Genomic DNA, 56,171 nt, shown 5'->3' on the forward strand with positions numbered 1-56,171 from the left:
GCAGATCGACCTGGTGCTGACCATCGGCGGCTATGCGCAGGCATGGCATATGGGCACGGCACGGCTGCCGTCGCTGACCGAGACGGTCAGGAACTGGCGCGCCATATGGGATGGACCGGCCATGCCGAAAGTGCTGCCGCTGCCGCATCCGTCCTGGCGAAACACCGGCTGGCTGAAGAAGAATCCCTGGTTTGAAATGGATTTGCTGCCCTTTCTCAGGTCGGAAATCCGCTATCGTATTGATTAGCCATTCTGCAAGAAATCACTCGCATTTGCCGCCATCGGCAGAATTTCTTTCTTGTGAAAGGCTCCGGTAAAAGGGATTATAGCCAAACTATTCCCCTGGAGCCTCCCATGGATCGCCTCGATAGAAAAATTCTCCGCCTCTTGCAGGAGGACGCGACGCTCGCGGTCGCCGATGTCGCCAAGAAAGTCGGCTTGTCGACGACGCCATGCTGGCGGCGCATCCAGAAGCTCGAGGAGGAAGGCGTCATCAAGCGTCGCGTCGCCATCCTCGATCATGAGAAGGTCAATGTGCGCGTTACCGTCTTCGTGTCGATCCGCACCAATTCGCACAGCCATGAATGGCTGCGGCGCTTCTCCGAGGTCATCCAGGAATTCCCGGAAGTGGTCGAGTTCTACCGCATGAGCGGCGACGTCGATTACTTGCTGCGCGTGGTGGTGCCCGACATCGCCGCTTACGATGCCTTCTACAAGCGGCTGATTGCCAAGATCGAGATCCGTGACGTCTCGTCGTCCTTCGCCATGGAGCAGATCAAGTACACGACGGAAATTCCGCTCGATTACATGGTGCTGGACAAGGAATCGGGCGCGAACGCGGCGTGACGCTGGTTGCGCCGATCGACCCTAATTCTTCTTTTTGTTCAGAAAATTCCACGGCGAGTTGACCGGCAGGGTGACCGTGTCCGGCACGCTGTCGACGCTCGCCACCTCGGCCTTTCGCACCGTGTAGCCCGACTGGACTATCGAGACGCCGTCGAGGATGAACAACTGGCTTTTCTCCATGCCGGGCTTCAGCACGCCGGTGACTGCGACCGGCTCGTAGGCCTCTTTCATCTTGTAGGGATGCGCCGGCGTCACCAGCACGATCTGATTGGGCGGCGGCGTCGGCATGTGGCTGCAGGCGCCCGTCCACGGCACCAGCAAGAACTGGTAGACGAGGTCGCCGTCACGATCGACCGGCAATGCATATCCGGCTAATTGTATCGTCTTGTCCTGCAGATTGAGCGACAAGGTCTCGCCATGGTCAGGCAGTTTTGCCGCGATCATCGGCAGGTTCGCGTCTTCGGCTATCGCTTGCGTCGCGGGGCGCAGATCCTTCCAGACAATATGCGCGACATCAGCCGCGGCATCGGCTCCAGTGGCTGCGAGGAGGAGCGCAGCCGCCAGCGCCGCGCATGACTTGAAACGCTTGCTCATGATCGCTCCATCCTCCGCCAGTCCATTTGCTGAATCGAGTAAAAGCGTCGTGACCGGTCCGGGCTCACCGACCCAGCCGCATTACATGCCGTCGCGTACCGGCGGTGCCGGTCTCATGGAAGCCCCTTGTAGTAAACATGTCGCGAAATCCCATGAAGCGGTAGCTCGGGGCGGCCTCGTCGACGGGATAGGCCTCGATTGTATGTGCGCCTTTGCTGAAGGCATGGTCGATCGCAGCGTCAAGCAAAGCGGAGGCCAGCCCGCCGCCGCGCAGGGCCCTGGGCACATAGAAGCAGACGATCGACCAGATGCCGGTTTCGGTGTCGTCCTGCTGCTTTGAAAGTTTCCGGTAGGTCTCGCGTGGCGCGACCGAGCACCAGCCGACCGGCCTGCCGTCCATCTCGGCGATGATGCCGACCGGGGTGCCTTTGTCGATGAGCGCCATCATCATGCGCTTCTTCTCATCGTTCTGAATGTGTTCGCGGGTGGAATGGCGCCAGGCCATGCACCAGCAATATTTCGGTGCGCCGGGCTGCTCGAACAGGTTTTCGAAGTCGGCAAGTGTCTCTGGCGTCACCCCGACGAACCGAATCCCGGCAAGGTCATGCTTTTGCGGCTGCGAGCCTTTCGAGCTGTCTGGCATCCGTCAGTTCCTTCACCGCATCCTTGCCGATCCAGCGCGCCGTCTTGTCCGGCGATGCCGCTAATCTTTCCGCCAGCGCAAGGGCAGGGGCGTGCAGGCTCATCGACCGTTTGCCGATTTGCCGCAGCGCCCAATTGACCGCCTTGCGGACGAAATTGCGCGGATCGCCGGCATGCTTCTCGATCAGTGGCAGATAGGCCAGGAAGGTCGCGTCCGGCTCTTTTTTGAGATGCACCGCGCTCCAGGCCAACATGGCAAAGGCGGTGCGGCGAACGAATTCGCGTTCGTCTCCAGCGAACTCGTCGATCAATTCGCGCCAGAACGGTGTTTCGGCAAACAGGTCCGCAACGGTGTCGACGATCTCCCAGCTGTCGAAATCCGCGGCCCAGCGCCGGCATTGATCGATATCGACCTTCTTCGGCTCGCCGGTGAAGGCGGCCATCAGCCGCGCTTCGCGGATGCCGCTGTTCCAGAGCTGCAGCGACCGCTCGTGGTTCCTCTTCAGCTTGCGCGCCAGCAGCCGCAATTGTGAATTGCCGACGCCGAGCGCGCTGGCGGTGTTGATGCCGAAGCGCGCCATGCCCGCCCGATTGTCCTCGGTGCCGACCGAACGCAAATGAGCGACGATGTCGTCGGCGCTCCAGCTCGGATCGGGCAGAGGCATCGTCGCCTATCTTTCCAGGCGCGCCAGCAGCGATGACGTGTCCCAGCGCTTGCCACCCATGTCCTGCACATCCTTGTAGAACTGGTCGACCAGGGCGGTCACCGGCAGCTTGGCGCCGTTGCGGTTGGCCTCCGCCAGGCAGATGCCGAGATCCTTGCGCATCCAGTCGACGGCGAAGCCGAAATCATATTTGCCGGCATTCATCGTCTTGTGGCGGTTGTCCATCTGCCAGGAGCCGGCCGCCCCCTTGGAGATCACCTCAACGACCTTTTCGATGTCGAGGCCAGCCTTCTTGCCGAAATGGATGCCCTCAGCCAGACCCTGGACGAGGCCCGCGATGCAGATCTGGTTGATCATCTTGGTCAGCTGGCCTGCGCCAGCCGATCCCATCAGGCCGACCATGCGGGCGTAGGCGTCAATGACGGGCCTGGCCTTGTCGAAGGCAGCCTCGTCGCCGCCGACCATGACGGTCAGCACGCCGTTCTCGGCGCCGGCCTGGCCGCCTGACACCGGCGCGTCGAGGAAGGAGAAGCCCGCCTTGCGCGCGGCGTCGTCAAGCTCGCGCGCGACCTCGGCAGACGCGGTGGTGTTGTCGATGAAGACCGCGCCCTTCTTCATCGCGGCAAAGGCGCCGTTGGCACCTGTGGTGACCGAGCGTAGATCATCATCATTGCCGACGCAGGAGAAGACGAAGTCCTTGCCCGCAGCTGCATCGGCCGGCGTCAGCGCCAGTTTGCCGCCATGCTGGGCAACCCACTGCTCGGCCCTTGCCTTGGTGCGGTTGTAGACGGTGACGTCATGGCCGCCTTTGTTCCTGAGGTGCCCGGCCATCGGATAGCCCATGACGCCAAGACCGAGAAATGCAACCGATGCCATAGACCTGCCTTCCAACAAAACACAGTTTCCAGTGGCGGAAGGTCTAGGCCATGCGAAAAATTCGTCAAGGCACGCAGCGCTGCATCGACTGGTGCAGGCGGCCGGGCCGCAATCTATCGATGCAGATGGACGGTGATGCGGCGCTCGATCCATTCGACGCCGTGGCGCAGGATCTCGACCATCACCAGATAGACGATCGCCACCCAGATATAGGCCTGGATGTCGAAGGATTTCGCGTAGGCGAGCTTGGCGTTGCCCATCAGGTCGTAGACGGTGATGATGGCGACGATCGCGGAGGCCTTGATCATCAGGATGAGCTCGTTGCCATAGGGCCTGAGCGCGACAATGATCGCCTGGGGCATGATCACCTTGCGCAGCGTCTGCAATCTGTGCAGTCCGAGTGAGGCCGCACCTTCCCATTGGCCGCGCGCCACGCTTTCGATGGCGCCGCGCAGGATCTCGGCCTGATAGGCGGCGGTGTTGAGCGAGAAGGCAAAGACGCCGCAATAGAAGGCCTCGCGGAAGAACCACCACAGCCCGACCGTCTCAAGCTCAGGCCGGAACGAGCCGATGCCGTAATAGACCAGGTAGGTCTGCACGAGCAGCGGCGTGCCGCGGAAGAAGTAGACGTAGCAATAGGCAAGCGCGGACAAGATCGGGTTCTTCGACATGCGGCCATAGGCGACCGGCAGCGACAGGAGCGCGCCAACGACCATCGAAATGCTCACCAGCGATAGGGTGGTCCCCAGGCCCTGAAGATAGGCGGGAGCATATCTGGCGAAGAATTCGGCGTTCCAGGCATAGACCAGATAGGCGACGATGCCGGCGCCGAACAGCACCCAGATGCCGACCAGCGCGTAGCCGAGGATGCGGACCCGCGGCCAGCCGCGCGCTGGCGGCGGCGGCTTGTCGATGGCGATAGCCTGGCTGACGCTCATCGCGCTTCCCTCCGTCCGAGATAGCGCAGGATATAGCTCGTGGCGATCGACGACAGGACGGCCAGCGCCAGGAAGATCAGCGCCGCGACGCTGTAAAAGAGGAAGGAATGCTTGGTGACGCGCGCCGCCACGCCGGACTGGCGCAGGGTCTCCGCGAGATTGACGACCGAAACCAGCGAGGTGTCCTTGAGCAGGCTCAGCCAACAATTTTCGAGACCCGGAAAAGCGATGCGTATCAGCTGCGGCAGGATCACCAGCCGCATTGTCTGCCATTTCGACAGGCCAATGGCGTAGCCACCCTCATATTGGCCTTTCGGAATGGCGCGGAACGCGGAGAGGAAGACCTCGCTGGCGTAAGAGGAGAAGATCAGCGCCAGCACGATCATGCCAGCGATGAAGCTGTTGACGTCGATAGTTGCGTCCGGATTGAACAGCCGGACGAGATATTGCAGCAGAAGCGGCATGCCGAAGAAGAACAGGAACAGCGTCACCAGTTCCGGCAGGCCGCGAAAGACCGTGGTGTAGATGTTGCCGGCAAGGCGCAGCGACGGCTCTTCATGCTGCTTGGCAAAGGCGACGAAAAAGCCGATCACTAGGCCGATCGGCAGTGTGGCGAGCGCCAGCGCGATGGTGACCAGAACGCCAGAGGCAATGTCGTCACTCCAGCCCTCCGGTCCCCAGCTGAGAAGTGTCCAAATGCTTTGGGCCGGCATTGACGGGTCGTGTCTCCGTGGCGATCCCGGAAGGATTTAAGGGCGGCGAGGGATGCCTCACCGCCCTTGGCTTATCGATCAGGACTCGGCGCCATAGACGTCGAACTTGAAGTATTTGTCGTTGATTTCCTTGTACTTTCCGTTCTTTCGGATGGTGTCGATCGCTTCATTCAGCTTGTTGACCAGATCGGTCTCGCCCTTGCGCACGGCGATGCCGGCGCCCGGTCCGAAGATTTCGACCGGCTGCGGCGAGGGCTGGCCGAGGATCTTGCAGCAGGCGCCGTCCGGCGAATCCAGCCACTGCTGCAACACAACGATGTCATCCTCGATCGCATCGAGACGGCCATTGGCGAGGTCAGCCTGTTCCTCGGGGCTGCTCGGATAGCCCTTGATGGTGCTGTCCGTGTAGGTCTTCGAAGCATAGTTGTAATGCGTGGTGGTGGTGGCGACGCCGATGGTCTTGCCGGCGAGGTCTTCCTTGGTCACGCCTTTGAGTGGTGAATCCTTCGGCACGGCGATGGCCGAGGGGGTGTTGTAGTATTTGTGGGTGAAGTCGACCTTTTCCTGGCGCTCGGGCGTGATCGACATCGAGGCGACGATGGCGTCGAACTTGCCGGCCTGAAGCGCGGGGATGATGCCGTCCCAATCCTGCGCGACGAAGGTGCACTTCACCTTCATCTCGTCGCAGAGCGCCTTGGCGATATCGATGTCGAAGCCGACCAGCTGGCCGTCCGAGGTCAGGTTGTTGAAGGGCGGGTATGCGCCTTCGGTGCCGATCCTGAGGGTCTTTTCCTGAGCCTGGGCGACGCCGAGTGTCAGCAGCGCGGCCGAAGCGGCGAGCGCGATACGCAGTGCAATACGCATGATAATCCTCTCATATTGTCATGGCCGCTGTCCCGTGCGGCTCTTGTGGTCGGTCGTTTCCCGACCGCCCGCTGGGCCGGATACTCCCACTCTTTGCGAGAAAAAAGCAACTGCAAATCAACGGCAAACGACAATCAGGACGTGCCGCTGCGTTACTTGGTCTGAGCCACGAGACCTGTGCTGCGCTCGATGAAGTCGGCTATCGATTTCGTGTCGTCGAGGTCGAAAACCGGCAGGTCTTCGCCTTCGACCGTGAAGTCGGCGGCGACCGCGACAATGTTGGGATCGTTGGCCGAAAGCGGCGTCCGATCCTTAGCTTCAAGCCGCCTTGCCTCGATCTTCTTATGCGCCTCGCGCTTGTAGCCTTCGACCAGAACGATGTCCGCGGGCGACAGCCGCGCCAGGATTTCGTCCAGCGTCGGCTCGTTTTCCTCGCGCAATTCGTGCATCAGAGCCCAACGCCGGCCGGAGACGATGGCGACTTCCGTCGCGCCCGCCTGGCGGTGGCGGAAGGAGTCGGCGCCCGGCTTGTCGATGTCGAAGGCATGGTGCGCGTGCTTCACCGTCGACACCGTCCAGCCGCGCGCCACCAGCTCTGTGACCAGCTTTTCCGTCAGGGTCGTCTTGCCGGAGTTCTTCCAGCCGGTGATGCCGAATACGCGTCTCATGGCCCGAGGCTTTGCAACAGACGCTCCGCCGCCGCAAGGTCGTCCGGTGTGTTGATGTTGAAGAACGGATCGATCTTTTGGCCGCGAGCCTCGATCATGGGGAACTCAACCTCGACATGGCCGTGCCGCTCCATAAACGCGGAAACCCGTCGGTTGTCCTCGTCGACCAGGAAATGACGCAAGGCGTCGCGCTGGCCGAGCGGCCAGAGCGCGAAGGTCGGGTGCCATCTGCCGTCCGAACTGGCGACGGCGATCGTGCCGGGCCGATCGGGCGCTGCCAGCACCAGGCGCTCGACGAGGTTGTCGGGAAAGAACGGCGTGTCACCGGCGGCGCTCACCAGCCACCGGCAGTTTGTTTGCGTTGCCGCCCATTCGAGGCCGGTGAGAATGCCTGCGAGCGGGCCGGCATGGCCCGGCATCGTATCTTGGATCACCGGCAGGCCCATGCCGGCAAATCGCGCCGGATCGCCGTTCGCGTTGAGCCCCAGTGTGGCGACCTGCGGCCTCAGTCGCGTGGCGACATGGTCGATCAGCCTGGCTTTGCCCAATGAAAGGAGCGGCTTGTCGCCGCCGCCCATCCGGCGCGACTGGCCTCCGGCCAGAATGATCCCCGCAACACTTCGGTCCATTGCGCCTATATGCCGTCCGGTGCCATGTCGGGTCCAGTGCTTTCGGCGGCAGGTTGCTGTCGGCCGACGACGCGCTCGCGGTAGAGCGCATAGAGGCCCGAGCCGATGATGATGGCGGCGCCGACGGTCATCGGCGCATCCGGGATATCGCCGAAAATGACGAGGCCGAGCAGGATCGACCACAATAGCGCGGTGTAGCGGAACGGGGCGATGAAGGAGATGTCGCCCGAGCGCATCGCCATGATGATGAACTGATAGCCGATCAGCACCAGCACCGCCGCCAAGGCCAGCAGTGTGGTCGCCCGGCCGCTCATCGGCGTCCAGCCGCCCATCGGCGACAAAAGCAGCGCGCCCAGCACCGTCATGGCAAGCGCGGTCGCCGTCGACACCAGCATGGTCGGGATCGCTTCGGGGATCCGCTTGGTGGCGAGATCGCGCACCGCGCAGCAGGCGACGCTGGTCAATGCCAGCAGCGAGTAGACGCTGAAGCCCTCGAAGCCCGGCCGCACGATGATCAGCACGCCGGTGAAGCCGATGGCAATGGCAAGCCAGCGCCGCCAGCCGACGCCTTCGCCGAAGAACAGCGCCGCGCCCATGGTCACCGCCAGCGGCAGCGCCTGCAGCACGGCCGAGACGTTGGCGATCGGCAAATGCGCAAGCGCGATCAGAAACGATACCGTGGCGCCGGCTTCGCCCGCAACGCGCGTCGCCACCATCGGCTGCAGCATGGCCGCCGGATTGGCAAGCGCGCCGCGCCGCCAGGCGAGCAGGCCGACGAACAAGGACGCGAAGGCGCCGCGCACCAGCATGACCTGCGCCATGTTCATCGATTCCGACGAGAATTTGGTGATCGCGTCGTTCAAGGTGAAGCCGACCATGGCCACGATCATGAACAGCGCGCCGCGCAGATTTGGCGAGAGAGGCAAGGGCGTTTCCGGATTCTATTTTAATTCAGCCGTCTAGCAGGCAGCCGGAAAACAGCAACGGCAAAGAAATGGGCCACGAATTTCTGCGTGGCCCATGAGATCGATTTGCCGAGCTTTGGAACGCTTACTTCGGCGTCAGCACCTCGGTGCCGTTGCCGTTCTGGCCGGCGATGGTCCACAGCCCGTGCAGGGAGCCGTCCTTCTCGATCTTGTAGACGACGAGACCGATCTCCTTACCCATCGCGTAGCCGGCGGAAAATGCATTGTCGTTACGCATGCAGATGCCGTCCGAGGTCGAGCCGCCGGTTTCCCAGTGGATGGTGCAGGTCGTGTCGCTGGTCAGCGTGATGGTTGCCTCGCCGTCATATTTCGAGCCGTCGAAATTGGTGCCGGCGACGGTGTAGGTGCCGCCGATCGACTGAGCCGCGGCCGATACGGAAGCAACCCCAAGCATTGCTAGTGAAAGCATGAATGTGCGCATGTGCACTCCCCCTAGAGCGATAATCGCGCGCGAAGGCTAGGCTGGAAAAGGCCGGCGGTAAATCGGCCGGAAGGCGACGCAAGCGCTTTATTTTCAGTGCGGCCAGGCTGACCTCAAGGGCCGCGCAGGGTCTTGGCGATGGAGCCGGCCAAAGGGTCGTATTTTGCCTTGAGCGCGGCAGGGTATTCGATCCAGACGGTGCGAATGACGTCGTCCGTTCCGAACAGGCGCCGTTCGTAAAAAATGTTGCCGTCCTTGGTGCCGGAGAGCACCGCCCAATTCTTGCCGGTCTTGCTGTAGGTGATCTTGTAACCCGGTTCGGTGCTGGCTTTCTCCTGGACGACGAAACCTTGCGGCGTGTCGTTGTCGATGTTGTAGATGCCGGAACAGGTCAGGTGGCGCCGTCGGCGCTAAGCCATTGCTGTCCGTCGCCATTTTCCGGCTCGGGCATCGGCTTGTTGAAGATGTCGTCGGGAAAAGTGCAGGACTGGCCGAACCGCGCATTCACATAGGTGAAGGGCTTGGCCATCGCGGTCGCCGGCATGATTGTCGACAGGGACAAGATCGCCGCTACCGACGACCAACCGATGCGCTGCGGACGTTTCATGATCCCCCCTTTGGTCGATGACCGAAGGTGATCCTGCACCAAATCGGGAAAAAATCAGCCGCCGGTGACGCTCATATGCCGAGATACCGATGGGCGGCTGGTGCGGCGGTCGATGACGAAATCATGGCCCTTGGGCTTGCGGCCGATGGCTTCGTCGATCGCCTCGCCGAGCAGCTCGTTGCCTTCGGTGGCGCGCAACGGCGCCCTGAGGTCGGCGGCGTCCTCCTGGCCAAGGCACATATAGAGCGTGCCGGTGCAGGTCAGCCGCACGCGGTTGCAGCTTTCGCAGAAATTATGCGTCATCGGCGTGATGAAGCCGAGCCGGCCGCCGGTCTCCGTGACATGGACATAGCGGGCCGGGCCGCCGGTCTTGTAAGGAATATCGGAGAGCGTGAACTGGCGCTCCAGCGAGGCGCGCAGCAGCGACAGCGGCAGATACTGGTCGGTGCGGTCGGCCTCGATCTCGCCCATCGGCATCGTCTCGATGAGGGTGAGATCTATGCCGCGGCCATGCGCCCAGCGCATCAGCTCGGGGATTTCGGCGTCGTTGAAGTCGCGCAGCGCAACCGCATTGAGCTTGATCTTCAACCCGGCCTTCTGTGCGGCATCGATGCCCTCCATCACCTTGCCGAGATTGCCCCAGCGGGTGATCTGGTGGAATTTCTCGGCATCGAGCGTGTCGAGCGAGACGTTGATGCGCTTGACGCCGCAATCGGCGAGCTCAGCGGCGAAGCGCGACAGCTGCGAGCCGTTGGTGGTCAGCGTCAGCTCTTCCAGGGCGCCGCTCTCCAGATGCCGCGACAGCTGGCGCACCAGATGCATGATGTTCTTGCGAACCAGCGGCTCGCCGCCGGTCAGCCTGAGCTTCCTAACGCCCTTTTCGATGAAAACGGTGCAGAGCCGGTCAAGCTCCTCGAGCGACAACAGATCCTTCTTGGGCAAGAAGGTCATGTCCTCGGCCATGCAATAGGTACAGCGAAAATCGCAGCGGTCGGTGACCGACACGCGCAGATAGCTGATGGTGCGACCGAAGGGGTCGATCATGTCCATTTGCAAACGTTTCCCATGGCCTGAGCGGCACCGTTATATACAGCTATGTGATACGATCCAATGCCGCATTCAAGATAGACGGTCTTGATCTTTGGTAACATTCCCCGGCCGACATCGCGTGTCGGCTGGCTAAAAGTCTTTGTCGGATGCATGTCGTTTGTCTCAGAACCGCTGCCCACTTCTGGGCGACATGCATTGGCACCGGTCTTTCCGGATCGCGTGAAGCGGCGTAGGAAAGGGCGCAACCCAGAGCATGATGCTGAAAAGTGTGAAGCGGTTTTTCGGACGACATCATGTTCTATCTCTTTGACTTAGAGACGGATTCAGATTTCAGGTCGAACAGACCTGAAATAATCCGGCTCTAGACAGGACAGTCATGACCGCGCCAAAGGAACTCAGGGTCTCGAAGGACCGCAAGCTGCTGACGGTGACCTTTCCGGGCCATCAACCGTTCGAATTGCCTGCGGAGTTTTTGCGCGTGGCTTCGCCGTCGGCGGAAGTGCAGGGCCATTCGCCTGAGCAGCGCGTGACGGTGCCCGGCAAGCGCAATGTCGCGATCCTCAAGATCGAGCCGGTTGGCAATTATGCGGTGCGCATCACCTTCGACGATTTCCACGACACCGGCATCTTCACCTGGAACTATCTGCATACGCTTGGCCACGAAAAGGACGAGCGCTGGAACGCCTATCTTACCGAGTTGGCCGAGAAGGGACTGAGCCGGGATCGCTAGCCCGGCGCGTGGCAATCCAATGTCGGCTGTCGTCAAGACGTCATGGACATGGAGTAGCGCCGGCAAAAGGTCAGGAGGCGAAAAAAGTGTCGCGCATCACATCCGTCGAACAGCTCGAGGTCCTCTACGGCCTGCCGGGCGAGGCTTCGGTCGTCAAGGAACTCGACCATGTGATTCCCGAATATGCCGCCTTCATCAAGGCCTCGCCCTTCGTGGCGCTGGCGACGAGCGGGCCCGAGGGCCTCGACTGCTCCCCGCGCGGCGATCTCGCCGGCTTCGTGCGCACTGTTGATGACAAGACTCTGATGATGCCCGACAGGCGCGGCAACAATCGCGCCGATTCGCTGAAGAACATCATTCGCGATCCGCGCGTCGGGCTGCTCTTTCTGGTGCCGGGCTCGGGCACCACGCTGCGCATCAACGGCCGCGCTCACATCACGACCGATGCCGGGCTTTGCGCATGTTTCACGGTCGACGGCAAGCCGGCCCGCTCGGTCACTGTCATCGATGTCGATACGGTCTATTTCCAATGCGCCCGCGCCATCGTGCGTTCCGAGCTCTGGAACCCGGCCAGGCATGTTGATCCGAAATCGCTGCCGACACCCGGCAGGATTCTCGAGATCACCAGCCGCAAGAACATCGACGGCCAGAAGTACGACGAGGAATGGCCGGAAAGAGCGAAGAAGACGATGTGGTGACAGGTGCGCCGATATTTCGGTGAGGCCGGCCTGCAAATGGCGGGTCCCTGCGCTTCCGGTGCTCACGTACTTTAGGTACGCTCCGCTCCGGTTCTCGGAATCCCGCCATTTTCGATTCGGCCTGACCGAAATCTCAGCACACCTGAGGTAGTCGCATCAAACCCGCGCTCAGGCTTCCTTCAGCACGTCGGCGATCTTGCGCATCTGCTCGCCGATCATGTCGCACTGCTCCGGCGTCGACTGGCTCATCGCCTTCTCGATCAGCGCCATGTGAACCTTCAGGGCCTTCATCAGCAGGGCCTCGCCCGCCTCGGTGAGGTTCAGCCGCAGCACCCGCTTGTCCTTCTCGTCGCCTTCGCGACGCAGCAACCCGCGGGCCTCGAGCTGCGGCAACAGCATGGTGATATTGGAGCGGCCGACGAGCAGCTTGCGGGCAAGGTCGTGCTGCGACATGCCGGGGTGGCGGTAGAGGTTCATCAGCACGTCGAGCTGCGCCGGCTTAAGGTCGAGCGGGCCGAGCTTAACCGCCAGCGTGCGCTCCAGCACATGGCAGGCGCGCGCCACCGCAACCCAGTTGCGAAAGCGAGGGTTGTCCCAGGGTAGCTCTTGCTTAATGTTCATCTTTGAACTATTATGTTCATGCTTGAACGAATGGATGGACTGCCAATATGGCATCATTTGGAATGAAGGTCATCCGGGGCGTTTTCGGCGCGGCCGAGCATGTTGCGCCGCGTCTCGGCGGCCGTGCCGCCTTTGAATTGTTTTGCCGCACACCAAACGTCAAGACCTTGAGCGACGGCGAACGCCGAGCCGTCGAGCGTGCCTCAGCCTTCATGGCCGAGGCGCGCCATCACAGGCTGAAAACCAGGACCGATTGCGTCGCAGTGCATGAATTCCGGCCGGAGCCGGGCAGGGAGTCGCGCGGCACGGTGCTCGTCATTCATGGTTGGCGCTCGCGTACCGAATATATGCGCGCCCTTATCGAAGGGTTTCGCGGCGCCGGCTACAAGGTTGTTTCGCTCGACCTGCCTGGGCATGGCCATTCGCTCGGCCGCCATCTCAACATGGTGACTGCCGTGGACGCGACGCGGGTCGCCGGCGAATGGTTCGGCCCCTTTGCCGCCGCCGTCGGCCATTCCTTCGGCGGCGCGATTGCCGCCAATGCCGTTGCCGCATCGGTCAAGGGCATGCCGCCGCTTGCGGCGCAAAAGCTGGTGCTGATTGCGGCGCCGAGCTCGCTGCCTGCAATCTTCGACGACTTCAGCGATATGATGAATGTCGGGCCGCGCTCGCGCGTCGCCATGGCGGACCGGGTGAAGCATCTGTCCGGGCGGCCGCTCAGCGAATTCACCGGCGACCGCCAACTGGCCGCAGCGTCGGTGCCGACACTGGTCATCCACGCGCCGGACGATCGCGAGGTCCATGCCGATCATGCGAAGCGTTATGCGGGCGCCGGCGAGCATGTCCACCTGCATTGGGCCGAGGGGCTTGGCCACCGGCGTATCCTCACCGACAGGGACGTCGTCGCGCGCGCGGTCGGCTTTGTGACTGGGCAGCGGGAAACGGCCCTGCACTAATCGCCTATCAGCCCGCCTTCTTTTTCTGCCCCGGCTCTACGGGCAGGCCCGCTGCTTTCCAGGCGGTATAGCCGCCGAGGATATGCTTGACCGGCGTCAGGCCCATGTCCTGCGCCGTCTTCGTGGCAAGCGCCGAGCGCCAGCCGCCGGCGCAGAAGAAGACGAAGGTCTTGCCGCTGGCGAAGAACGGCTTGTGATACGGGCTTTCGGGATCGATCCAGAATTCCAGCATGCCGCGCGTTACATGCTTGGCGCCGGGGATCTTGCCCTCACGTTCGACCTCGCGCGGGTCGCGCAGATCGACGAAGATCGTGTCCTCATCCTCCAGCAGCCCCGCTGCCTCCTCAGGCGACACGACCTCGATCTCGGCATTCGCCTCGTCGAGAAGCTGGCGATATCCCTTCTTCACTGCACATCCTCCAGGCCGTGGCTCGAGGCCGCCGGAATTTCGATCACAAAGACCGTGGTTTGTCACGCCTTGACCGTGCCGCACAGAGCGGCCGTCGAATCGCCGGTGATTCCTGCTTGACGACAGTCCACTCGAAACGCTGCCCGCGTACCTATGTGACTTTTTCGCCTATCGGCAACGCCACGCCTGATTGTCCCGGGTGTCGGAACACTTGGAACGGCCAGCTCGTTTTAGGTCTCACAAGGATGTGAAACTGTTCTGCAACACGGCCGCGAAAATTAATGGAAGCTTAACGAAATCGGTATGAATCGGTACAGTCACGTCATACATCCGCCATGCGGAGGGCGGGACCGTCCAGCGGCGCGGAACGGGAACCGGCTACAACCGGTGCGGGTGAAGCATGAAAATCCTCGGGAACAAAAAGGCCGTCCTGCCGGTCGCTATCGCGGCGACACTTGCCTTCGGGCAGCAGTCGGCAAGCGCGCAAGGGCTGTTCGACATGCTGTTTGGCGGCGGCATCCGGCATAACCCGCAAGGTGAATTTCCGCCGCCGCCGAAGCCACGCAAGATGCGGCCGGCCGGAGAGGATGGTGGCAGCGTCAGGATCAGCGGTCCCACCTACAACACCTACAGGGCCGACAAGCTTGTCCGGGTCGATTTCAAATCGCTGCTGCCGGCACCGCAGGCCGCGACCCCTCAGGACGCCGCCTTTGTCCCGTCGGTGACGAGCAATAGCTTCCGCGATGCCGTCGCTGGTTTGAGCGACTATGAGCTGTTTGCCGAGCCAGATATCGCCAAGGCGCTGATCGCCTATTATTCGGCCAATCCGGATTTCATCTGGGTGAGCGACAATACCCCCAACAGCCGGGCGCAGGATGCAGTGCGCGTCCTGGGGGAGGCGGCGAGTTATGGCCTGACGCCGGCCGACTATTCCGTCGATGTCCCGGCAGCCGCCAATTCCGCCGCCACACCGGAAGAGCGGACCAAGGAACTGGTCCGCTTCGAGATGGCGCTGTCGGCCCGCGTGCTGCGCTATGCCCATGATGCCCAGAGCGGCCGCGTCGATCCCAACCGGATGACCGGCTATTACGATTTCCCGGCCAAGCCGCTCGATCTCGAAGGCGTGCTGAAGACGCTGGCGCATACCCAGGAGGTCCGCACCTATCTCGAATCGCGGCATCCGCAGAATGCCGAATACCAGGCGCTGCGCGTCGAGCTGGAAGCGCTCGAGGCGAGCGAGGAAAACGAGATCGTCGTCGATCCCAAGCTCCTGCTCAAACCCGGCGAAAGCAGCCCGGAATTGCCGAAGTTGCTGACGCTTATTTCCCGTAATCTCGATGACGAGATGGGTGGCAGCTATGGCGAAATGCTCGCAAGGCTCGGCAAGAGCGAGCTCTATGATCCCGAGCTGGTGCCGGTGATCAAGGCGGTGCAGCAGCGCGCCGGCATGAAGGGCGACGGCGTCATCGGCCCGCGCACGGTGGCTTCATTGGCCGGCGCCTCAAAGGCGGACAAGGTCGAGAAGGTCAAGGTCGCGCTCGAGGAACTGCGCTGGATGCCGTCTGATCTCGGCAGTCCGCGCGTCTTCATCAACCAGCCCGCCTTCACCGCCAGCTATATCGACAATGGCGAGGAGAAGCTGAAGACCCGCGCGGTCATCGGCCGGGTCACCAACCAGACCGCCTTCTTCTACAATCAGATCAAGCAGGTCGACTTCCATCCTTATTGGGGCGTGCCGCAGTCGATCATCGTCAACGAGATGCTGCCGAGGCTGCGCGGCGATCCGGGTTATCTCGACCGCGCCGGCTATGAGGTGACGGATTCGCGCGGCAAGCGCATCCCGTCCTCGGCGGTCGATTGGGGTGCTTATGGCGCCAACATTCCGTTCAGCGTGCGTCAGCAGCCGAGCGAGGCCAATGCGCTGGGCGAGTTGAAGATCCTCTTCCCCAACAAGCATGCGATCTACATGCACGACACGCCGCAGAAGTCGTTCTTCGAACGCGACATGCGCGCGCTCAGCCATGGCTGCGTGCGGCTACAGGATCCGCGCGGCATGGCCGCCGCCGTGCTGGGCACCACGGTCGAGGATATCGCCGAGAAGCTGAAGCACGGCCATTCGACCGAGAATGTCACGCGCGTCATTCCGGTCTATGTCGCCTATTTCACCGCATGGCCGGACATGTCCGGCAAGGTCGAGTATTTCGACGACGTCTATGGCCGCGATTCCAAGCTGATGCAGGCGCTCGACGCGACCGAAGCGGTGCGCACGCCGTCAAGCTGAGCGCAAGCAATTTCGGACGGAAGGATACGGCGAAGCCGCTGACCGCTTCACACTTTTCCTGGAATTGCTTTGATCAACGGCCGGCGCAAGCCGGCGTTGCGCCCGGCGATCAGCCAATAGATCAGGCCGGCCACGAGGCCGCCGCCGGCGATGATGCCCATGTCCGCCCAGCGTTCCGGATTATTGGCGGCGTCCGGCCAGATCAGCATGAAACCGGCTGCCGCGGCAGCGGCGCCGAACAGCATATGCAGCCAGAAGCTCCGCAGCGAAAAGAACTCGGCGATCATTGCAAAGACCAGCGTCTGCATACCCGTCAGGACGATCGTCAGAAAGTAGATGAACATGCCGAGCGGCGGCACCACCAGCGCGGCGACCGGCGTGAACGCCATAAGCTCGAAGTAACCCGGAGCATTGGGCAGCGAACTCAATATCGCGTAGATCACAACCACGGCGATCAACCCGACCAGCACCGCGACCAGATAGCCGACAAGCACCATTAGGATGCGCTTCAGGACGTAGCCAACCATTGCCATGCACCCCCGTGCCCGCAATCATGGCGGGCAGTCAGCCACCAAAGCTGTGACGATGCAAGGGCGGTCCGTCGCGTGGGAACGCGGCACATGAGCATTCAGGCGCAAGATCAGGATGATGTTTCGTTGAATCGCCATCCGATCTCTTGTTGGAGACGATCTTCTCTGAAAAACGGTTCCCACTTGTCGGGATAATGCTCTAACGCACAGATGCCGGGGATCGGGCAGGGGTCCATTTGCCCCTAGTAGGCCGGGCGGAATGGCCGCAGGCGGACGCGGCCTATTTGGGTTCGCCGGTCAGGGGATCGTAGGTGATTTGGACCTTGGCCTTGTCCGTCGTGTAGTAGGTGATGGTATAGCCGTCGCTATCCCATTCGACCTCCTTCACATAGCGGAAGTCGGTGCGGTGCTCGACCTTGGCGACGATCTCCGAGAGCTTCTTGGCATTTTGCGACGGCAGTGGCTGGTCGTCCGCCGCAAAGGCTTGTCCACTGATAAGCAGGAAAGCGATACCGGTTGCTGAAACAACAGTGCGCATGAGAGCCCTCAAATCTCGTCGGCGTCAGTGCCGTCAGAAACTCGCGCGCAGGCAGGTTGGTTCCGCAGCGCCGCAATAACCGACTTTTGCGGCGCATGCCTCGATGCGGCCGCAGGAGCCGGCCGATATTGCCTGGCGGAGAAAATGTAATAATTACAACTGGTAAAGTCGCGCTTTGGATGTGTCTCCTGATGTAATGAACCACTAACCATGCGCCGGAGGGTGAATTCGCCATATTAGCTGTTCGTGGTAGAGCTTTCGGCAAGACCCTGATAGAATTCTGGTCATAAGAGGGTGGCAACAGTGCGCCGGGCCTGCCGAGGATTTCCGTCGGCAGCCGGCGACGCGTTTCTTTGAGCGCAGGTCGCCCGTTCTGGACTGCAGCGGGACTGGGGGCTCAATCATGGCTGAACGGAATTATACCCGTCAGCTTGCGACAATCATTTCAATCGACGCCGTAGGATTCTCGAGGCTTATGGGCATCGACGACGAGTTGGCTGTTGCCGCCTTCGAGGAAAGGCGCGACATCATCGCCGACAGTTGCGGCGCATTTGGCGGGCGCACGTTCGGCGATGCCGGCGACAGCATCATGGCCGAATTCGGCAATCCAATCGAAGCCTTGCGGGCAGCCTTCGATTTCCAGGCCCGGATCGTGGCGCTGAATGCCACGGTCGCCGAGGACATGCGCATGCCTTTTCGCGCCGGGATCAACACCGGCGACGTCATCGTCCGGGAGGGCCGTCTCTACGGCGACGACGTGAATATCGCGGCCAGGCTTCAGGAATTCGCGCCGCATGACGGTGTCGCCATCTCGGCGACGACGTGGCATCACGTGAGGGACAAGACGGCGGCCGTCTTCACCGATCTCGGCGAGTTCAGCCTGAAGAACATCGCCCTGCCGGTGCGGGTCCTGATCGCCGGTCGCGGCGGCAACGGCCCTGCCGCGACCGCTTCCTTCGCTTCCATTCCCGCCACGCTCGGTCATTCCAGGCCGATCGCCAAGGGTCCGCCGGCAATCGCCGTGCTGCCGTTCCAGGGCAATGGCAGCGAACCCGATGTCGGCTATATGGCCGACGGTATCGCCGAGGACATCATTTACGGTCTTTCCAACACGCGCTGGCTTTCGGTCATCGCCAAGGGCTCGAGTTTCCAGTTTCGCGACGACAGCCTCGGCACAAGGCTCATCGGCAACGCGCTGGGTGCCCGCTACATCGTCAGCGGCACGTTGGCGCGCTCCAACAGGCAGATCCGCCTCAATACGTCGCTCACCGATACCTCGAACGGGCGCCTGGTCTGGTCGCAACGTTTCGACCGCGATCTCGTCGATATCTTCAGCCTGCGCGACCAGATCGGCAGCGAGATCGTTTCCATACTCGACAAGGAGGTCGACCGCGCCGAACAGGCGCGCACGTTCCAGGTGCCGTGGGAAAGCCTCGAGACCTGGCAATTGGTCAGGCGCGGCCGCTGGCACATGAACAGGCGGACACGTCGCGATACCGAAATTGCGCTCGACTTCTTCGACAAGGCCTACCAGGAAGATCCGAATTCGAGCGCCGTGCTCAACGAGCTCGCATGGTGGTATTTCTGGAGGGCATGGCTGCGCTTCGGCGACAGCGACGATCTGGAGAAAGTCGAGACGCTTGCGCGCAAGGCGCTGCTGATGGACAGCCTCGATGCGCGTCCGCATGCCTATCTCGGCGCAGCCGACATCATGCGCGGCCAGCCGGCATTGGCGGCCGAGCATCTTGCCGAAGCGATCCACATCAATCCGAGCTTCGCCTTCGCCCGCTCGGCCATGGGCAGCGCACACCTTTTGCTTGGCGATGCGACCAGCGCGATCCCCTTTTTCCTCGACACTGACCGATTGAGCCCGTTCGACCTCTATCGCTTCCATAATCTAGGGGAACTGGCCGCGGCCTATTGCTTCGTCGAGGACTGGCAGGCCGCGATCGCCACCGCCGAGCGCTCGCTCAACCTGTCGCCAGGCTACTTCTACGCAAGATTCCTGAAGATAGGCGCCCTGATGAGAAGCGGTCGGCGCGACGAGGCGGCGCATGAACTCGCGATTTTCATGACCAGGCACCCCGATTTTTCCGAGCAGAGGATACGCTGGATACCATTCGTGGACCCAGCCAAGAACAATTTCCTGATCGGCAATTTCGATCAGGCCAAGTCTGCTGCATGATCGCCGGGGCCGACAACAAATGACTGTGAACGAATTCACATACGCCGGACCGATGCAAACCTAGGCCAGACAATGCCGGCATCGTATTGACGTGGATAGCCGGGGGGCTTGAACGCGATGATCACTTTGAAGTACTTCGCCGCCGTCCGCGCCGCTCAGAAGAGCCAGCGTCCGCTCGCCGAAATGCCACCGTTCGACATCAACCGGCTGCGTTCCAAGAGCGGCTTTGCTCCCCGCATCGCCGGCTTTCTTCTCAGCGATCCGCGCTGGCTGCTGGCGCTGCTGCGCCGTTTCTGGCCGAATCTCGGCTTCGGCAATTTCCTGCTCGTCACCAAGGGCGCGGATGTTCGCGACATATTGGAGCGGGGCGACGAGTTCGAAACGCCTTACGGGCCGGAAATGGCCGAACTCGCCCGGGGCTCGAATTTCATTCTCGGCATGCAGGACGGCGCCGCATACCGGCAGATGAAATCGGCGGTGCTGAGCGCGTTCCCGCCGGCGGAGGTCGAAGCCGCCGTCAGGCCGATCGCCGAGCGCCATTCGCACGATATCATGACCCGCGCCAGCCCCGGCTTCGATGCCATCGCCGGATTGATGAAGATCGTGCCGGTTCGCATCTGCCGCGACTATTTCGGCCTCGAGATCGACGACGAAACCGAGTTCGCCGACTGGTCGATCGCGCTCAGCGCGCTGTTCTTTTCCGATCCGACGGCAAGTCCCACCACGCGCCAGCTTGCCGTGGTCGGAGGCGATCGGCTGATCAAGGTCATAAACCGATCGATCGCCGCGGTCAGGGAGAGAGCGGGCAAAGACGACCGGCCGCTTGCCCGTCTCGTCGCGCTGATGGACCAAGGGCGCCTGTCGTTGCCCGACATTCATTCCATCATGCTCGGCATGGTCGCAGGCTTTGTGCCGACGAACGTGCTTGCCGGCAGCAATTGCCTGGATGTGATCCTGTCGCGATCCGATGCGCGGCAGGCTGTGGATGAGGCCATCGCGGCCGGCGACACCGACAAGCTCGACCGGGCGATCATGGAAGCCATGCGCTTCAAGCCGATCTGGATCGGGCCGTGGCGCTATACCAGGCGTGACGCGGTCATCGGCAAGGGCACGCGCCGCGAGCGCCTGGTCAAGGCCGGAACGGTGGTCATGCCGGCGACGCTTTCAGCAATGTTCGATCCGGAGATCGTGCAGCGGCCGAACGAGTTCGATACGTCGCGCCCGCATCGCGACTACATGGTTTTCGGTTACGGCATCCATCTGTGCATCGGCGCCGAGATCGCCCGCATCCAGATCGGCGAATGCATCCGCGCGCTGTTCAGCAAACCGAAGCTCGCCCGCGCGCGGGGCAGGGCCGGCAAGATGGTCAATGTCGGCGCCTATCCGGCAAGCCTCAAGGTCGATTTCGAGCGCCCGCCGCTGTGCCGCACCGCCGACCAGTCGATGGTGACAGTTGTCTGCCCGATCACCCGCGCCATGCCGCTCGATGCGGTGCGCGACAAGGTCGCCGACCTAGGCAATCCCGCGATTGGCGAGATCAGCGCCGCACTCGACAAGGTCGCCACCATACATTTCACCAGCTTGGCCGTCGCTCCCACAGGCAGGGACAAGAAGACGGGGGTCGAGACCGGCGCGCTGGTGTTCGAAATCTCCGGCGACGGCAGCACCGACGACGTCATTGCCGCCATTGCGCAATCGATCGGGTATCGGCTGCGGCCGATCTTCAGGGATGTCTGCGGCCTGCCGGATGGCGGCTCGCTGGAGGACTTCCTGAAGAAGAACCAAATCAAGATATCGCCGTCCTTCGGCAGCGCCGCGGGGCTGGTTTTTTCCGGCACGCCCGGCCATTCCGTACGCCGCATCCTTGCCGAGGCCAAGCTCGCCGACAGAGTGCGCGAGATCGCCGAAAAGCCGCGCGTGGGCGCCGGCAACGCGATGGACGTGCTGGCCGAGGCGCGCCGGCATGTCCGCTGCCTCGGGCAATTCGACTGGGCGTTCGAGCCCGCCGAAAGCCTGCTGGAAAGGCCGCCCGGCCACTGGTCGCGCGCGCTGACAACGACGCTTTTGACGCCGGCGATGTTCGCCACTGTCGCGATCGTCGTTCTCGCTTTTTGGCGCATGACTTATGTGCTCGTGTTCGGGAACCCGCATGGTATCACCATTGCCAACATCGCGATCGCCGGCGCCGCGCTTCTGCTTACGGTGCTCGGTCTGCTGGCTATTCTGGTTCTGTTCGTGGGCCTTTGCTTCCTGGCGTTGCGGCGGCTCGAAGACAAGGACCGGCCGGCGAACACGCCGGTCGATATCGGCGCGCTCGAAAAGATCCTCGCCAATGAGGACCATTGCGCGCAGAACAACCTGACGGCGATCTCGACGATGAAGCCGGGGATCTTGCGGCGGCTGGCGCTGCGGCTCTCCTTCTACCTGATCTCGATATCGGCGCAGAAAGTCTTCAGGCCGGGTTTCCTCGCCACCATCAACACCATTCATTTCGCCCGCTGGGTGCTGCTGCCCGGCACCGACAGGCTGGTGTTCTTCTCCAATTACGCCGGCTCCTGGGAAAGTTATCTGGAGGATTTCATTGCCAAGGCCTCGGCCGGCCTGACCGGCGTGTGGAGCAATACCGAAGGCTATCCGCGCACGCGCTGGCTGTTCCTCGACGGCGCGCGCGACGGCGATCGTTTCAAACGCTGGGCGCGGCGCCAGCAGGTGCCGACGCTGTTCTGGTACAGCGCCTATCCGCATCTCAACACACCGCGCATCCGCATCAACTCCAGGATCAGGCGCGGCATCGCATCGGCCACCGGCAACGAGGCGCGCGACTGGCTGAGCCTGTTCGGTTCGCTGCCGCGCCCGCAAGCACGGCCGGCGGATGCGACCAGCCTGCCTGAACCGCCGTCCGCGCCGCTCGAAGAACTGGAATCCGGAGAAATCCAGTCGATCTTCTTCGGTCCGTTCGGTGCGCTCGGCTATGCGCATATGCTTGCGATCGAGGTGCCTGACGGTTTGTCGGCGGCGAAGCGCAAGGCGTGGCTCAACTTCGTGACCGAAAAAACCAGCTTCGGCGACGGCGTGCCGGCCGGTCGCGCCATGACCGTGGCGTTCGGCCCCAACGGACTGCGCCGGCTGGGGCTGGAGGGCGGCGTCGACGACGAGCCGCTGGACACGTTTCCTGTCGCCTTCCGCCAAGGCATGGGAACGCCCGAGCGCAGCCGCATCCTCAACGACACCGGTCCCGACGCCCCGGACAAATGGCAGTGGGGCTCGCCCAAAAATCCTGCCGACGTCGTCATCGTCTGCTATGCCGGGACGCTGGCCGCGTTGAAGGCGGAGATCGCGGCCATGAAGCGACAGACGACAGGCGCGGGGATGTCCGTGGCCGCCGAACTGCCGCTCATGGTTCGGCGCGACGGCAAGCGGGCCGTCGAGCATTTCGGCTTCGTCGACGGCATCTCGCAACCGATCGTTCGGGGCACGTCGCGCGCCGCCAAAGGAGCCGCGCCGATGCATTTGTTGGCACCGGGCGAGTTCCTGTTCGGCTACCGCGACGAGCACGGCTTCTACCCGGCTTCGCCGTCGGTGGACGCAGCGCTGGACCGAACCGGCATCCTGTCGCAGGTGCGGCGCAACCGTCAGATACCGGGGCAGCCGCCTCCGCCGCGCGATTTCGGCCGCAACGGCACCTTCCTCGTCCTGCGCCAGTTCGAGCAACATGTCGAACTGTTCGACGATTATTGCAGGAAGGCCGCGACGCAGGCAGCATACGAGACTGGCGACGCCGCCATCACACCGCATTGGGTGGCGGCAAAGATGCTCGGTCGCTGGCAGGACGGAAGCTCTCTGGTGCGCAATCCGAACGGACGCCCGGGCCGCGGCGTCGACAATGATTTCGCGCTCGGCGCCGAGGATCCGCAGGGGCATGCCTGTCCGCTCGGCTCCCACATACGCCGGTCCAACCCGCGCGATTCGCTTGGCGAGGACCGCGAGACGCAGATCAGGATCGGCAAGCGCCACCGTATCCTGCGCGTCGGCCGCACCTATGAGAAGAAGGGCAAGGGCGGGAAGACCGAGAAGGGCCTCCTGTTCATGTGCCTCAATGCCGATATCGAGCGTCAGTACGAATTCATCCAGCAAACCTGGGTCTCGTCGAACTCGTTCCAGGGTCTTGTCGGCGAGACCGATCCGACGATCGGCGCGCGGGGCGGCGGCGGCCGATTCTCGATACCATCCTGGGAAAAGGTCACCGTGCTCAAGGATTTACCGCAGTTCGTCACCACGAAAGGCGGCGGCTATTTCTTCATGCCGAGCCGGTCGGCGTTGCGCTATCTTATCTCGCGGCTCTGACCGGGTGCGCTGAAAGCAGTTCGTCGTTTCTCGAAAGCGACGAACCAGCGGAGCAATGGCGAAGCTTCCGAGCGGACTATGGCGAAGGCGCCGCGCGGACTACGGCGAAGGCGTCGAGCTCGCTCAGTCGTCGTCCTGCGATTCGGCGATCTGGTTCAGCGCGGCGGCGTTGGTGATGCGCAGGCCGCCGCGCTTGATGGCGATCATGTGCCGGCTGCGCCAGTCGTTCAGCGTCTTGTTGACGGATTCGCGCGTCGCGCCGAGGAATTCGCCGAGCTCCGACTGCGAAATCGGAATCCAGCCGGCAGCGTCTGCCATCACGCCGCTCAGGAACACCAGCCGCTTTGCCAGCCTGGCCTCGATACCGAAAAAGGCCTGGTCGCCCAGCTCGCCGCTGACCCAGCGCAGCCGCGTGCACAGCAATTCGATCATCGCGCGGGCCAGAGACGGGTTTTTCTCAATGCGGTCGAAGAGTTGCGTCCGGCTTAGAGAAACCAGCTCGCATGCGGTAAGGCAGATGGCGGTCGCCGTGCGCGGGCGCCCATCCAGGGCTCCGATCTCGCCTACGAGGCTGCGCGACAGCTCGATATTGGCAACCAGCTTTTGCCCACCGGGCGAATAGATCGAAATCTCGACGGTGCCGCTCATCACGCCGTAGATGCGGTCGGAAGCGTCCTCCTGGACGAATAAATGCTGGCCGGCGGCATAGCGCTCAAGCTTGCAGCCGCCGAACAACAGATCGAAGTGGCGCGGGTCGATGCGCGCCAGGCGCGGCAGGTTCCTGTCGTCCGCGCCATTTGTAGCCATGATACGATTCCGCCTCTCGTTAGACGGAAATTGTAGGATAAATGCGTGCTCGATCAAAGCGTCGTCTCCTTCTGTGGTGGCTGACCGAAATCGGCAGGTGGCGGACAGACGTTCCGTGTCACGCGTCACACGCCGAAATTGGATAAGCCGGCAAACTGTAAGGAGACCGGGCGCACTGGCGGTTGCGGGCCGATCTTGGAAACGCCATCCGCGCGCTTGGGTGGGAGGTGCCCATGCGCGCAGACAGCAAACCTGAAAATGGCTAGGTGATCGAAATTTCTCCTCGAGAACCGCATCCATATCGCAGTCCGGCAGCAGCTTCGGACGCCGTAGTCAGCTCGGGCCGTCGATGCCGCCGTTACAACATCTGAGCGCAAGCCCTGTTCAGCGTATGTGAAGGCGCTCACAGATATACGCATCTGGCGGACCGATGGTTATTTTAGAAGTGTATGGTCTTTGCTTTGCAACCGGCATGATTGCCTAGTCGGCAAAATAGATCAACCGAAGTATGGCTGGAACCTTGTCTTGACTACAGGTGACGGTCGGCCTCATGGTTCATTTTGGGGAGGGGCAGGCCATGGCAGCCGCGAAGGGACTCCTTGTAAAGGTTCGCGGCGACGGCGCGGGGCTCTCGGTCCGAGGCGGACCGCCCCGGACTGGCGGCATCGAAGCCGAGCCGATCCTCTCTCTGCCTGCCGACGCAAGTGCCGGCACGGCCGCGGCCGGGGATCGCGGCGCCACCTGGTTGCGGTTGGCCACGGACGCCGCCGATACGGACAACCCCTGGGACCATGCCCACGATCTTGTCGCCCGGAACCCGGCGCTGGCGGCCGCGGGCACCGAGGTGCTCGCAATCGAGCCCGATATCGTGCAGCAGTGGGATTATAAGGACAGCGGCGGCGATCGCGGCATGGCGGCAAGCGCAGCTCCGGTCTGTGCATTCGACGATCAGGACCCGCAGGGCGGACAGGCGGTGGTCGCGGGGCGCATCGCCTGGAATGCCGCGCCGGACTTCAGCCAGTTCGCGGCGGCGCGCGAGAAGGTAGGCGCCAAGCAGGCCAACATCACCATCGCCCATCTCGATACCGGTTTCGATCCGGGCCATCAGACCATTCCCGCCGCGCTTCTTACAGCGCAGCAGCGCAATTTCGTCGACGACGGGACGGGTCCGAACAACGCGACCGACCACGCTCCGGCCGGCACGCTGACCAGCAATCGCGGCCATGGAACCGGCACGCTCAGCCTGCTTGCCGGCAACAAGCTCGACGGCTCCTCGCCGCACTGGCCGGGCTTCAACGATTTCGTCGGCGGTGCGCCACTGGCGAAAATCCTGCCGGTGCGCATCGCCGACTGGGTGGTGCGGCTGACCACCGGCACCATGGTGCAAGGCATCGACTATGCGCGCAAGCAGGGAGCGCAGGTGTTGTCGATGAGCATGGGCGGCCTCGCCTCGCAGGCGCTGGTCGACGCCGTCAACCTTGCCTACGACCACGGTGTGGTCATGGTCACGGCGGCCGGCAACAATTTCACCATCACGCCGCGCAGCATCGTCTATCCCGCGCGCTACAATCGGGTGCTTGCGGCCTGCGGCGTGATGGGCGACGGGCGCGCCTATGCCGGACTCTCCTTCGGCACCATGCAGGGCAATTACGGGCCGCCTTCGAAGATGGATACGGCGCTTGGCGCCTACACGCCGAACGTGCCCTGGGCCGAGATCGATTGTCGCAAGGTGGTCGATATGGACGGCAGCGGCACCTCCGCCGCGACACCGCAGGTCGCGGCCGCGGCCGCTCTCTGGCTCGCCGAGCACTGGGACGTGGTGAAGAAATATCCTCAGCCCTGGATGCGTGTCGAAGCCGTACGCAAGGCCTTGTTCGCGAAAGCCTTGAAGTCGACGGCCAAGATGAATGCGGCGGAGACGAAGGAGAAGATCGGGCAGGGCGTCTTGCGGGCCTTCGATGCGCTGGGCTTCCCTCCGCCGGCGGCAAACAGCCTGACCAAGCTCGCTCGAGCCACCTATACGTGGAGCTGGCTGGACCTTTTGACCGGAGGGAATTCGTTGGCGGCGCCACCACCGGCGACGCTTCGGCAGCGAACGATGTTCGCGCTGGAACTGATGCAGATGGCGCAAACCACGGCGGCAGTCGACCAGGCGATCGCCGACCCGGATGGCGATCCGGACAAGGTTTCGGCCGCGGCGCGCAACCGCTACCTGGAGGCGGCGCTCGACCAGGGCAATCCGTCGAAGCCGTTGAAGGCCTTTCTGGAAGGATGGCTGGGCCGGCCAGGCGCCAGCGTCGCGGTTCCGGCGCCAGTCATGGGCCCGGCACCGGCCATCAGGCGCAAGCCGCGGCCGCTGCCGCCGCCGCAACGGCGCCTGCGCATCTACGCGCTCGATCCGTCGGTGGCGAAACGGCTGGATTCGGTTTCGGTCTACCAGGCGACGCTTTCGGTGCCGTGGGACGACGAGCCTGCGACCGACAGGCCGTTGCTGCCCGGTCCGATCGGCGAATATCTCGAGGTGGTCGATGTCGACCCCGCGTCCGACCGCGTCTACGATCCGGTCGACCTCAACGACAAGGTGCTGCTGGCGCAGGACGGCCTGCCGCCTTCGGAGGGCAATCCGAAATTCCACCAGCAGATGGTCTACGCGGTGGCCATGACCACGATCGGCCATTTCGAGCGCGCTCTCGGCCGTCGGGCGTTGTGGGCGCCGCATTACGCAGCGGCTCCCGGCCGCACCGGCGATATGACGGTGAAGGCGCATTACGTGCCGCGCCTGCGCATTTATCCGCATGCGTTGCGCGCCGAGAATGCCTATTACAGCCCGGAAAAGAAGGCGCTGCTGTTCGGCTATTTCCCGGCGACCAGCAATCAGGGCGATGTCACCACGCCCGGAACGACGGTGTTCTCGTGCTTGTCCAGCGACATCGTCGCGCATGAGATGTCGCATGCGCTGCTCGACGGGCTGCATCGTCGCTTCCAGGAAGCGTCCAACCCGGATGTGCCGGCCTTCCACGAGGCCTTCGCAGACATCGTCGCGCTGTTCCAGCATTTTACGTTGAAGGAGCTCGTCGGCTTCGAGATCGGCAAGGCGAGGGGCGAATTGTCGGCCGCTTCGCTGCTCTCGGGCATCGCCAAGCAGTTCGGCGAAGGCAGCGGCAGGGCCGGGCCATTGCGTGAATATGGCGGCGCCGGCATGGCCGACCTCGACTACGACAAGACCTTCGAGGCGCATGATCGTGGCTCGATCCTGGTTTTCGCTGTCTACCAGGCCTTTCTTGCCATCGCCGACCAACGGACCGACGACCTGATCCAGCTTGCCACCGGCGGCTCCGGCATCCTGCCGGCGGGCACCTTGCATCCGAGCCTGATCGAGCGCCTCACCGACGAGGTCGCCAAGACCGCCACGCAGATGCTGACCATGTGCATCCGCGCGCTCGACTATTGCCCTTCCGTCGACATCACCTTCGGCGAATATCTGCGCGCCCTTATCACTGCCGACCGCGACGCCTATCCCGACGATCCGCTCCACTATCGCCTCGCCTTCCTGGAATCCTTCCGCAAATGGAAGCTGTTGCCGCGCGACGTTCGCACCATCTCGGAGGAGACGCTGGCCTGGAGCGCGCCGGAGGATCCGTCGCCGGTCTGGCTGAAAGGCCTGCTCGGCAAGATCGACCTCGGCTGGAACCAGAAATTGAAGCGGGCCGAGATCTTCGCGCTCAACGACAAGAACCGCTATGCGCTGTGGAAGGCGATGCACAAGGCCTTCGCCTCCGATCCGGACCTCTACAAGCAGTTCGGCCTGCTGCCCGACCTGCCGCGCTACAATGAGGACGGCACGGTCAAGCATGCGCCCAAGAAAGGCGAGACGACCTTCGACATCTACAGCGTGCGCCCGACGCGCCGCGTCGAGCCGGACGGCTCGTTCCGCGTGGAAGTCGTGGCGGTCATCCAGCAGCGCATTCCGGTCGCGCTGGACGGCACGGCGATGCCGCAAGGCATGGCCAAGGGCGACAGCTTCTTCTGGTTCCGCGGCGGCGCCACGATCATCATTGATCCGCGCGATGGCTTCGAGGAAATCCGCTACTCGATCATCAAGAACACCGGCAGCACGGACCGGCAGAAGCGTCAGGCCGGGACGATGGCGGCCAACTATCTCTCGCCGCTGCGAGCGCTCTATTTCGGCGGCGAAGTATCGGAGCCTTTTGCGTTGTTGCATGCCAGCGACGGAGACGACGACCATGTCTAGAAAACCGGCGGCAAGAACAAGGCCGGCAAAATCGGCTCCCGCGGCGACGCCGGCATCGGGCATTACTGTCAGGCACTACTGCCAAGGCATCGGCGACTGCCACTTGCTGACGTTCAAGAAGCCGGACGGCAAGCCGTTCCGCATTCTCATCGATTGCGGCATTCATGTCTCGATCAAGAGTGGCTCGGCGCTGGTCTCCGACATCGTCGCCGACCTCAAGAAGGAGACCGGCGGCAAGATCGACATCCTCGTCGTCACCCACGAACACTGGGATCATGTCTCCGGCTTCCTGACCGCGAAGGACCTCTTCAAGGATTTCATCGTCGGCGATGTCTGGATGGCGTGGACCGAAAATCCCGCCGACGCCGAGGCGGTGGAGATCGACAAGTTCAAGGGCCAGGCGCTGGCGGCCTTGCAGGGCGTGGGCCAGAAGCTCGACGGGATGCAGGGGCTCAGTTCTTACATGGCCGGGGTGCGCGATGGCCTGCAGTCAGTGCTCGGCTTCCAGTTCGGTGCCGCCGGCGAGCGGGTGCGCTCGGCCCGCGACTCAGCGGCAAAGCTGTCGCAAAAACCGTCGCCGGCCTATTTCGAGCCTGGCGGGCCGCCAGTGACGATCGACGCATTGCCCAACCTGCGCGTCTATGTGCTCGGTCCGCCGCGCGACAAGGCGGCGCTTCGCCTCGAGGAAAAGGCGAGCGAGATGTTTCCGCTGGCCAGCGGCGGTCCGTACGCGCGGGCGCTGGCGAGCGGCCTCAAGATCAACGAGGCGGCCGATGCCGGTTACGTCGACGAGCTCAGTCCGTTCGAGCGCAATGTCGGCACGCCGCTCTCCGCGGCGCTCGCCGGCGACAAGGGGAGCGACCCGGCCATCGATATCGCCGCCTATGTGCGCAAGCATTATTCCCGGCCGGTTTCGGCCGCGGCATCCATGGAAGACCGCGACCAGTCCTGGCGGCGCATCGACGCCGACTGGATGGGGATCGCCGCCGATCTGGCCTTGCAGCTCGACCGCGGCGTCAACAACACCAGCCTGGTGCTTGCCTTCGAGTTCATCGATAGCGGCCGGGTGTTGCTGTTCCCCGGCGACGCCCAGATCGGCAACTGGCTAAGCTGGAAGGACCTGAAATGGCCGGTGGGGCAGGGCACCGTCACATCGGCCGATCTTCTGGCGCGCACCGTCTATCTCAAGGTCGCGCATCACGGCAGCCAGAACGCCACGCCGCAGAAACAGGGTTTCGATCTGCTGACGAGCTCGGACCTGTCGGCCTTCATCCCGACCAACAAGGTCGATGCGCTGAAAGTGCACTGGGGCGAGATGCCCTATGACGGCATCCTGACCGCGCTCGAGACGAAGGCCAAGGGCCGCGTCATCCGCGCCGATGATCAGTGGCTGGCGGACAAGAACGGCAAGCCGGCCTTTGCCGCGCCGTCCGGTTCGATCCAGGCGGTGCGCAGCGCCCCCCGCGATGCGGCACGCGGGCCGGGCGGACTGTGGGTGGAAGTGGATCTGGTTTAGGACCACCGGAACGCCGCCGCGCGGCAGGCGCCGATCAGTCCGGCCTCAAAGCCGATTGCGAAAAATCGAAAACCGATTTATGGAGCGAGCGGCTGAATGAGGGCGGCCACTCAACACATTGCACAAGGTCGCCCCATGCTCGATGCATTCTCCCGCGTCATCGCCTTCCTTGCCGTGGTCACGGCCCTGCTGTTTGCCGGGCTGCATTTCCATCAAGGACACATCATCGCCACGCTCTATTTCATGACCGGCGCCGTATTGGTGACAGCGGTGACGCATATGAATGTGCGCAGAGGGCTGATCTAGAATCCGGTTGTCGGGCCATCCAAGCAGGTCGAATAGACGGTGCGTGGATTGAATCTGAGACCTTCTGTGTTCACCCACGCTGGACGGCGGCGGGCTGAAGCTTCGAGCGGAGGCGCCATGCCATTGCGTGGCCCAATCGAACGCCTGGACGTTCGACTGCCGTATGCTGCATGTGAGCCAGCGGAGTGATGACGAGGACCGAAAAGGCAAACGAGGCGAGTGCCAGTGTGATAGGAGAAACTCCTGCATTGACGGCCTTTGCGAGTAGCTCAGGCATGTTCCAAAGAGCGATCAGCACCAATGGGTGCAACAAGTAGAAGCTGAAAGAGATGCGGCCGAAATACCTGGCCACAGCCATCAGACGACCTTTCCGCAACGGAACGCCATAGGCGATCAACGCCGAGATAAAATCCGCGAAAGCCGTCTCGAAAATCACGGACCAGTTGGACCACCATCCAAGCAAGGGGCGCGAGAGTGCGAACCCGGCGACCGCGAGGGCGAGCGACAGGGCCGGACGAGGAAGGCGAGCGACTATCTTCCTTCCATAGGCACAAGCGATCATTCCGGACACGAAGGAGTAGAGGTTCCCTAACGAAACGCCCTTTCCGGGCGTTCCAGACCACTGCCCGCTGAATGACAGGCCGAGCAAGATGAGGGCGGGCAGAACCAGAGCGACAGCGCCCCATCGCCGCCAGGACCAATAGAGCAAAAAAATCAGTGGGGCCGCGATCATTTCGGTTTGGAGCGACCACATCACGCCGTTGATGTCGGTACGCAGCAACAGCGCATTGGCCATCACATTCCTGGTCGTGTAGACCTCAGCCGGCCCAAGCGACATGCCGGTCAGCAGAAACAGTCCGACGAAGATCGCGATGGTTGAAAAGATGGCAGGGTAGATGCGCAGAACGCGTCCTATGAAAAATGGGCCGGCGCTGGCCTTGAGGTCATCCGTCTGCCGACTGAGCATCATCATGAGAACGAAGCCGCTCAGGACAAAGAAAAATACGACGGCGCCGTGGCCGTTCCCGGCGATGCGGAAAGCCGCATCAAGGTAGCTTTGGCTTCGATACGAGCCCTGCACCAAAGAGACCGCTTGCCGCGTCGCATCATAATATGTCGCCTGACCGCAATGAAAGAGCGCGACCATCAGCGCGGCGACGCCGCGAGCTGCTTCGAGGCCAGGTACGAATTCACGGCGCGAGATAGCGATATCCCCATGTCGCTGACGTTTCCCCCGCAATCTCCTCTTGATGCGCTCGGACGGCACCGGGCGGCATCCCCCGAAACCGACTGTGCCCAATTCGAGCCGCATAAGCTCCATTCCCTACGCGCATTTGCGCGGAGGTCGTATAAGAACTGTGGAAAACCAAGGGAAATGGTGGGCGATGCAGGGATTGAACCTGCGACCCCACCCGTGTGAAGGGTGTGCTCTCCCGCTGAGCTAATCGCCCGCCTTAGGCCCGAAGACCGAAGCGAGCCGCGATATAAGGGAGGCGGGTGCGCGAAGTCAAGGCGATGTGCCAAGCTTCTCGCTCGGACCAGTTTCCGGTTTGTCAACGGTCCGATCCGAGTCCCGCTCAGCGTGCCGCCGCGATCAACCGCTCGGCCAGTTGCGGCGTCAGCGTGTCGAAATGCGAGATCACCAGAGTTGGCTCGAATTCGCGCACATGGCGGTCGGTGTAGCCAAAATCGACCGCGACCACCGGAATGCCAGCTGCCTTAGCGGTGTCGATGTCGGTCTGCGAATCGCCGATCATCAAGGCGTTCTCCGCATCGCCGCCGGCCAGCCTGATTGTCTCGGTGAGATGGCGCGGATCGGGTTTGCGGAAGGCGAACGTGTCCTGGCCGCAGATCGCGGCAAAATAGTTTGACATACCAAGCGCGCCGATCAGCGTCGCGGAATTCGCTTCGTATTTATTGGTGCAGACCGCCATCAGATAGCCGGCGGCCTGGAAACGGTCGAGCGCGGCGACGACGCCGGGATAGGGGCGCGACTTGCCGGGAATGTTCAACGTGTAATGGTCGAGGAACAGCTTCAGCAGCCGGTCGTGCTCCTCCGCCATCAGCGCCTTGTTCTGCGCGGCATGCGCGCGTTCGATCATGACGCGGCCGCCATGGCCGACGAAGCGTCTGAAGCCGGCTTCGTCGACAGCGGCGAGGTCGCTCGCCGCCAGGCTGTGGTTGAGGCTGTCGAGCAGGTCGGGCGCGGTGTCGATCAGCGTTCCATCCAGGTCGAAGACGATGATCGGGCGGGTCATGGGTGGATCCTGTGGCAATTGCGTTGCCGCAGCCGATACAGGCTGGCCCAAGTTCAAGCAAGAAGTCTCGATCGGTCCACAGAGCCTTTGAGGGCGAGCCTTTGACGGGACAGGCAAAAATGCTAGGAGGCGCGCGAAACCGGCGAAATCGGGGCTTCCCATGGATGCAAGGCAGTTGAAGGTCGAGGCCGCGCGGGCAGCGCTCGCCCATGTCGGCAGCGGCATGCGGCTCGGCATCGGCACCGGCACCACGGCTGAAGAATTCGTGCGGCTGCTGGCCGAGAAGGTTGCGACCGGCCTCAAGGTCATCGGCGTGCCGACCTCCGAGCGCACAGCGGCGCTCTGCCGCGAGCTCAGCGTGCCGCTGTCTACACTTGAAGAAACGCCCGAGCTCGACCTCACCGTCGACGGCGCCGACGAGGTCGACCCGGAGCTGACCCTGATCAAGGGCGGCGGCGGCGCGCTGCTGCGCGAGAAGATCGTCGCGGCGGCGTCTGGGCGCATGATCGTGATTGCCGACAAGTCCAAGATGGTCGAAACCCTCGGCCGGTTTCCGCTGCCGATCGAGGTCAACAAATTCGGCCTGCGCGCCACCGAGATCGCGGTACGCGCCGCCGCGGCAGGGCTAGGCCTTTCCGGCCCGGTTACATTGAGGATGACGGGAAGCCAGCCATTTGTTACAGACGGCGGCCACTTTATCCTCGATGCATCTTTTGGCCGCATTCCGGATACAAGAGCGCTGTCGAACGCTCTCTTCGCCATTCCAGGCGTTGTCGAGCACGGTCTATTTATCGGGCTGGCGTCAACGGCCATCATCGCCGGCGGCGACGGTATCGAAACCGTCCATGCAGCCTGAAACCAGGGAGTTCTACCGACTATGATTTTGCCTAAACGAGTTCGCCGCTTTTCGACGCTTCTGGCGGCCTCGGCCGTCCTTGCGCTGTCGTCGCCGGTGTTTGCTCAGGACATCAGCGAATCGCATCTGAAGGCCGCGCGCGCGGCTGTCGCGGCGATCCATGCCACGGACTCGTTCGACAACATCCTGCCGCAGGCGGCCGGCGCGCTGGAATCGCAGCTCATCCAGAAAAACCCCGACATGCAGGAACTGATCGGCAAGACCGTGACCGAGAAGGCGCTTGGCATGGCCTCGCGGCGCGCCGACCTGGAAAAGGAGGCGGCCATGGCCTATGCCAAGGTGTTCTCCGAGAAGGACCTCAACGATATCGCCGCCTTCTACAGCTCCGAGGCCGGCAAGAAGCTGCTGGATAGCGGCCCTGCGGTGACGCGCGACCTCGTCAAGGCTGCCGACATCTGGCAAAATGGCGTTGCCCGCGATCTCGCCCAGCAGGTCGGCGAGACGCTTGCGGCCGCCGCCAAGGCCAAGGCGCCGGCAGCGCCGGCTCCGGCCGCCACCGCGCCCGCCGATGGTTCCGCTCCGGCGGACAATTCGGCTCCGGCTGACGATTCGCAGAACTGATCGCTGTCAATCCGCCGACAGCGGCTGGACCACAAAGCCCGGGTTTGCCCGGGCTTTTCTTTTGCCGCTCGGCAGCCTACCTCTGAGCCCCGTCTTTCTCATTCGCAGGAGCCCAAGCGATGGCCGCTTATGACTATGATCTGTTCGTCATCGGCGGCGGCTCCGGCGGGGTAAGGGCGGCCCGGGTGGCGGCGGCTCTCGGCAAGCGCGTGGCCATCGCCGAGGAATACCGCTTCGGCGGCACCTGCGTCATTCGCGGCTGCGTGCCGAAGAAGCTCTATGTCTATGCTTCGCAATTTCCCGAGCATTTCGCCGACGCCGCCGGCTATGGCTGGACGGTGCCCGAGGCGAGCTTCGACTGGCCGACGCTGGTCGCCAACAAGGACAAGGAGATCGCGCGGCTCGAAGCGATCTACAAGAAGAATGTCGAAGGCTCCGGCGGCGAGACCTTTCATTCACGCGCAGTGCTCGTCGACGCGCACAGCATCTATCTGGTTGCCGAGGACCGCACGGTCAGCGCCGACCAGATCCTGATCGCCACAGGCGGGCGTCCGGCGCCGCATCCGGCGCTGCCAGGCCATGAATATTGCATCTTCTCCAACGAGGCCTTCGATCTCAAGGAACTGCCGAAGGCGATCATGATCGAGGGCGGCGGCTACATCGCCGTCGAATTCGCCAACATCTTCCACGGCCTGGGCGTCGACACCACGCTGGTCTATCGCGGCCAGGAGATTCTGAGCCGCTTCGACATGGATCTGCGCCGCTCGCTGCACGAGACAATGGAGAAGAAAGGCATCAGGATTCTTTGCCACGCGGTTTCGGAATCGGTGCGCAAGACACCGGAGGGCAAGCTGGACGTGCTGCTGTCTTCCGGCCAAACGCTGACGGTCGACCAGGTGATGCTGGCGATCGGACGTCTCCCCAATACCGAGAATATGGGCCTGGAAGGCGTCGGCGTCGAACTCGGCAAGACGGGCGCGATCGTCGTGGACAAATATTCGCGCACCAATGTCGATAACATCTGGGCGATCGGCGATGTCACGCATCGCGTGCAACTCACGCCAGTGGCGATCCACGAGGCGATGTGCTTCGTCGAGACGGCCTTCAAGGACAACCCGACAGCGCCGGACCATGACACCATTCCGACGGCTGTATTCTCGCAGCCGGAGATCGGCACCGTCGGCCTGTCGGAAGACGACGCAATCGAGCGCTATGCGGATGTCGAGATCTACCGCGCATCCTTCCGTCCGATGCGCCACACGCTGTCCGGCCGCGACGAGAAGATGCTGATCAAGCTGGTGGTCGACGGCGCATCCAGGAAGGTGATCGGCGCCCATATTCTGGGCCCCGATGCCGGCGAGATGGCGCAGCTTCTCGGCATTCCGCTGAAGGCTGGCCTGACCAAGGAGGACTTCGACCGCACCATGGCCGTGCATCCGACCGCGGCCGAGGAGCTGGTGACGATGTACAAGCCGACCTATCGCGTGAAGAACGGCGAACGGGTCTGACCGGATCGTGGGATGCGACGGCCGCCGGCGATGCCGGTGGCCGTCAAGATGCTTCTACAGAAGCGTGCCGCGCAGGATCATCAGCGCCACCGAGAAGTAGATGACCAGCCCGGTGACATCGACCAGCGTGGCGACGAACGGCGCCGAAGCGCTTGCCGGGTCGAAGCCGATGCGCTTCAGCGCGAAGGGCAGCATCGATCCCGACAGCGAGCCGAAGGTGACGATGCCGACGAGCGCCGCTCCTACCGTCGCCGCGATCAGCATCCAGTGCGGGCCGTAGTCGTAGAAGCCGAAATACTGCCAGAGCGCGATGCGGCAGATGCCGACGATGCCGAGGATCGAGCCGAGCACAAGGCCGGTCGGCAGCTCGCGCAAGGCCACCCGCCACCAGTCGCACAGCCCGATCTCGCGCAGCGCCAGCGCGCGGATGACGAGCGAGGTCGCCTGTGAGCCGGAGTTGCCGCCGGAGCTCATGATCAGCGGGATGAACAGCGTCAGCACGATCGCCTTCTCCAGCTCGCCTTCGTAGCTCTGCATGGCGTTGGCCGTCAGCATCTCGCTGAGGAACAGCGCGCAAAGCCAGCCGGCCCGCTTCTGGATCATGGCGAGGAAGCTCATCTTCATATAGGGCTCGTCCAGCGCCTCCATGCCGCCGAAGCGGTGCACGTCCTCGGTCGTCTCCTCGATCATCGTGTCGATGATGTCGTCGATGGTGACGATGCCGAGGAGCTTGCCGTGGTCGACGACCGGCAAGGCGAGCAGGTCGTATTTGGAGATTGTCTGCGCCAGGGTCTCGCGATCGGTGAGCGGCGTCACCGTCACCGGCATGCGATCGGGCGCCACCGACAGGATCGAATCCTCCGGATTGCCGGTGATCAGCCGGCGCAATCCGGTCGCCCGCAGTAAAAGATGCGTCTCCGGGTCGACGATGTAGATGGCGTAGATGGTTTCGCGGCTGCGCTCGACCTTGCGGATGTAGTCGAGCGTGCGCCCAACGGTCCAGTCGGAAGGCACGCTGACGAATTCCGTCGTCATGATCGAGGCGGCGCTGCCTTCCGGATATCCCAGAATGGACAGCAGCATCGCGCGCAGCGGCGGCGCCAAGGCGCCGAGCAACTCCGAGCGGGCCGGCTCGTCCAGCTCGCGCAGGATGTCGGCGGCGCGGTCGACCGACATGGCAGTCAGGAGCTTGCCCGCCTTCAGGCGCGGCAGGGCCTCGGCAAGCTCGGGTGCTGCTTCGAGCTCAGGCTGGTCGAAAATCTCAACCAGCCGCTCGAACGGCACGGCGCAGAGCAGCTCGATCGCCGTCTCGCGGGATTCATGGTTGAGGGCTTCAACGACGTCGGCGACGTGATCGTTGGCAAGAACACGGGCGACAGCGATTGCTTCGTCGTCCAATACGGGGGCGAATTCGTTCATGGCTCACTCCTTGCCGTCCGGCAGGACGTGAGCCGTCAGGTCACGTCAGGGCGGACGGCGGTTGCGTTCGACTGTGACTGTCGCCAGGCATGGCGGGTTGACCTTTCTGCTCGCGGGGGTCGAGTTTGAATTTGGCGAGCGGGCGCAACATAGGAGCGGTTTTTGCCGAGTCAATCGCGAAGGGCGCCGAAAAGGGACGCGGGCAGGCCGGATCGCGAGACTGTGATCGAAGACGCCGGTCAAGGGCTTGGTAGGACTGCTATTTCTGCTTCAGCCGGCGGAAGCGCAGCCACTTTTCCTCGACCGGCCGAGGCTGGGCGAGAATGGTGGTGAGCTCGCGCGGCAGGCTGGGCGCAAGCGGCTTCTTGGTGGCCACGCCGTCGGCAATCGAAACCACGCTGTGGTAGAACTCCTCACCGGACAGCGAGCGCGGCGCCACCGCCTCGTGCATGACGCTGATCACTGTGACGTTCGGGCAATTGTCCTTGATCGCCTGGTGGAAGGCGATCTTACCTTCGGGATCGAGCGCGCCGGTCGCTTCGTCGAGGAACAGAAGTCCCGGCTGCTGCAGGATGATGCGCGCGACCACCAGCTTCTGCTTCTGGCCGCCCGAAAGCACCTGGTCCCAGATCTTGCCCTCGCGGCTCTCGTCGGCCAGCTGCCCGATGAAGTCGCCGAGGCCGGCCTTGTGCAGGGCCGCGGCAACCTGCGTGTCGCTGTGATCGCTCTCTGAACCCGGCAGGCAGACGAGCTGCTTCAGCGAGACCTGCTGCAGCTTGACCTCCTGAGCGGCGTAGAAGCTCGTCACGCCCTCCGGGAAGACGATGGTGCCGCGGCCATATGGCCACAGGCCGTTGATCGCCTTGATCAGCGAAGTCTTGCCGCAGCCGGATTCGCCCTTGAGGAAGGTCCATTCGCCGCGGCGGAAGCGCAGATTGGCGGCGCTGAGGAAAGGCGTCGCGTCCTCGCCCTGATGCGCCAGCTCGAGCTTCTGGATGGTCAGGCCGAACACCGGGTTCTGGGTGGCGTAGCCGAAGTCGGAGCGGCCGGTCTGCTGATAGAATTCGCGCGGGTGCTGAACGTTCTCGATGGCGTCGGCGAGCTCGGTGACGCGCTGGCTGTTGGCCCTGAGCGTCGCGATCGCCGGCATCACATGGATGAACCACGAGCACTGGCTGATCAACTGGGCGACCATTTCGGAGCCGGTGATGTAGCCTTTGTAGTCGAGACGGTTGTGGATGAACGACACGAGGCCCGGGGCGTAGGCAACGATACGGGCGCCGACGAAATTGTAGATCAGCTCGAACGACGTGTAGCTGGTGTTGACGATATTGAGTCGCCCCCACGTTTTGTCGATGTCGACATAAAGCCTGTCATGCATCGACTTTTGCACGCCCTCGCCATGCGAGGCGGCGACGTGGAAGCTGCGGCGCAGGAATGTCGTCAGTTCGCTGCGGTAGCTGCCCTCGGCCTGCTGCATGCGCACGTTGAGCCGCTCGAGCAGCCGCCCGAGCTTGACGGCGATCCAGGTGTTCAGCGGCACGTAGATGGCGACGGCGAGGAAAGCCAGCACCGCGGTGCCGTAGCCGCCGAGGAATTCCAGGCCCTTGACCTCGACCGAGGACCCGATCAGGTTTTCGCCGATGAAATAGAGCGAAGTCGCGACACCCAGCACGCCCATGGCAAGCCCGATGGCGCCGCCGGTCATGTCCTTGATGGATTCCTGGATGCGCTGGTCGATGTTGTCCGGAGCGACGATGCCGCCGGCCGCCGAGCCGTGCTGCGCATGAAAATGGGTATGGTTGCCGTCGAGCAGCGCCTGGTTGAACTGGCTGTTCAGCCAGCCCCGCCATTTGCGGTGCAAGGTCGTTGAAACGAGATTGCGCACGCCGGTGAAGCCGGCATCCTTCAGCACGACCAGCAGCACCAATATGCCGGCATTGGTCAGAATGGTCTGCAACGGGTGGGTGTTGGCCGCGTCGTGGAGGAAGGCGATCGAATTGCCCAACTCGCCCAGTGCCAAGGCGAACCAGACGCCAGCCTTGCTGGACAACGCCGTCAGCAGCGCGATGACGAATGTGAGGGTCCAGGCTTCCTTCCACCGGTCGGAGAACCAGTAGGCTCGCATCAGCCCCCAGAATGTGCGCATCGACGATACCGGCGTCAGCGACGAGGTCTTCGCCTCGTTGGATGTTTGCTCCGGTACTGTTCGTTGCGGTCTACCGACCCCAGTCACGATCCCGCCCAAACCTTTCTTAGTTTTGTTACACAGGGTAACACCAATTGATCATTTTCCATTAATTTTCTGCCAACGAATGTGAACACGGTTACTCGCCGTGGCATCAGGGCAACAGAAAGGCTGCGCCGGGCGATCGCTACTCGCGGCGATTTCATCTTGTATTTCAGTTTGCTAGAGCTGTTTTTGCCAGCCGGCGGCAACCTTCCCTAAGGGAAGTGGAAAACACGGGTTTGTGAATGAAAAAGAGGTGTCCGCAGGCCGCGATGACTACTGGCGGTGACCGGAATGACCGAAAATTTGCCGCCCGTGAGCTACTCAGGGTTTACCTGATTCGTCTTTTCCGGAGGCGCTGAAAATGGCCGGAAATGGTCTTGTCGGCAGTGTCGTATCTGTCGATGGCGATCTCGCCGCTGCCGAAACGGACATGGCCCTCCCGGCGATCAGGGCTGTTGCGGCGAGCTGACCAAGCTTGGCTACGGCAACAGCTTCTTCCTGAGCAAAGCCAAGGCGACCGCGAAACAGGAGGACAATTTTCAGGAAAGCGCGGGGCGGTCAGTTCGGCGGCTACGGATCGCGCTGACTGAACATTCAGTTCGCGGTTTCGAGCTCGCCGCGCGCCTTGGCCTGGGCCACTTGGCGGATGGCGTCGGCAAGCGTGTCGGCATCCTGCGCGCCCATCACGGCGTATTTGCCTTCGAGCAGGAAGCAGGGCACGCCGGTGATGCCCATGCGCGAAGCGGTGGCGATCTCGTTGCGGACGGCCTCAACGTCGGCGTCGGTCGGCAGCAGCGTCTCGACCACCGACGCATCCATGCCGGCCTCGCCGGCGGCCGTAACCAACACGGCATGGTCGCCGATGTTCACGCCTTCCTCGAAATTCAGCTGGAAGAGGCGGCGCACCAGCCGATTCTGCACGTCTTCGCCGGCTGCGCCCGCCCAGCGGATGACGCGGTGCGCGTCGAGGGTGTTCGGCGCGACCTTGATGGCGCCAAAGGCAAAGCTGATGCCCTCGGCTTCGCCGAGCGGCTCGATGCGCGCGTGGATCTGATGGATGCGCTCCTCGCTGCCGAACTTGCCGAGCATATATTGGCGGCGGTCCATGCCGGCGGGCGGGATGGTCGGATCGAGCTGGAATGGCCGCCAGCGCACGCGCACGTCGATGTCGCTTGCAGAAGCGATGGCCTTGTCCAGCCGCTTCTGGCCGATGAAGCACCAGGGGCAGACGACATCGGACACAACATCGACGGTGATGGTGTTCTTGGCGCTCATGCTCGTCTCCTGTTTGGTCTCTGCCGGTCGGGCCTGCCTCAGTTGGGCTTTCGCCACCAGGTCGGCAGCTGGTAGCCGAATATGGGGGTCTTTTGCGGATGTTCCAGATAGCTCCAGTAAGCGACCCATTGCTGCGTGTTGTACTGCATCGGCACCATGTAGCTGCCTGAGATCAGCAGCCGGTCGAGCACGCGCACCGCGGCGACATAGTCTTCTTTGGTGCGGGCGTTCAGCATCACGTCGATGGCGGCGTCGATCGCCGGATCGGCGACGCCGGCGAGGTTGAACGATCCTTCCGTTTTCGCGGCGACCGATCCCCAGCGGCCGACCTGCTCGCTGCCGGGCGACAGCGAATTGCTGAAGCCGCTCGTCCCGATCAGAACCTCGAAGTCGAAACGCTGCTTGCGCGACTGGATCTGGTCGCCGTCGAGGGTGCGGATGCCGACGTCGATACCGATCTTTTCCAGTGTGCGCTGATAGACGGCCGCCAGCCGCTCTTCGTCCTGCGACGAGGTCAGGATCTCGAAGCCGAACGGGTTTCCTTGCGCGTCGAGCATCTTGCCGTCCTGCACGTGGAAGCCGGCGCTCTTCAGCAATTCGAAGGCGGTTTTGAGCACCTTGCGGTCCTGGCCTGAACCATCCGTCACGGGTGGGCGCCAGGTGCCATCCATCACGTCCGGCGGCACGCGGCCGGGGTAGGGCGCAAGCAGCGCCTTTTCGCGATCGTCCGCGGGGTGGCCGAGCGCCGAAAGCTCGGAATTCTGCCAATAGCTCATGGTCCGGTTGAACTTGCCGCCGAACAGATTCTTGTTCGTCCATTCGAAATCGTAGAGCATGCCGAGCGCGCGGCGGACGACGGGATCGGCGAATTTGGGCAGCCGGGTGTTGAACAGAAAGCCGGTCACAACCGGAGGAATGCCGGTGTTGAAATACTCTTCCCTCACATCCCCCTTTCGGAAGGCTGGAAAGTCGATGTCGCGCTCACGCTTGACCGGATCGGTCTCGTCATCGAGAGCGCAAATTCCTTTCTTGAACGCTTCCGTCTTGGCGTTGGCGTTGAGAAAATACTCAATGGTGACCTGATCGAAATTGTCGAAGCCGCGCTTCGACGGAATGTCTTTGCCCCAGTAATCCGGATTCCGCTTGAAGACGATACGCTGCCCCGGCAACACCTTGTCCACGGTGTAGGGGCCGCTGCCGATCAGCGGCTTCAGCGTGGTCTTGTCGAACGTGTCCTTGTCGAAGGCGTGCTTGGGGACGATCGGCGTCAGCGCGACGATCAGCGGGAATTCGCGATTGGCCTTGTCGTTGAAGGTGAACTTCACGCTGTGCTCGCCGGTCTTCTCCAGCTTGGCGATCATGCTCATTCGGTCGCTGTAGGGCGGGCGGCCCTTCGCGGCGAAGACGTCGTAGGTGAACAGCACGTCCTCCGGCGTCACCGGCTGGCCGTCCGACCATTTTGCATTGGGGTTCAGATGGAACTCGATGCTCTTTCGCTCCGGGTCCATATCGGCGCTATCGGCAAGCAGCCCGTAGAGGCTGAAGGGCTCGTCATAGTTTCGCTGCATCAGCGGCTCGAAGACGAGATTGCCGTAAACCGTATCGATCATCCCGCGCGCTGTGGTGCGCAGGCTTTTCAGGATAAAGGGATTGAGGTTGTCGAAGGAGCCGACGACGCAATAAGTGACGTTGCCGCCTTTCGGCGCGACCGGATTGACGTAGTCGAAATGCTGATAATCGGGCGGCAGCGCCGGCTCGCCTTGCATGGCTAAGCCGTGCTTCGGCTCCGACTGTGCCGGAAGGAGCGAAAGAGCCAGAAACGAGGTCCCGGCGATCAGCCGGACGAGAACGCGGTCCATGACCGTCTCCTTGCCGGACGGCTTTGTGATTCGCCATGCACCCTAGAGCATTTCGCTATCCGATTGAATCGGCGCGCCAATGGGAATCGGGTTCCGCCGCTCCAGCGCCGATCGATGCTTGCCCTGGACATCGAACCGCGAAGAAATCGCGGAAACCGGGCTGGATTCGGTGTCGCTGGCAGTGTAACACGCGCTCCGAAGTCATCCTGTTGCCTCATTTGGGCAACAGGTAGCTGGACCACACGGCACGAAGAAGCCGGTCCCCGGGATCATTTGAGAGGAAAGTGCACCATATGACGATCAACGCGTACCGCCTTTCGGTGCTGGCCGCAGGCGTGGTCGGCGTTCTGGGCGCCGGGCTTTTCACCGCCTCGGCCCAACAGCAGCCGCAGATCCCGCAGGGCTGGTTCAAGGCCTGCACCAAGCAGGAAGACGTTGACATTTGCAATGTGCAGAACATCGTCACGGCCGGCAACGGCCAGCTCGTCACCGGCGTCAGCCTGATCGAGCTCAAGGGCAAGGTGAACCGCAAGGTCTTCCAGGTCACGGTGCCGACCGGCCGCCTCGTGCCTCCCGGAATTGCGCTGCAGATCGATGCCGGCAAGGCGCAGAAGCTGGACTATGTGATCTGCTTCCCGGATCGTTGCGTGGCGGAAGTGCCGCTGAGCGACCAGCTCGTCGCTTCCTTCAAGAAGGGGCAGGGCATCACGCTCACCTCGATCAACTTCCAGAACCAGCCGAACCCGATCAAGATCGCGCTCACCGGCTTCAGCGGCGCCTATGACGGCCCGCCGCTGCAGCAGTCGGACATCGAGGACCGGCAGAAAAAGCTGCAGGACTTCGTCGCCAAGAACAATCAGGACTTCGCCAAGAAGCTCAAGGACGAGCAGGACAAGGCCAAGACCGCAAACTGATCGCGCAAGCGCGTTTCTCGGAAACAAAAAGCGGAGCAAATGCTCCGCTTTTTTTATTGCCCCGCGCCGCGCGCTCTAGGCGACGTTCGTTAGCGCTTCAGTGCTTCGACTGGCGCTTCGGCTCGTAGCGGCCGTCCGGCAGCTTGTCGAACATCTCGCCGATCTGCGGATGCCGCACCGGCTCGCCCGACCGGTCCTCGAGCAGGTTCTGCTCGGACACATAGGCGATGTACTCAGTCTCTGAATTTTCCGCCAGAAGATGGTAGAAAGGCTGGTCCTTGCGCGGACGCACGTCAGCCGGAATAGCCTCGTACCATTCCTCTGTGTTGGCGAATTCGGGATCGACGTCGAAGATCACGCCGCGGAATGGAAACAGCCTGTGGCGAACCACTTGCCCGATCGAGAATTTGGCCGTTTTCATCACATTCACCACTTAGGGTCCGAGGCGCCTGTCGTGGCTGCGCGCAAGGCGCCTAAGGCCTTGAATTTACACATCACCCGGCCAAAAATCGACCCCGACTTTCGGCTGGTGCCTATTTGGCGCAGACGCGGCCGCAGTTCAATAGCCAACTGCTTGATCTTGGCTGAAGCAACGGGTTAGCCCGCGCGGGAGTTTTCCGCCTGAGCGAAAAAATTCCGGCATCATCCGCCTTGGAATACTACCGGCCGACTTCTTTTCTTAGGCCGCCGGCAATGGCGCGAAAGCCGCTGCCCGGCCGCAGCCCCTCGCGCATGAAGAAGGCGCGCAGCGGCGCGAAGCCGCCAAGCGCACTAAGGCCGGCGCTGCGCGCCAGCTGCGCCGGCAGCATGTCGGACAAGAGCGACATGTTGAGCAGGTTCACGGCGCCGCTGCGCGCCCAAATGTCAGGCCGGCGCCTCGTGTCATAGGCGGCAAGGCTTCGGCGCGATCCTGGATCATTGCTGTTTTCACTCGCGATTCCAATCAGATCGTCGATGTCCCTGATGCCGAGGTTGAGGCCTTGCGCGCCGATCGGCGGAAACACATGCGCTGCCTCGCCGACCAGGGCTACGCGGTTTTGCGCGAAGCGACCGGGCGAGGCGGCCGACAAAGGATAGATCTGGCGGCCCGGCTCGACAGAGACCCGGCCAAGCATCGATTGCATCTGCTCCTCGATACGTCCCGACAAGATTGCATCGTCGAGCGCGGCAAGCTCCCGCGCGGTCTCCGGCCTCACCACCCACACAAGGCTCGAGCGCCTGCCGGGCAGCGGCACCTGCGTGAACGGCCCTGTCTCGGTATGGAACTCGGTTGAAACGAAGCCGTGCTCGCTGCGGTGGCCGAAATTGAGCACAAGCGCCGACTGCGGATAGGGACGCGCAAAGGCGCGAATGCCGGCGGCTTCCCGCGCCAGCGACAGGCGTCCGTCGGCGGCGACAGCAAGCGATGCTGAGAGTTCGCTGCCGTCGGCCAGCCGGGCATGGGCCCGATCGGCGTCCAGGCGCCATGACTCGACGGTGGATTTCAGCCAGTGAATGCCACCATGAGCTGAAACCGCCTCGGCAAGAATGGTGATCAGGGCCTTGTTCGGCAGATTGAGCCCGAATTGTTCCTCGCCGATCTCGCTGGCGCGGAAGGTCACGGTTGGACTGCGGATCAGCCGCCTTGTGGCATCGACGATGCGCATCACCTTGAGCGCCGCGGCCTGCGGCCTCAGTTCGGCAAGGATGCCCAGTCGTTCAAGGACTTTCAGGGCGGGGTTCATGAGAGCGGTGGTGCGGCCGTCGGCGGTGTTGGCCTCAGGGCCGACCAGCGTCACGTCGAAGCCGGCCTCGGCGAAGCCGAGCGCGGCGATCAAACCGGCCGGACCGCTGCCGGCAACCAGGATGCGGGCTTTGTCGTTGTGCTCCACGCCAGGCTTCCACAATGCGAGGCGACCCGTCGGGCCTTTGTCCGGATATAGGGCAGATTGGCCGGCTTGATCAACGCGGCGATTCAGCCCATTCGATTGCCATGAGCGGCGAGCAGCATGATTTCAGCCATCTCGACCGCGCCGGCCGCGCCACGGCTGGCGTGGCGCGCAGCCCGCGCCTCGCAGTCATGCTCACGATCGGTATCGGCATCGCCCTTGCGTGGTTGCTTCTCGGCGCAATGGCGATACGCGGCGCTGAAGGCAACCCCGTCGGCGCCCCCGGCGATATGCTGCTGAAAAATCTGCCGGGCCTGCCGTTGCCGGATTTTCTCGACCGGTTCTTCGCTCTTTGCCTCGCGCCGGCGCCGCTTGCCGGCATGGCCGGCCTGCAGGCGCCGGCGCTTGTGCTGATGTGGTTCCTGATGGCCGTGGCGACGATGCTGCCTTCGGCGGCGCCGCTGATCCGCACCTATTGCGAAATCGCCGATACTGCGAAGATCAAGGGAGAGCCGGTCGTTCATCCGCTGGTGCTTGTCGCCGGATACCTCGCCACATGGCTCGGCGCATCCGTGGGTTTCAGCGTGCTGACGCTCGCGGTGTACGCCTTTGCCGGTTCCGGCCGGATGCTCGACCCCGCCGTCGGGCTTGCCGGCGCTATCGCGCTGCTTGTCGCCGGCCTCTATCAATTCAGCGGCCTGAAACAGGCGTGCTTGGAAAAGTGCCGCAATCCGTTCTCGATCCTGTTCGCCAGGTGGAGCGCGAAACCAGGCCGCATCTTCCGGCTCGGCTTGGAACAGGGCGTCTGGTGCCTCGGTTGCTGCTGGGCGCTGATGCTGGTGATGTTTGCCGTCGGGGCGATGAACGTCTTCTGGATGGCGCTGATCGGCCTGTTCACGCTGATGGAAAAACAGACCGCCGGCAGGGTGGCCAGCCGTGTTGCCGGTGCGATACTGCTTGTGTGGGCGGCTGCCCTGCTATTAGTTTCGGCGTGAGGGAGAATTCGATGACCGACAAAAGCTGGGCAATGAAAGGGGAGCTGGTACTCTCCTGCAATTGCACGGTTTTCTGTCCCTGCGTGCTGTCGCTTGGCAGCCATCCGCCGACCGAGGGCTATTGCCAGACATGGGCAGGCTTCCGCATCGATGCGGGCCATTTTGGCGAGGTCGAATTGTCGGGCCTCAATCTCGGCCTGATCATGGAAATTCCCGGCTATATGAGCCGCGGCAACTGGACGGCCGGCCTGTTCATCGACAAGCGCGCGTCGATCTATGCGGCGAAGGCGCTGACCAAGATTTTCACCGGCAAGGCCGGCGGCACCACCTCGCTGTTGTCGATCCTCGTCGGGAAATTCCTCGGCGTCGAGCAGGTGCCGATCACCTACGAGACGCACGACAAGACGCGCGTCTTCCAGATTCCCAAGATCATTGACGGCGCAGTGACGCCCATTCCTGGCAAGGACCGTGAGAAAGATACGGTGATCGCCAATTCGGAATATTGGATCGCGCCGGAAATCATCGTGGCGAAGTCCGACAAGAGCAAGATGCGCGCCTTCGGCCGCAACTGGAATTTCGCCGGCCGCTCGGCCGAAATCTGCAAGCTGGACTGGCGGGGACCGTGAGCAAGAACACAAGGGCCGGCAAGGCAGCAAAGAAGATCGCGCAACGGATCCCATTGCCGAAGAAGAAGGTGACGTGGCCGCAGGCGCGCGCGTTCTCCGTGCATCTACTCACCGCGTCGGGATCGTTCCTTGCCTTCCTGTCGCTGGTCGCGGCGAGCGAGCAACGCTGGACGGCGATGTTCTGGTGGCTGGGGCTGGCGCTGTTCGTCGATGGTATCGACGGTCCGATCGCCAGGAAGCTCGAGGTCAAGGAAATCCTGCCGACATGGTCGGGCGAACTCCTCGACAACATTATCGACTACGTCACCTACGTGCTCATTCCGGCCTTCGCGCTCTATCAGCGCGGCTTCATGGGCGAGAATCTGTCCTTTCTGTCGGCGGCCATCATCGTGGTCTCCAGCGCGATCTACTATGCCGACACCGGCATGAAGACGAAGGAGAACTTCTTCAAAGGGTTTCCCGTCGTCTGGAACATGGTGGTGTTCACGCTCTTCGTCATCGAGCCTGGGCAATGGGTGTCTTTCGCGGTGGTGGTGGTTGCCGGCATTTTGACCTTCATGCCGATCAACTTCATCCATCCGGTGCGTGTCGTGCGGCTGAGACCGGTCAATCTCTTTATGACGCTTTTGTGGTGCGCCTTTGGCGCGCTGGCGCTGGCGCAGGCAGCACTTGCCGCCTTCTATGACAAGATCGGCGTGCTGGGAGAGCAGGTCAGCAACTTCACCAAGATCGGCATCACGATCACCGGCCTCTATCTCGCCTGCATCGGAGGCATCATGCAGATGTTTCCCAATCTGGGCGCCAAGAAGTCCTGATCCTGGATCAGGATATTTTTGGCTGAATGGTCATCCTGGCCCTAGCTGTATATCGGCGCATGATTTTCCGAAAATCGGTTCTCCCTTTCGCAAACATGTTTCCAGATTTGTGCACTTACCCTTCAGAGAGCTGAGCGATGTCCAAGGCAATCCGCATCCACGCCCATGGCGGCCCCGAAGTCCTGGCCTATGAAGACGCCGACCCCGGCCAGCCGGGAGAAGGCCAGATCCTGGTCCGGCACACGGCAATCGGCCTCAACTTCATCGACGTCTACTATCGCTCCGGGCTTTATCCGCCACTTGGCGGTTTTCCGCTGATCCCAGGCGGCGAGGCAGCGGGCGTCGTGCTGGCGCTCGGCCCCGGCGTCGACTGGCTGAAGCCCGGCGACCGCATCGCCTATGCGGTCAATGTCGGGGCTTACGCTGAGCAACGGGTGATCGCGGCCGACCGTGTGGTCAAAGTGCCGGACGGTATCGGCGACGAGCAAGCGGCGGCGATGATGCTGAAGGGCATGACGGCCGAATACCTCTTGCGCCGCACCTTTCCCGTCAAGGCCGGTGACACGATCCTCTACCACGCAGCCGCCGGCGGCGTCGGCCTGATCCTCGGGCAATGGGCAAAGCATCTCGGCGCGACCGTGATCGGCACCGCGAGTTCCGCCGACAAGATCGAGCTTGCGCGGGCGCACGGCTTCGATCACGTCATCAACTACAAAGAGCAGGATTTCGTCGCCGGCGTCGAGGCGCTGACGGGCGGGAAGAAATGCGACGTGGTCTACGATTCCGTCGGCGCCGACACTTTTCCGGCATCGCTCGATTGCCTGCGGCCGCTCGGCATGTTCGTCAGCTTCGGCCAGTCGTCGGGGCCGATCCCGCCTTTTTCGATATCGCTGCTGGCGCAGAAAGGCTCGCTCTATGCGACGCGGCCGACGCTCTTCGTCTACAATGCCAGGCGCGAGGATCTGGTGAAGTCGGCCGAAGCGCTTTTCGACGTGGTCAAGAGCGGCGCCGTCGAGATCAAGATCAACCAGCGCTATGCGCTGAAGGATGCTGCAAAGGCGCAAGCGGATCTCGAGGCCCGCAAGACGACGGGAACGACCGTCCTCATTCCCTAAAGCGCTTCACGGAAGCGGCGTACCGCTCTATCGCAATTCCGGACGGAAAACCGCTTTACACCCTTCGGCACGGTGCTCTTTCGGGCTGCCTTTGTTTTTCAGCGGCTTGCCGAGCCCGAAGGCACGGCTTGCCTGAAAAGGGACGCGGATTTTGCCGTTGTTCTCAAGAGATCTATCTTAGCCCTTGAGTTTCCGCTGAAATTCTTGAAGCTCTTTCAAGTCGGGTGCTGCTTTCCGACTGGAGCCGGCCGCGCATACCATGCTTTCGGGAACACAGAACATGTCTGGGAAACCGGATGGGAGGCACTGTGAGTGCAAATCATGACAGGGCGAACCTGCTCGAGGTTCGCGGCCTAACCAAGATATTCGGCACGCTGACGGCGTGCGATCACATCGATCTCAATATCGCAAAAGGCGAGATCCACGCGCTGCTCGGCGAGAACGGCGCCGGCAAGTCGACGCTGGTCAAGATGCTGTTCGGATCGCTCGAGCCGAACTCGGGCGAGATCTTCTGGGACGGCAAGCCGGTCAAGATCACCAACCCGGGCGCGGCCAAGAAGCTCGGCATCGGCATGGTGTTCCAGCATTTCTCGCTCTTCGAGGCGCTGACGGCGGCCGAGAACATCGCGCTTTCGCTCAATGATGGTTCGCCGATCAGCAGCATCGCCGCGAAGGCGAGGGCATTGTCCTACAGCTACGGCCTGCCGCTCGATCCGGATTCGCTGGTCGGAGATCTTTCGGTCGGCGAACGCCAGCGCATCGAGATCATCCGCTGCCTCCTGCAGACGCCGCAGCTCATCATCCTCGACGAGCCCACCTCGGTGCTGACGCCGCAGGAGGCCGACAAGCTGTTCGAGACGCTGGAGCGCCTGCGCGCCGAAGGCAAATCGATCCTCTACATCTCGCACCGGCTGGAAGAGGTCAAACGCATCTGCGACCGCGCCACGGTGCTTCGTCACGGCAAGGTCGTCGGCCACTGCAATCCACGTGAGGAGACGGCCGCATCGCTTGCCCGCATGATGGTCGGAAGCGAGGTGAAGGCGGTGGTGCGTGCGCCGGCGGAAGGCATCGAAACGGCACCGGCGCTGCTGGAAATCCGCAGCCTCAGCCGCAAGCCGGCGACACCCTTCGCCATCCCACTGAAGAACATCAACCTCACCGTACGTGCCGGCGAAGTGATCGGCATCGCGGGTGTGGCCGGCAACGGCCAGGGCGAGTTCTTCGAATCCGTCTCCGGCGAAGTGCTGCAGCAGGATACCGGTTCCGTGCGCATCCGCGGCAAGGACGCCGGTGGCCTTTCGATCACCGGCCGGCGGCTGATGGGAGCCGCCTTCGTGCCGGAAGAGCGTCTCGGCCATGGCGCAGCACCCCGCATGAAGCTTTCGGAGAACCTGCTTCTGTCTCGTCACGCCACCGACGGCAAGGCTTTCGTCGGTTCGGGCGGCACGGTGAAGAACGGCGCGGTTTACAGCGCTGCCCAGCGCATCATTAAAGCCATGGACGTGCGCAAGAGCGCGCCCGATCCGGAGGCCGCCGCATTGTCGGGCGGTAATCTGCAGAAATTCATTGTCGGCCGCGAGCTCGACCGCAAGCCCAGCGTCATGGTCGTCAACCAGCCGACCTGGGGCGTGGACGCAGGTGCGGCCGCTCACATCCGCCAGGCTTTGATCGAGCTCGCCCGCAGCGGCTCCGCTGTCCTTGTCATCAGCCAGGACCTCGACGAATTGTTCGAACTGTCGGATGCCATCGCCGTCATGCACAACGGAGAACTGTCGACGCCGCTGCCGATCGCCGAGGCGACTTTCGAGAAGGTCGGCCTGTTGATGGGCGGCGCCGAGCCCGGCCATGCCGAACACAGCTTGGAGGTCGCATGATGCGCATCGAACTTGTCAAACGCCCGCAGCGCTCGGCGCTGTTCTCGATGCTGTCGCCTTTCATCGCCTTCGCGCTGACGATCATTGCCGGCGCCATCATGTTTGCGCTGCTCGGGGTCAATCCGCTCAACGCCTTCGAGATCTATTTCGTCGAGCCGATCAGCCAGGTCTGGCAGTTGCATGAGCTCGCGATCAAGGCAGCGCCGCTGATCCTGATCGCGGTCGGCCTGTCGGTCTGCTACAAGGCCAACATCTGGAACATCGGCGCCGAAGGCCAGTTCATTTTCGGCGCGATCTTCGGCTCGATCATCCCGGTGCTGTTCCCGCAGTTCGAAGGCCCGCTGGTGATCCCGCTGATGCTTTTGCTGGGTATGGTCGGCGGTGCCTTCTACGCATCGATTCCGGCACTTCTGAAGACGCGCTTCAGCACCAATGAGATCCTCACCAGCCTGATGCTGGTCTATGTCGCGCAGCTTTTCCTCGACTGGCTGGTGCGCGGCCCATGGCGCGATCCACAAGGCCACGGCTTCCCGCAAACCATCCAGTTCGGCGATTCCGCCGTGCTGCCTGAGTTGATGCCGGATGCCGGCCGCGCCAATTGGGGTTTCATCTTCGCGCTGGTCGCCGCGGTAGCGATCTGGCTGATGATGAGCCGCATGCTGAAAGGGTTCGAGGTCCGCGTGCTGGGGTCAAGCCCAAGGGCAGGGCGCTTTGCCGGCTTCGGCTTCAACAAGATGGTGTTCTTCGCCTTCCTTCTGTCCGGCGCGCTGGCCGGTCTGGCGGGCATTTCAGAGGTCTCCGGCGCCATCGGCCAGTTGCAGCCGGTGATCTCGCCCGGCTACGGCTTCACCGCCATCATCGTCGCCTTCCTTGGGCGCCTCAATCCGCTGGGCATCGTCGCGGCGGGCCTGGTGCTGGCGCTGACCTATCTCGGCGGCGAGGCGGTGCAGAGCGCGCTCGGTATTTCCGACAAAGTGGCGCGCGTGTTCCAGGGCATGCTTCTGTTCTTCGTGCTCGGCTGCGACACGCTCATCCATTACCGCATCCGCCTGATCGGCATGGCGCTGACGAAGCCGAAGGGCGCGGCGCTCGAAACGGCGCCCAAGCTCGAGGAGGCTCGCTGATGGACATCACCGTCAACATCCTTTTGACCATCGCGACCGCGGCGACGCCGCTTCTGATCGCGGCGATCGGCGAGCTGGTGGTCGAGCGCTCGGGCGTGCTCAATCTCGGCGTCGAGGGCATGATGATCATGGGCGCCGTGGGCGGCTTCGGCGCCGGTTACCTCACCGGATCGCCGTGGATCGGCCTGCTAGCAGCTATCATCGTCGGCGCGCTGTTTTCGCTGCTGTTCGCCGTCATGACGCTGTCGCTGGCGACCAACCAGGTGGCGACCGGCCTATCGCTGACGCTGCTCGGCCTCGGTCTCTCGGGCATGATCGGCACCAGCTTCGTCGGTCAGCCGGGCGTGAGATTGCCCAATTTGGACATCCCGGGGATCAGCTCGATCCCGGTAGTCGGCAAGCTGGTCTTCGGCCAGGATCCGGTCTTCTACATCTCGATCGCGCTGACCGCGGCGGTGATGTGGTTCCTGTTCAGGACGCGCACGGGCCTGACGCTCCGCTCGATCGGCGACAGCCATACGTCGGCGCATGCGCTCGGCATCAAGGTCATCCGCTACCGCTATCTAGCCGTGATCTTCGGCGGCGCCTGCGCAGGCCTTGCCGGCGGCCACCTGTCGCTGGTCTACACGCCGCAATGGGTCGAGAATATGAGCGCTGGCCGCGGCTGGATCGCGCTGGCGCTGGTGGTGTTCGCTTCCTGGCGCCCGTGGCGGGTCCTGGCCGGCGCTTACATCTTCGGCGCGGTGTGGATCGGCCAGCTTCATGCACAGGCTTTTGGCATTCCGGTGCCTTCGCAGTTTCTTTCTTCGCTGCCCTATCTGGCAACCGTTGTGGTTCTCGTTCTAATCTCGCGCAACAAGCGGCTGACGATGATGAACACGCCGGCTTCGTTGGGGCAGCCATTTGTTCCGGATCGTTGACAACAACAAAAAGACGGGAAGCTCCAAGGCTTAACTCAGAGAGGTAACACAATGAAAAAACTGCTTATTGCGTTGATGACCACGGCCGCGGCCCTGTCCCTGGCGGCAACCGCCCAGGCCGCCGACAAGCTCAAGGCCTGCTGGGTCTATACGGGTCCGATCGGCGACTTCGGCTACTCCTATCAGCACGACCAGGGCCGGCTCGAAGTCGAGAAGGCGCTCGGCGACAAGGTCGAGACCGCCTATCTCGAAAACGTCTCGGAAGGCCCGGACGCCGACCGCGCTTTCGAGCGCCTGGCGCGCGAGAAGTGCAAGATCATCTTCGGCACCTCCTTCGGCTTCATGGATGCCGAAGTGAAGGTCGCCAAGAAGTTTCCCAAGGTTATGTTCGAGCATGCCACCGGTTTCAAGACCGGCGACAATCTCGGCATCTACAACGCCCGCTTCTATGAAGGCCGCTATGTGCTCGGCCAGATCGCAGCCAAGGAATCGAAGAAGGGCCTCGCCGGCTACATCGTTTCCTTCCCGATCCCGGAAGTGGTGATGGGCATCAACTCCTTCATGCTCGGCGCGCAGTCGGTCAATCCCGACTTCAAGGTGAAGATCGTGTGGGTGAATTCCTGGTTCGATCCCGGCAAGGAAGCCGACGCCGCCAAGGCGCTGTTCGACCAGGGCGCCGATATCATCGTCCAGCACACCGATTCGACCGCCGCTCTGCAGGTCGCGGAGGAGCGCAAGCTGCACGGCTTCGGCCAGTCGTCCGACATGATCAAGTTTGCACCGCACGCGCAGCTGACCTCGCTGACCGACGAATGGGGCCCGTATTACATCAGCCGCGTCCAGGCGGCGCTCGACGGCACCTGGAAGCCTGACAATGTCTGGCTCGGCATCAAGGACGGCGCCGTCAAGCTCGCCCCCTACACCAACATGGCTGACGACGTGAAGGCGATGGCCGAGGCGACCGAGAAGAAGATCGCCGGCGGCTGGAACCCCTTCACCGGACCTGTCTCCAAGCAGGATGGTTCGCCCTGGCTGAAGGACGGCGAGGTCGCCGACGACGGCACGCTGCTCGGCATGAATTTCTACGTCAAGGGCATCGACGACAAGCTGCCGCAGTAAGCGGCAAATCGCTGAGCCGAAAGAAAAAGGGCGCCGCAGGCGCCCTTTTTTATGCTGCGTGGGTCCGCGTGGGCCGTCAGACGGCCGAGCCGTAGAGGTCATAAGCATCGGCGCGGTCGATCTTGACCGTGACGATCTCGCCGGCACGCAGCGGCCGCCGCGACTGGATGTGCACGGAGCCGTCGATCTCCGGCGCGTCGTATTTGGTGCGGCCTTTGCCGGATGTGCCATGCGCCTCGTCGATCAGCACCGGCAGGCGCTTGCCGATTTTCTTGGCGAGCTGCGTTGCCGAGATCTTCTGTTGGCGCTGCATGAAGCGGTGCCAGCGCGCTTCCTTGACCTCCTGCGGCACCTGCTCCAGCCCGAGGTCGTTGGAGCGCGCGCCCTTGACCGGCTCATATTTGAAACAGCCGGCGCGGTCGATCCTGGCTTCGTCCAGCCAGTCGAGCAGCATCTCGAAATCGTCCTCGGTCTCGCCGGGGAAGCCGACGATGAAAGTCGAGCGGATGGCGAGATCCGGGCAGACCTCGCGCCAGCCGCGGATGCGGTCCAGCGTCTTTTCGCCATGCGCGGGGCGTCGCATGTTCTTCAGCACCTGTGGCGAGGCGTGCTGGAAGGGAATGTCGAGATAGGGGAGGATCTTTCCGTCCGCCATCAGCGGAATGACGTCGGCGACATGCGGGTAGGGGTACACATAATGCATGCGTATCCAGATGCCGAGCTTACCGAGCTCCTCGGCGAGGTCGAGGAATTTCGCCCGCACCTCGCGATCGCCAAACATCGACGTCTGGTACTTGATGTCGATGCCGTAGGCGCTGGTGTCCTGCGAGATGACCAGGATCTCCTTGACGCCGGCCTTGGCGAGCTTTTCGGCTTCGCGCAGCACGTCTGCGGCCGGGCGCGAGACGAGATCGCCGCGCAGTGCCGGAATGATGCAGAAGGTGCAGCGGTTGTTGCAGCCCTCGGAAATCTTCAGATAGGCGTAGTGGCGCGGCGTCAGCTTCACGCCCTGCGGCGGCAACAGGTCGACATAGGGATCGTGGCTTGGCGGAGCCGCCTCGTGCACCGCCGCCATCACGCTTTCATAGGCCTGCGGGCCGGTGATCGCCAACACGTTGGGATGCTTTTCGCGGATGACCTCCGGCTCGGCGCCGAGGCAGCCGGTGACGATGACGCGGCCGTTTTCGGAAAGCGCGGAGCCGATGGCGTTGAGCGATTCGTCGCGGGCGGAATCGAGAAAGCCGCAAGTGTTGACGACGACGAGGTCGGCGCCGTCATGCTTGCGTGCGATCTCGTAGCCCTCGGCGCGCAGCCGCGTGATGATGCGCTCGGAATCGACGAGCGCCTTCGGGCATCCAAGACTGACGAAACTGACGCGTGGGGCGGACATAAATTTGTTTTCCAAGAGATGAGGGCGAGATCGAGGAGCTTCAGCTCCGAAGATCGATCTACGGCGCGCGGCTTTGAGCCATTTCGCGCGGCGCAATAGCACGCTTCGGCACAGAAGCAAACCTGCCAGTCGGCCACGACAAGAGGCGATGCGGCAGATGCTCGCCTTGAAAGAGCGTCAGTGGCCGTCCGATCCGAACCAGGGCGCCAGGAAAGCAAAATGGTCGGGAAATTGCTGCACGGCGCCTCCCAGAAGCATGTTCACCGCGACATAGAGGATGATCAGCAGGCCGACATAGGCGATCCAGCGGTATTTGTGCAGCAGGCGCGCGACGAAGGATGCGGCAAAGCCCATCAGCGCGATCGAAAGGACCAGTCCGATGATCAGCACCGTGGGATGCTTCATGGCTGCGCCGGCGACGGCGAGCACGTTGTCGAGCGACATCGAGACGTCGGCGATGACGATCTGCCAGGCAGCCTGCGAGAAGGTCTTGCGCGGGCCTTTTCCGGCGATTTTGCCGTTATAATCGCCGTTCGACAGCGCTTCTGTCGCGTCGCGCTCATCCTCGTGGCTGACGCGCAGCTCGCGCCACATCTTCCAGCATACCCACAGAAGCAGGAGCCCGCCGGCAATGAGCAGCATCGGGCCGATGCTCAGCAGCCATTGCGTGATCAGGGCAAAGACAATGCGCAGGACGGTGGCTGCCGCGA

The 56,171-nt window shown here is 62.8% G+C and carries 52 protein-coding genes and 1 tRNA gene (2 of these 53 only partly in view); 23 read left to right on the top strand and 30 right to left on the bottom strand.

The window, feature by feature from the left end; genetic code table 11:
- Both FJ423_RS16965 and FJ423_RS16970 read left to right on the top strand, forming a co-directional pair.
- On the top strand, positions 1-247 hold the end of the coding sequence (locus FJ423_RS16965) for a uracil-DNA glycosylase family protein (RefSeq protein WP_224547763.1). 389 nt of this gene lie to the left of the window's left edge; only the last 247 of its 636 coding nucleotides appear in the window; its start codon lies beyond the left edge, outside the window; the stop codon is at positions 245-247.
- A 107-nt stretch (positions 248-354) separates the two neighbouring features.
- Positions 355-846: an Lrp/AsnC family transcriptional regulator gene (locus FJ423_RS16970; protein WP_006205209.1), complete on the top strand. Its 492-nt coding sequence runs from the start codon at positions 355-357 to the stop codon at positions 844-846.
- A 21-nt stretch (positions 847-867) separates the two neighbouring features.
- Here FJ423_RS16970 and FJ423_RS16975 read toward each other — a convergent pair whose 3' ends face one another.
- The 14 genes from FJ423_RS16975 to moaA form a co-directional block, all read right to left on the bottom strand.
- The gene (locus tag FJ423_RS16975) at positions 868-1,440 is read right to left on the bottom strand and encodes a DUF3299 domain-containing protein (RefSeq protein ID WP_140843282.1); all 573 of its coding nucleotides are present in this window, start codon (positions 1,438-1,440) and stop codon (positions 868-870) included.
- Between the two features lie 64 nt (positions 1,441-1,504).
- Positions 1,505-2,083, bottom strand: coding sequence for a GNAT family N-acetyltransferase (locus tag FJ423_RS16980; protein ID WP_140843284.1), 579 nt, complete (start codon positions 2,081-2,083; stop codon positions 1,505-1,507).
- Positions 2,043-2,747, bottom strand: coding sequence for a DNA alkylation repair protein (locus FJ423_RS16985; RefSeq protein WP_140843286.1), 705 nt, complete (start codon positions 2,745-2,747; stop codon positions 2,043-2,045). Before FJ423_RS16985 ends, FJ423_RS16980 begins: the two co-directional genes overlap by 41 nt.
- Positions 2,748-2,753: 6 nt before the next feature.
- Positions 2,754-3,623, bottom strand: coding sequence for an NAD(P)-dependent oxidoreductase (locus FJ423_RS16990; protein ID WP_140843288.1), 870 nt, complete (start codon positions 3,621-3,623; stop codon positions 2,754-2,756).
- Between the two features lie 113 nt (positions 3,624-3,736).
- Complete coding sequence (locus tag FJ423_RS16995; RefSeq protein ID WP_140843290.1) at positions 3,737-4,561, bottom strand: ABC transporter permease; 825 nt, start codon at positions 4,559-4,561, stop codon at positions 3,737-3,739.
- The gene (locus tag FJ423_RS17000) at positions 4,558-5,274 is read right to left on the bottom strand and encodes an ABC transporter permease (protein ID WP_140843292.1); all 717 of its coding nucleotides are present in this window, start codon (positions 5,272-5,274) and stop codon (positions 4,558-4,560) included. Before FJ423_RS17000 ends, FJ423_RS16995 begins: the two co-directional genes overlap by 4 nt.
- Before the next feature lie 78 nt (positions 5,275-5,352).
- Positions 5,353-6,138, bottom strand: a complete 786-nt coding sequence (locus FJ423_RS17005; protein WP_095765397.1) for an ABC transporter substrate-binding protein — start codon at positions 6,136-6,138, stop codon at positions 5,353-5,355.
- A gap of 152 nt (positions 6,139-6,290) precedes the next feature.
- A complete protein-coding gene (gene mobB, locus FJ423_RS17010) occupies positions 6,291-6,806 on the bottom strand; it encodes a molybdopterin-guanine dinucleotide biosynthesis protein B (protein ID WP_140843294.1) in 516 nt (171 codons plus the stop codon).
- On the bottom strand, positions 6,803-7,435 hold the full coding sequence (gene mobA, locus FJ423_RS17015) for a molybdenum cofactor guanylyltransferase MobA (protein WP_140843296.1): 633 nt from the start codon (positions 7,433-7,435) through the stop codon (positions 6,803-6,805). Before mobA ends, mobB begins: the two co-directional genes overlap by 4 nt.
- Before the next feature lie 5 nt (positions 7,436-7,440).
- Complete coding sequence (locus tag FJ423_RS17020; protein WP_140843298.1) at positions 7,441-8,361, bottom strand: DMT family transporter; 921 nt, start codon at positions 8,359-8,361, stop codon at positions 7,441-7,443.
- A gap of 124 nt (positions 8,362-8,485) precedes the next feature.
- The gene (locus tag FJ423_RS17025; protein WP_140628062.1) at positions 8,486-8,842 is read right to left on the bottom strand and encodes a hypothetical protein; all 357 of its coding nucleotides are present in this window, start codon (positions 8,840-8,842) and stop codon (positions 8,486-8,488) included.
- Between the two features lie 113 nt (positions 8,843-8,955).
- On the bottom strand, positions 8,956-9,114 hold the full coding sequence (locus FJ423_RS34205) for a hypothetical protein (RefSeq protein WP_246680188.1): 159 nt from the start codon (positions 9,112-9,114) through the stop codon (positions 8,956-8,958).
- Positions 9,115-9,233: 119 nt separating this feature from the next.
- Entirely contained in the window at positions 9,234-9,449 is a 216-nt protein-coding gene (locus tag FJ423_RS34210; protein WP_246680189.1) for a hypothetical protein, read from the bottom strand.
- A gap of 54 nt (positions 9,450-9,503) precedes the next feature.
- Entirely contained in the window at positions 9,504-10,499 is a 996-nt protein-coding gene (moaA, locus tag FJ423_RS17035) for a GTP 3',8-cyclase MoaA (RefSeq protein WP_140843299.1), read from the bottom strand.
- 376 nt (positions 10,500-10,875) lie between these two features.
- Between moaA and FJ423_RS17040 the strand changes: the two genes are divergently transcribed.
- Both FJ423_RS17040 and FJ423_RS17045 read left to right on the top strand, forming a co-directional pair.
- On the top strand, positions 10,876-11,229 hold the full coding sequence (locus FJ423_RS17040; RefSeq protein ID WP_095765404.1) for a DUF971 domain-containing protein: 354 nt from the start codon (positions 10,876-10,878) through the stop codon (positions 11,227-11,229).
- 86 nt (positions 11,230-11,315) lie between these two features.
- On the top strand, positions 11,316-11,927 hold the full coding sequence (locus FJ423_RS17045) for a pyridoxamine 5'-phosphate oxidase family protein (protein ID WP_140843301.1): 612 nt from the start codon (positions 11,316-11,318) through the stop codon (positions 11,925-11,927).
- A gap of 168 nt (positions 11,928-12,095) precedes the next feature.
- Here the strand turns inward: FJ423_RS17045 and FJ423_RS17050 are convergent, their stop codons facing one another.
- Entirely contained in the window at positions 12,096-12,548 is a 453-nt protein-coding gene (locus FJ423_RS17050) for a MarR family transcriptional regulator (protein WP_095765406.1), read from the bottom strand.
- Positions 12,549-12,595: 47 nt separating this feature from the next.
- Here FJ423_RS17050 and FJ423_RS17055 point away from each other — a divergent pair, with 47 nt between their 5' ends.
- Positions 12,596-13,504 (top strand): alpha/beta hydrolase, encoded by a 909-nt coding sequence (locus tag FJ423_RS17055; protein ID WP_140843303.1) that lies wholly within the window; start codon positions 12,596-12,598, stop codon positions 13,502-13,504.
- A gap of 7 nt (positions 13,505-13,511) precedes the next feature.
- Here the strand turns inward: FJ423_RS17055 and FJ423_RS17060 are convergent, their stop codons facing one another.
- Entirely contained in the window at positions 13,512-13,913 is a 402-nt protein-coding gene (locus FJ423_RS17060) for a rhodanese-like domain-containing protein (RefSeq protein WP_140843305.1), read from the bottom strand.
- 400 nt (positions 13,914-14,313) lie between these two features.
- On the opposite strand from FJ423_RS17060, the gene FJ423_RS17065 reads away from it, so the two are divergent.
- Entirely contained in the window at positions 14,314-16,194 is a 1,881-nt protein-coding gene (locus tag FJ423_RS17065; protein WP_140843307.1) for a murein L,D-transpeptidase, read from the top strand.
- A gap of 47 nt (positions 16,195-16,241) precedes the next feature.
- On the opposite strand, the gene FJ423_RS17070 is transcribed toward FJ423_RS17065, so the two are convergent.
- Entirely contained in the window at positions 16,242-16,727 is a 486-nt protein-coding gene (locus FJ423_RS17070; protein WP_140843309.1) for a hypothetical protein, read from the bottom strand.
- Between the two features lie 277 nt (positions 16,728-17,004).
- Entirely contained in the window at positions 17,005-17,262 is a 258-nt protein-coding gene (locus FJ423_RS17075) for a PepSY domain-containing protein (RefSeq protein WP_095765411.1), read from the bottom strand.
- A 403-nt stretch (positions 17,263-17,665) separates the two neighbouring features.
- Between FJ423_RS17075 and FJ423_RS17080 the strand changes: the two genes are divergently transcribed.
- A complete protein-coding gene (locus FJ423_RS17080; RefSeq protein ID WP_140843311.1) occupies positions 17,666-19,447 on the top strand; it encodes an adenylate/guanylate cyclase domain-containing protein in 1,782 nt (593 codons plus the stop codon).
- A gap of 117 nt (positions 19,448-19,564) precedes the next feature.
- Positions 19,565-23,791: a cytochrome P450 gene (locus FJ423_RS17085; RefSeq protein ID WP_140843313.1), complete on the top strand. Its 4,227-nt coding sequence runs from the start codon at positions 19,565-19,567 to the stop codon at positions 23,789-23,791.
- Between the two features lie 123 nt (positions 23,792-23,914).
- Here the strand turns inward: FJ423_RS17085 and FJ423_RS17090 are convergent, their stop codons facing one another.
- Positions 23,915-24,598 (bottom strand): Crp/Fnr family transcriptional regulator, encoded by a 684-nt coding sequence (locus FJ423_RS17090; RefSeq protein ID WP_140843458.1) that lies wholly within the window; start codon positions 24,596-24,598, stop codon positions 23,915-23,917.
- Between the two features lie 577 nt (positions 24,599-25,175).
- Between FJ423_RS17090 and FJ423_RS17095 the strand changes: the two genes are divergently transcribed.
- From FJ423_RS17095 to FJ423_RS33585, 3 genes are all read left to right on the top strand, one after another.
- The gene (locus FJ423_RS17095; RefSeq protein WP_140843315.1) at positions 25,176-28,850 is read left to right on the top strand and encodes a S8 family serine peptidase; all 3,675 of its coding nucleotides are present in this window, start codon (positions 25,176-25,178) and stop codon (positions 28,848-28,850) included.
- A complete protein-coding gene (locus FJ423_RS17100) occupies positions 28,843-30,366 on the top strand; it encodes an MBL fold metallo-hydrolase (RefSeq protein WP_181174813.1) in 1,524 nt (507 codons plus the stop codon). The genes FJ423_RS17095 and FJ423_RS17100 overlap by 8 nt, the downstream gene beginning before the upstream one ends.
- Positions 30,367-30,501: 135 nt before the next feature.
- Complete coding sequence (locus tag FJ423_RS33585; RefSeq protein WP_181174814.1) at positions 30,502-30,672, top strand: hypothetical protein; 171 nt, start codon at positions 30,502-30,504, stop codon at positions 30,670-30,672.
- Between the two features lie 70 nt (positions 30,673-30,742).
- On the opposite strand, the gene FJ423_RS17105 is transcribed toward FJ423_RS33585, so the two are convergent.
- The 3 genes from FJ423_RS17105 to FJ423_RS17115 all read right to left on the bottom strand — a co-directional run bounded on the left by FJ423_RS17105 (position 30,743) and on the right by FJ423_RS17115 (position 32,930).
- On the bottom strand, positions 30,743-31,984 hold the full coding sequence (locus FJ423_RS17105) for an acyltransferase (protein ID WP_181174815.1): 1,242 nt from the start codon (positions 31,982-31,984) through the stop codon (positions 30,743-30,745).
- Positions 31,985-32,048: 64 nt separating this feature from the next.
- Positions 32,049-32,123, bottom strand: a tRNA-Val gene (locus FJ423_RS17110).
- A gap of 126 nt (positions 32,124-32,249) precedes the next feature.
- Positions 32,250-32,930, bottom strand: a complete 681-nt coding sequence (locus FJ423_RS17115; RefSeq protein ID WP_095765418.1) for a phosphoglycolate phosphatase — start codon at positions 32,928-32,930, stop codon at positions 32,250-32,252.
- Positions 32,931-33,090: 160 nt separating this feature from the next.
- Here FJ423_RS17115 and rpiA point away from each other — a divergent pair, with 160 nt between their 5' ends.
- From rpiA to gor, 3 genes are all read left to right on the top strand, one after another.
- Entirely contained in the window at positions 33,091-33,786 is a 696-nt protein-coding gene (gene rpiA / locus FJ423_RS17120; RefSeq protein ID WP_140843321.1) for a ribose-5-phosphate isomerase RpiA, read from the top strand.
- A 21-nt stretch (positions 33,787-33,807) separates the two neighbouring features.
- Positions 33,808-34,407 (top strand): DUF2059 domain-containing protein, encoded by a 600-nt coding sequence (locus FJ423_RS17125; RefSeq protein ID WP_095765420.1) that lies wholly within the window; start codon positions 33,808-33,810, stop codon positions 34,405-34,407.
- Positions 34,408-34,526: 119 nt separating this feature from the next.
- On the top strand, positions 34,527-35,915 hold the full coding sequence (gor, locus tag FJ423_RS17130) for a glutathione-disulfide reductase (RefSeq protein WP_140843323.1): 1,389 nt from the start codon (positions 34,527-34,529) through the stop codon (positions 35,913-35,915).
- Positions 35,916-35,969: 54 nt separating this feature from the next.
- Here the strand turns inward: gor and mgtE are convergent, their stop codons facing one another.
- The 4 genes from mgtE to FJ423_RS17150 all read right to left on the bottom strand — a co-directional run bounded on the left by mgtE (position 35,970) and on the right by FJ423_RS17150 (position 42,701).
- Positions 35,970-37,334: a magnesium transporter gene (gene mgtE / locus FJ423_RS17135; RefSeq protein ID WP_140843325.1), complete on the bottom strand. Its 1,365-nt coding sequence runs from the start codon at positions 37,332-37,334 to the stop codon at positions 35,970-35,972.
- 259 nt (positions 37,335-37,593) lie between these two features.
- On the bottom strand, positions 37,594-39,483 hold the full coding sequence (locus FJ423_RS17140) for an ABC transporter ATP-binding protein/permease (RefSeq protein ID WP_176476918.1): 1,890 nt from the start codon (positions 39,481-39,483) through the stop codon (positions 37,594-37,596).
- Between the two features lie 678 nt (positions 39,484-40,161).
- Positions 40,162-40,842: a DsbA family protein gene (locus FJ423_RS17145; RefSeq protein ID WP_140843327.1), complete on the bottom strand. Its 681-nt coding sequence runs from the start codon at positions 40,840-40,842 to the stop codon at positions 40,162-40,164.
- A 38-nt stretch (positions 40,843-40,880) separates the two neighbouring features.
- Positions 40,881-42,701: an extracellular solute-binding protein gene (locus tag FJ423_RS17150; RefSeq protein ID WP_140843329.1), complete on the bottom strand. Its 1,821-nt coding sequence runs from the start codon at positions 42,699-42,701 to the stop codon at positions 40,881-40,883.
- 293 nt (positions 42,702-42,994) lie between these two features.
- Here FJ423_RS17150 and FJ423_RS17155 point away from each other — a divergent pair, with 293 nt between their 5' ends.
- Positions 42,995-43,615, top strand: coding sequence for an invasion associated locus B family protein (locus FJ423_RS17155; protein ID WP_095765425.1), 621 nt, complete (start codon positions 42,995-42,997; stop codon positions 43,613-43,615).
- A gap of 97 nt (positions 43,616-43,712) precedes the next feature.
- Here FJ423_RS17155 and hspQ read toward each other — a convergent pair whose 3' ends face one another.
- Together hspQ and FJ423_RS17165 are read right to left on the bottom strand one after the other, a co-directional pair.
- A complete protein-coding gene (gene hspQ, locus FJ423_RS17160; protein WP_040983419.1) occupies positions 43,713-44,036 on the bottom strand; it encodes a heat shock protein HspQ in 324 nt (107 codons plus the stop codon).
- Positions 44,037-44,274: 238 nt separating this feature from the next.
- Positions 44,275-45,486, bottom strand: coding sequence for a UbiH/UbiF family hydroxylase (locus tag FJ423_RS17165; RefSeq protein WP_140843331.1), 1,212 nt, complete (start codon positions 45,484-45,486; stop codon positions 44,275-44,277).
- A 101-nt stretch (positions 45,487-45,587) separates the two neighbouring features.
- Here FJ423_RS17165 and FJ423_RS17170 point away from each other — a divergent pair, with 101 nt between their 5' ends.
- From FJ423_RS17170 to FJ423_RS17205, 8 genes are all read left to right on the top strand, one after another.
- Positions 45,588-46,478 (top strand): DUF2182 domain-containing protein, encoded by an 891-nt coding sequence (locus FJ423_RS17170; protein ID WP_140843333.1) that lies wholly within the window; start codon positions 45,588-45,590, stop codon positions 46,476-46,478.
- A gap of 11 nt (positions 46,479-46,489) precedes the next feature.
- Complete coding sequence (locus FJ423_RS17175; RefSeq protein ID WP_140843335.1) at positions 46,490-47,104, top strand: DUF1326 domain-containing protein; 615 nt, start codon at positions 46,490-46,492, stop codon at positions 47,102-47,104.
- Positions 47,101-47,919: a phosphatidylcholine synthase gene (pcsA, locus tag FJ423_RS17180; RefSeq protein WP_181174816.1), complete on the top strand. Its 819-nt coding sequence runs from the start codon at positions 47,101-47,103 to the stop codon at positions 47,917-47,919. The genes FJ423_RS17175 and pcsA overlap by 4 nt, the downstream gene beginning before the upstream one ends.
- Before the next feature lie 137 nt (positions 47,920-48,056).
- Positions 48,057-49,034 carry a quinone oxidoreductase gene (locus FJ423_RS17185; protein ID WP_140843337.1) on the top strand — a complete coding sequence of 326 codons (978 nt, stop codon included), beginning with the start codon at positions 48,057-48,059 and terminating at the stop codon, positions 49,032-49,034.
- Between the two features lie 296 nt (positions 49,035-49,330).
- Positions 49,331-50,908 (top strand): ABC transporter ATP-binding protein, encoded by a 1,578-nt coding sequence (locus FJ423_RS17190; RefSeq protein ID WP_181174817.1) that lies wholly within the window; start codon positions 49,331-49,333, stop codon positions 50,906-50,908.
- The gene (locus tag FJ423_RS17195) at positions 50,905-52,032 is read left to right on the top strand and encodes an ABC transporter permease (protein ID WP_140843341.1); all 1,128 of its coding nucleotides are present in this window, start codon (positions 50,905-50,907) and stop codon (positions 52,030-52,032) included. Before FJ423_RS17190 ends, FJ423_RS17195 begins: the two co-directional genes overlap by 4 nt.
- Positions 52,032-52,952, top strand: a complete 921-nt coding sequence (locus tag FJ423_RS17200) for an ABC transporter permease (RefSeq protein ID WP_140843343.1) — start codon at positions 52,032-52,034, stop codon at positions 52,950-52,952. Before FJ423_RS17195 ends, FJ423_RS17200 begins: the two co-directional genes overlap by 1 nt.
- Before the next feature lie 51 nt (positions 52,953-53,003).
- Positions 53,004-54,071: a BMP family ABC transporter substrate-binding protein gene (locus FJ423_RS17205; protein WP_140700241.1), complete on the top strand. Its 1,068-nt coding sequence runs from the start codon at positions 53,004-53,006 to the stop codon at positions 54,069-54,071.
- Positions 54,072-54,147: 76 nt separating this feature from the next.
- Here the strand turns inward: FJ423_RS17205 and rimO are convergent, their stop codons facing one another.
- Together rimO and FJ423_RS17215 are read right to left on the bottom strand one after the other, a co-directional pair.
- Positions 54,148-55,461, bottom strand: a complete 1,314-nt coding sequence (gene rimO / locus FJ423_RS17210) for a 30S ribosomal protein S12 methylthiotransferase RimO (RefSeq protein ID WP_140843345.1) — start codon at positions 55,459-55,461, stop codon at positions 54,148-54,150.
- A 177-nt stretch (positions 55,462-55,638) separates the two neighbouring features.
- On the bottom strand, positions 55,639-56,171 hold the 3' portion of the coding sequence (locus tag FJ423_RS17215; RefSeq protein ID WP_140843347.1) for a TerC family protein. It continues 148 nt past the right edge of the window; the window shows 533 of its 681 coding nt (coding positions 149-681); its start codon lies beyond the right edge, outside the window — the gene reads right to left on this strand; its stop codon occupies positions 55,639-55,641.

This window comes from Mesorhizobium sp. B2-8-9, from assembly GCF_006439475.1.
In the GTDB taxonomy this organism is placed as follows: domain Bacteria; phylum Pseudomonadota; class Alphaproteobacteria; order Rhizobiales; family Rhizobiaceae; genus Mesorhizobium.

What these genes read in the sequence shown, in the direction of transcription:
- moaA (WP_140843299.1), bottom strand. Translation starts at nt 10,499, where the DNA reads ATGGACATGATCGACCCCTTCGGTCGCACCATCAGCTATCTGCGCGTG.
- FJ423_RS17205 (WP_140700241.1), top strand. Translation starts at nt 53,004, where the DNA reads ATGAAAAAACTGCTTATTGCGTTGATGACCACGGCCGCGGCCCTGTCC.
- FJ423_RS17150 (WP_140843329.1), bottom strand. Translation starts at nt 42,701, where the DNA reads ATGGACCGCGTTCTCGTCCGGCTGATCGCCGGGACCTCGTTTCTGGCT.
- rimO (WP_140843345.1), bottom strand. Translation starts at nt 55,461, where the DNA reads ATGTCCGCCCCACGCGTCAGTTTCGTCAGTCTTGGATGCCCGAAGGCG.
- FJ423_RS17055 (WP_140843303.1), top strand. Translation starts at nt 12,596, where the DNA reads ATGGCATCATTTGGAATGAAGGTCATCCGGGGCGTTTTCGGCGCGGCC.
- FJ423_RS17170 (WP_140843333.1), top strand. Translation starts at nt 45,588, where the DNA reads ATGAGCGGCGAGCAGCATGATTTCAGCCATCTCGACCGCGCCGGCCGC.
- FJ423_RS17140 (WP_176476918.1), bottom strand. Translation starts at nt 39,483, where the DNA reads ATGCGCACATTCTGGGGGCTGATGCGAGCCTACTGGTTCTCCGACCGG.
- FJ423_RS33585 (WP_181174814.1), top strand. Translation starts at nt 30,502, where the DNA reads ATGCTCGATGCATTCTCCCGCGTCATCGCCTTCCTTGCCGTGGTCACG.
- hspQ (WP_040983419.1), bottom strand. Translation starts at nt 44,036, where the DNA reads ATGAAAACGGCCAAATTCTCGATCGGGCAAGTGGTTCGCCACAGGCTG.
- gor (WP_140843323.1), top strand. Translation starts at nt 34,527, where the DNA reads ATGGCCGCTTATGACTATGATCTGTTCGTCATCGGCGGCGGCTCCGGC.
- FJ423_RS17005 (WP_095765397.1), bottom strand. Translation starts at nt 6,138, where the DNA reads ATGCGTATTGCACTGCGTATCGCGCTCGCCGCTTCGGCCGCGCTGCTG.
- FJ423_RS17115 (WP_095765418.1), bottom strand. Translation starts at nt 32,930, where the DNA reads ATGACCCGCCCGATCATCGTCTTCGACCTGGATGGAACGCTGATCGAC.
- FJ423_RS16975 (WP_140843282.1), bottom strand. Translation starts at nt 1,440, where the DNA reads ATGAGCAAGCGTTTCAAGTCATGCGCGGCGCTGGCGGCTGCGCTCCTC.
- FJ423_RS16980 (WP_140843284.1), bottom strand. Translation starts at nt 2,083, where the DNA reads ATGCCAGACAGCTCGAAAGGCTCGCAGCCGCAAAAGCATGACCTTGCC.
- FJ423_RS17025 (WP_140628062.1), bottom strand. Translation starts at nt 8,842, where the DNA reads ATGCGCACATTCATGCTTTCACTAGCAATGCTTGGGGTTGCTTCCGTA.
- FJ423_RS17195 (WP_140843341.1), top strand. Translation starts at nt 50,905, where the DNA reads ATGATGCGCATCGAACTTGTCAAACGCCCGCAGCGCTCGGCGCTGTTC.
- FJ423_RS16995 (WP_140843290.1), bottom strand. Translation starts at nt 4,561, where the DNA reads ATGAGCGTCAGCCAGGCTATCGCCATCGACAAGCCGCCGCCGCCAGCG.
- FJ423_RS16985 (WP_140843286.1), bottom strand. Translation starts at nt 2,747, where the DNA reads ATGCCTCTGCCCGATCCGAGCTGGAGCGCCGACGACATCGTCGCTCAT.
- FJ423_RS17090 (WP_140843458.1), bottom strand. Translation starts at nt 24,598, where the DNA reads ATGGCTACAAATGGCGCGGACGACAGGAACCTGCCGCGCCTGGCGCGC.
- FJ423_RS17040 (WP_095765404.1), top strand. Translation starts at nt 10,876, where the DNA reads ATGACCGCGCCAAAGGAACTCAGGGTCTCGAAGGACCGCAAGCTGCTG.
- mobA (WP_140843296.1), bottom strand. Translation starts at nt 7,435, where the DNA reads ATGGACCGAAGTGTTGCGGGGATCATTCTGGCCGGAGGCCAGTCGCGC.
- FJ423_RS17065 (WP_140843307.1), top strand. Translation starts at nt 14,314, where the DNA reads ATGAAAATCCTCGGGAACAAAAAGGCCGTCCTGCCGGTCGCTATCGCG.
- FJ423_RS17175 (WP_140843335.1), top strand. Translation starts at nt 46,490, where the DNA reads ATGACCGACAAAAGCTGGGCAATGAAAGGGGAGCTGGTACTCTCCTGC.
- rpiA (WP_140843321.1), top strand. Translation starts at nt 33,091, where the DNA reads ATGGATGCAAGGCAGTTGAAGGTCGAGGCCGCGCGGGCAGCGCTCGCC.
- FJ423_RS17100 (WP_181174813.1), top strand. Translation starts at nt 28,843, where the DNA reads ATGTCTAGAAAACCGGCGGCAAGAACAAGGCCGGCAAAATCGGCTCCC.
- FJ423_RS17000 (WP_140843292.1), bottom strand. Translation starts at nt 5,274, where the DNA reads ATGCCGGCCCAAAGCATTTGGACACTTCTCAGCTGGGGACCGGAGGGC.
- FJ423_RS17155 (WP_095765425.1), top strand. Translation starts at nt 42,995, where the DNA reads ATGACGATCAACGCGTACCGCCTTTCGGTGCTGGCCGCAGGCGTGGTC.
- FJ423_RS17070 (WP_140843309.1), bottom strand. Translation starts at nt 16,727, where the DNA reads ATGGCAATGGTTGGCTACGTCCTGAAGCGCATCCTAATGGTGCTTGTC.
- FJ423_RS17050 (WP_095765406.1), bottom strand. Translation starts at nt 12,548, where the DNA reads ATGAACATTAAGCAAGAGCTACCCTGGGACAACCCTCGCTTTCGCAAC.
- FJ423_RS17145 (WP_140843327.1), bottom strand. Translation starts at nt 40,842, where the DNA reads ATGAGCGCCAAGAACACCATCACCGTCGATGTTGTGTCCGATGTCGTC.
- mobB (WP_140843294.1), bottom strand. Translation starts at nt 6,806, where the DNA reads ATGAGACGCGTATTCGGCATCACCGGCTGGAAGAACTCCGGCAAGACG.
- FJ423_RS16970 (WP_006205209.1), top strand. Translation starts at nt 355, where the DNA reads ATGGATCGCCTCGATAGAAAAATTCTCCGCCTCTTGCAGGAGGACGCG.
- FJ423_RS16990 (WP_140843288.1), bottom strand. Translation starts at nt 3,623, where the DNA reads ATGGCATCGGTTGCATTTCTCGGTCTTGGCGTCATGGGCTATCCGATG.
- FJ423_RS17200 (WP_140843343.1), top strand. Translation starts at nt 52,032, where the DNA reads ATGGACATCACCGTCAACATCCTTTTGACCATCGCGACCGCGGCGACG.
- FJ423_RS17125 (WP_095765420.1), top strand. Translation starts at nt 33,808, where the DNA reads ATGATTTTGCCTAAACGAGTTCGCCGCTTTTCGACGCTTCTGGCGGCC.
- FJ423_RS17185 (WP_140843337.1), top strand. Translation starts at nt 48,057, where the DNA reads ATGTCCAAGGCAATCCGCATCCACGCCCATGGCGGCCCCGAAGTCCTG.
- FJ423_RS34210 (WP_246680189.1), bottom strand. Translation starts at nt 9,449, where the DNA reads ATGAAACGTCCGCAGCGCATCGGTTGGTCGTCGGTAGCGGCGATCTTG.
- mgtE (WP_140843325.1), bottom strand. Translation starts at nt 37,334, where the DNA reads ATGAACGAATTCGCCCCCGTATTGGACGACGAAGCAATCGCTGTCGCC.
- FJ423_RS17085 (WP_140843313.1), top strand. Translation starts at nt 19,565, where the DNA reads ATGATCACTTTGAAGTACTTCGCCGCCGTCCGCGCCGCTCAGAAGAGC.
- FJ423_RS17105 (WP_181174815.1), bottom strand. Translation starts at nt 31,984, where the DNA reads ATGCGGCTCGAATTGGGCACAGTCGGTTTCGGGGGATGCCGCCCGGTG.
- FJ423_RS17095 (WP_140843315.1), top strand. Translation starts at nt 25,176, where the DNA reads ATGGCAGCCGCGAAGGGACTCCTTGTAAAGGTTCGCGGCGACGGCGCG.
- FJ423_RS17080 (WP_140843311.1), top strand. Translation starts at nt 17,666, where the DNA reads ATGGCTGAACGGAATTATACCCGTCAGCTTGCGACAATCATTTCAATC.
- FJ423_RS17190 (WP_181174817.1), top strand. Translation starts at nt 49,331, where the DNA reads ATGGGAGGCACTGTGAGTGCAAATCATGACAGGGCGAACCTGCTCGAG.
- FJ423_RS17075 (WP_095765411.1), bottom strand. Translation starts at nt 17,262, where the DNA reads ATGCGCACTGTTGTTTCAGCAACCGGTATCGCTTTCCTGCTTATCAGT.